Source organism: Streptomyces sp. NWU339 (genome assembly GCF_003143855.1).
GTDB lineage: Bacteria > Actinomycetota > Actinomycetes > Streptomycetales > Streptomycetaceae > Streptomyces.
The window spans coordinates 1-54,124 of record NZ_QFRK01000047.1 but is presented as its reverse complement, the minus strand read 5'-3'; the positions used below and the strand labels follow the sequence as shown (position 1 = coordinate 54,124).

Below are 54,124 nucleotides of genomic sequence, written 5' to 3'. Positions count from 1 at the left end.
GTCATGCACTGATGGTAGTCCCGCCGCGACACGGTCCGGGGTGTGATCACGACGGCCGGTTCTTACCGCGCGCACACCTGTTTCTCACCTCGGGGCCCGCGAGAGGGGCCTGGAACTGTGGGGTGCGATCCTGAAAAGAACCTTCGAATGAGTGATCACGGTTCCCTCGGGACCTGTGATCCCTGTCTCAAGTCCTTCCATATCCGGCACTGTCCTGCCGTATGGTGAACCAACGCCTGTTGCACCACGGGGACCTTTGGCGCAGTTGCCGCTGAAGGTCTCTTTTGCGTGCCGGTCGGCTTCCCGCCGGCCTCGTAAGCAATGACCTATGGCCGGGCCGCTACGCACATCGACGCGCGTAGCGGCGTGGATCCCGGTGGTCGCCGTCCCCCGCTCCGTGATCCGGAGCGGATTCCCCAGGGGCGTGGGGTGGACGGCACGGCCCGCCGGTGCCGGCCGCCCCCCACCGGGCGCGTACCCGCTTGCGCTACGCGTCCCGACCAGCAAGGAACGACCATGGCGTCCAGCCTGACGAAGGACTCGGTCTCACCCGGCACCCCCGGCTCCGAGAAGACCTTCTTCGGCCACCCCCGCGGACTGGCCACTCTCTTCATGACCGAGATGTGGGAGCGGTTCTCCTACTACGGCATGCGAGCTCTGCTCCCGCTGTACCTCGTCGCCCCGGGCGGCATGGGCCTGAACGCCGGCACGGCGACGGCCATCTACTCGGTGTACCTGTCGCTGGTGTACCTGCTCACGATGCCGGGCGGCTGGTTCGGCGACCGTGTTCTGGGTCCGCGCAAGACCGTCGCCGTCGCCGGCGCGATCGTCATGCTCGGCCACCTGACGCTGGCCCTGCCGTCCGCCGGCACCTTCTACGCGGGCCTCGGCCTGGTCGCCCTCGGCTCCGGTCTGCTGAAGGCCAACATCTCCACGATGGTCGGCCAGCTCTACGACGGTCCGGACGACCCGCGTCGTGACGGTGGCTTCACCATCTTCTACATGGGCATCAACCTCGGTGCCTTCTTCTCGCCGCTGATCATCGGCACCGTCGGTGAGGGCGTCAGCTGGCACCTGGGCTTCGGGCTCGCCGCGGTCGGCATGGGGCTCGGCCTGCTCCAGTTCCTGCTGGGCAGCCGTCACCTCGCCGCGCACTCCAGCGTCGTGCCCAAGCCGCTGTCCGCCGCGGAGAAGTCCTCCACGCTGCGCAAGGCAGCCCTCTGGGCCGGCGTCGCCGTCGTCGCCTACGCCATCGTCGGCTTCTCCGGCAACTACACCCTGAACTGGATCCTGGTCCCGCTGACGCTGCTCGGCGTGATCATCCCGGTGCTGGTGCTGGTCCGTATCAAGCGCGACCGGAGCCTGGACCAGGCCGAGCAGTCGAAGATGTCCGCGTACATCTGGTTCTTCGTGGCCGCGGCCGTCTTCTGGATGATCTACGACCAGGGCGGCTCGACCCTGGCGATCTTCGCTGACTCGTCGGCCGAGAACAGCGTCTTCGGCTGGGAGTTCCCGGTCTCCTGGTACCAGTCGGTCAACCCGGTCCTGATCATGGCGCTGGCCCCGGTCTTCGCCTGGTTCTGGCTGGCGCTGAACCGGCGCGGCAAGGAGCCCAGCACGATCGTGAAGTTCGGCTCCGGTCTGGTGCTGGTCGGCGCGTCCTTCTTCCTGTTCCTCGCCCCGCTGTCCATCGCCGAGGGCGGTCACAAGGCGGCGGCGATGTGGCTGGTGGCGATCTACTTCACGCAGACCGTCGGTGAGCTGCTGCTCTCCCCGGTCGGCCTGTCGGTCACCACGAAGATGGCGCCCGTGAAGTACGCCTCGCAGATGATGGGCGTGTGGTTCCTGGCCGTCACCGCCGGTGACGCCACGACCGGCCTGCTCTCCATCGCCGGCGTCGACCTGAACGGGTCGGGGGTCGTCGCGATGGAGGCCACCCTCGCCGTGGTCGCCGGTGTCGCGGTGTGGATGTACCGCAGCAAGGTCAAGTCGCTCATGGGCAACATCCGCTGACCCGCTGGACCGGCCGGCTCGCCGGTCACCGCCTCGCGACGGAGGGCCCGGCATCCACAGGTACGTGGATGCCGGGCCCTCCGGGCGTTCACGCGGCAGACAGGGCGGCGGGGCGCCGCCGTCCGGTCAGGCGGGTGCCCCGAGTTCCGCCCACACGGTCTTGCCCGCGATGCCCGGGGTGCGTACGACCCCCCAGTCGAGGCAGAGCCGCTGGACGATGAACATGCCGTGGCCACCGGGTCGGCCCGACCGGTGCGGGGTGCGCGGGGCCGGCTGACCGGTGCCCCGGTCGGTGACCTCGAGCCGGATCATCTTGTTGTCGTAGACGATGCCCAACTGGTCGGGCCCCTCGGCGTGCAGGCAGGCGTTGGTGACCAGTTCGGACACGACGAGCAGGACGTCCTCGGCGGCGGCCCGCCGGTCGGCGGTGGCGGCGGGCAGCCAGCCCCACGCGTGCAGCGCCTGGCGGGTGAAGTCACGGGCGAGGGGCACGACGCCGCTCTGGTCGTCGAAGCTCAGCCGACGGACCTGACGCCCTCCCGGCGAACCCGGTGACCCGGACGACGGCCCCGTCGGCCCGGACGACACGGCCACCTCTCCGGACGCGCTCGCCGTCGGCGCGCCGCCCCCGGGAGCGCCGCTGGGCTCCGGACCGCGGTCGCCCGGCGGGTAGGGCCGGGTGGTGCTCATCAGCGCTTCACCTCACCGATTCACCAGTTCATGATTTCAAAGAATCCGTATTCAGTCAGTCACACAGTGCGGGATCGCCCGGTTCCCGGTAGCCCCGCGGCCATGGCAGCGGACACATCCAGCTTGTCTCCTGCCCCGGGCGCCCCGGGGAACACTTCCGCGTTCGCACGAGGAAGGCACGACGGCAGGGAGGTGACACGGAGAGTGGTGCGGGGAGGGACACGTCGCGGGACGAGAGGAAAAACGCGCCGGAAGGAGAACGCCGGTCCCGGGACCCGCCCCGGGGTGGCGCCGGCCTGCCCGCGCGGTCATCCGGAATCGTCGGCGAGGGCCGCCTCGAGGCTGTCGTGAAGGGTGAACACCGCTTCCGCCCCGGTGATCTCGAACACGCGTGCGACCACGGACTGCATCCCCGCGAGGTGCACCCCGCCCCCTGCGGCGTCCGCCTTCAGCCGGGCACCGAGCAGTACGTTGAGCCCGGTGGAGTCGCAGAACTCCAGCCGGGAACAGTCGATGACAAGCCGGTTGAATCCCTTGGCGAGGCAGCCCTCCAGTGGCTCACGCAACAGATCGGCGGTGTGGTGATCCAACTCACCCGCCGGGGTCACGACGGCACTGGGGCCTTCTTCTCGCACCTCGACCAGAAGCCGGCCCGACTGTGCGCTGCCGACCGTCCCGCGGTCCATGCCGACTCTCTCTCCCATCGGTCGTGACTGCTGCTGACGCTGTCGAACATTACGCCTTGCCGCCGCGCTTCGACAGCCGAACAATCGGCCGCAAACGGACATATGGCGACAGAACTCACTTGCGATGAGCTCGTGGAAACGGGTAGGGCTAGTAAGGACACGTACCCGACACGGCCGGCTTTGGAGGCGCCGCACACCGCAGTGCACGTAACGGCATCGGCAGCCATACGCCGAGAACGATGGAGGACATCATGTCACCCCGGCTCGACGAATCGCGTACCCAGAAAGCGACGTCGACACTCCCTCCGGAACATCTGGCTCCCATCGAGCAGGACGACATGGGTGTCGTCCCGGACGACGGCCTCCTCGCCGGCCTCCCGGAGATCCCCCCTTATGACGAGGTGGACCCGGTCGACGCGCGGGCGTTGTCCAAGAGCCTCTTCGAGCGGCTGGAAGCGCTGGAGGAAGGTACCCACGAATATTCGTACGTACGCAACACGCTCGTCGAACTGAACCTGGCCCTGGTCAAGTTCGCCGCCTCCCGGTTCCGCTCGCGCAGCGAGCCGATGGAGGACATCGTCCAGGTCGGCACCATCGGTCTGATCAAGGCGATCGACCGCTTCGAGCTTTCGCGCGGTGTGGAGTTCCCCACCTTCGCGATGCCGACCATCATCGGCGAGATCAAGCGCTTCTTCCGTGACACCTCGTGGTCCGTGCGCGTACCGCGCCGGCTGCAGGAACTCCGGCTCGACCTGGCCAAGGCCGGCGACGAGTTGGCCCAGCAGCTCGACCGGTCCCCGACCGTGGCCGAACTGGCCGAGCGCCTGGGCATCTCCAAGGACGAGGTCGTCGAGGGCATGGCGGCGTCGAACGCCTACACCGCCTCCTCGCTGGACGCGCAGCCGGAGGAGAACGACGTCGAGGGCGCGTTGGCGGACCGGATCGGTTACGAGGACCACGGACTCGAAGGCATCGAGTACGTCGAGTCGTTGAAGCCGCTGATCGCCGAACTGCCGCCGCGCGACCGCACGATCCTCTCGCTGCGCTTCGTCGCCGGAATGACCCAGTCGGAGATCGGCGAGGAGCTGGGCATCTCCCAGATGCACGTCTCCCGGCTGCTGTCGCGCACGCTGGTGCGGCTGCGCAAGGGGCTGACCGTGGAGGAATGACGGTCGAGGGCCGACGGGGCCGCGCCCCGCGCCCTGTCGGCGCCCGGTGCCCGCGAGGGGCGTCCGGCGCCGACAGGGCGCGGGGCGCGACGCGTTACCTGCGGTCACCCCTTTCCCCGCGGGCCTTCTTCCTCCACTATGGGCACGCCCAGACCGGCTGGTATGTCAGGACGACGGGTCCGACGGCCAGGGCTAGGAGGCGGTGCATGGATCGGGGCGAGGAGGCCGTCAACGGTGACGGGCTCGGCGACGGACACCCGGGTGCGCACGCGGGCGCGTCCGACATCCGGCTGACCGAATCGCTGCGCGCCGACACCTCGGCCGCGTACTCGGCGCTTCAGGAACTCCGCGCCCGGCACGGCCCGTCCGTGCTCGCCTACGCCCGCCAGTGCACCACGGGCGACTCCGGCGCGCGTCAACTCGCCGCGCAGGCCTTCACGGACGCCGCCCGCGAGACCGCTCGCGGTACCGATCCCGGCGGCCCCCTGCGCCACCGGCTCCTGCTGCTGACCGCCCGGGTGGCAGCGACCTGGGCCGCCGACGGACGGGCCGGCGGGCTCGACGCCGGACTGCACCTCGTACTGAGTTCGTCCGGTCCCGACGGCCCGGTCCCGTCCATGCTCGCCGCCTTCCGGACGCTGCCGTACCGGGCGCAGGGCCTCATCTGGTACGGCATCGTGGAACAGGAACCCGCGCACCGTACGGCGACGCTCCTCGGCCTCACCCCTCAGGACGTGGCCTACGGCACCCGGCCCGCGCTGGAGTCGCTGGGCCGGGCCTGCCTGCGGTCCCGGCTGGCCGCCTCGGACGATCCCCGGTGCGTCGACTTCCGCCGGCTCATCGAGGAGTCGGTACGGTCCGACGGCCCCCGCGCCAGCACCGACCTGAACACCCACATGGCCCGCTGCGGGCACTGCGCCGCGGCCCACGAGGAACAGCGCGCCCTGCGGGAGGCACCGCGCAGCACCCTGGCCGAGGGGCTGCTGCCGTGGGCGGGCACGTCGTACGCCGCCCCCCTGCCGGGGCCCGCCGAGCCGTCCGCCGGCCCCGGTGCCCCGGTCGGGACGTGGCCGCTGTCCCGGCGTCTGGTGCTGGCCTCGACGGCACTCGGCGTGGCCGTGGTCCCGCTGCTGCTCCTGCTGTTGTCACCGGCCGGCACGCCGGTCGAGCACGCCTCACAACCGGGCCCCACCCTGGCGATCCCACCGCCGGTGACCGTGACCGCCACCCCCTCGCCTCCCCCCACCGCGTCCGCGACGCACTCCCCCGCACCGTCCCCCACGAAGACGACCGGGAAGCCCAGCCCGCCGGACACCCCACACCCCACGCCGTCCCCGACACCGCCCCCCACACCGTCCGCCACACCCACGTACCCGCCGCCGGGCAGCGCGTACGCGCAGGTGGTGAACCTGGCGTCGGGCCTGTGCCTGGACATCGACGGTGACCTGGAGAACCGCACGGACGTGGTCACGGCGCCCTGTGACTCCTCCCGCTCCCAGCGGTGGCGGGTCGACGCGGAGCGCGGTGTGCTGCAGTCCTACGCCGACTCCGACTACTGCCTGGACAGCCGTGGCGCGGTGGACCGGGGGGTCGGCATCTGGGAGTGCGACTCGGTGGACGGGCGCAACGGACAGAACCTGCGCTTCGCCGTCGACGCCCGTGGGGTGATCCGCCCGGCCATCGCGCCGGACCACGCGGTGACGCCGACCGGAGGCGACTCGGTGTCCCTGGCCGGGGAGGCGGGGCGGGCGGATCAGCGGTGGCGGGCCGGGGCCTGAGCAGTCCGCCGGTCAGAGCACGCGGACGCCGCGCCGCCACACTCCGCCGACCAGCGGGACGCCGGGGCGGTAGGCCAGGTGGACATGGCTCGGGGCGTCGAGGAGGACGAGGTCGGCGCGGGCGCCGGGGGTGAGGCGGCCGATGTCGGTGCGCCGCAGGGCCGCGGCGCCGCCCGCGGTGGCCGACCAGAGGGCCTCGTCGGGCGTCATCCCCATGTCCCGCACGGCGAGCGCGACGCAGAACGGCACCGAGGACGTGAAGGACGACCCCGGGTTGCAGTCCGTGGACAGCGCGACGGTGACGCCCGCGTCGAGCAGCCGGCGGGCGTCCGGCCACTCGGCCCGGGTGGAGAACTCGGCGCCCGGCAGCAGGGTCGCCACCGTGCGGCTGTTGGCCAGGGCGTCGACGTCCGGGTCGGTGAGGTGGGTGCAGTGGTCGGCGCTGGCCGCGTCGAGTTCGACGGCGAGTTGGACGCCGGGACCGTGGGAGAGCTGGTTGGCGTGGACGCGCGGGTGCAGGCCCTTCGCCCTGCCCGCGGTGAGGACGGCGCGCGCCTGGTCGCCGTCGAAGGCGCCCTTCTCGCAGAAGACGTCGATCCAGCGGGCGTGCGGCGCGCAGGCGTCCAGCATCGCGCCGGTGACCAGGGCTACGTAGCCGGCCGGGTCGTCGGCGTACTCGGGGGCGACGACGTGGGCGCCGAGGTAGGTGACCTCGTCGGTGTGGCGGGCGGCCAGCCGCAGGGCGCGGGCCTCGTCCTCGGCGGTGAGGCCGTAGCCCGACTTGGTCTCGAGGGTGGTGGTGCCCTGGCGGAGCGCCTCGGTGAGGAGGCGGGTCAGGTTCGCCTCCAGTTCCGCGTCGCTCGCGGCCCGGGTGGCGGCGACGGTGGTGCGGATACCGCCCGCGCTGTAGGGGCGGCCGGACATCCGGGCGTTGAACTCGTCGGTGCGGTCGCCCGCGAAGACCAGGTGGGAGTGCGAGTCGACGAAGCCCGGGATCACCGCCCGGCCCTCGGCGTCGACCCGATTGTCAGTGGCGGGTGCTTTGCTTGTTTCACCGGTCCACACGATGCGGTCGCCGTCCATGACGACGGCCGCGTCCCGGACCGGACCGAGGGGAGAGTCGCCGAGGGAGGGGTCGTTGGTGACCAGCGTGGCGATGTTGACGATGGCGGTGCTGCTCATGGCGTCCTCGTGGGTGGCGGCGGTTGCGGGGCCGGGGGGCATCCTCCGGCGCTCGATGTCCGGGCGCTCGATGTCCAGGCGCTCGTTGTTCAGTCGCTCAGCGCCTCGATCGCCTGCGCGAGGGCGTGCGGCACATCGGGGACGAGGGTGTGCGCCCCGTCGCGTACGACGTGCCGGCCGGCCACGATCGTGTGCCGTACGTCGGCCGCCGTCGCGGCGAATACGGCCGTCTCGGCGCCGAGTCGGGGCGGTGGCCCCGCGGTTCTGACCGATTCCAGCGTGAGGGTGGTCAGGTCGGCGAGTGCTCCGGGCTCGATGGTGCCCGCCCGCTCCCAGCCGAGTGCGGCGTGGCCGTCGGCGGTGGCCGCCCGCAGCAGGGCGTTCGCCGTCCAGTGGCCGCGGGTGCGGGTGCGCAGGCGCTCGTTGAGCTCCAGGGCGCGCGCCTCCTCCAGCAGGTCGATGACGGCGTGGCTGTCCGAGCCGAGGGAGAGCGGGGAGCCCCGGCGCTGGAGGGAGGCGGCGGGGCCGATGCCGTCACCGAGGTCGCGTTCGGTGGTGGGGCACATGCAGGTGCCGGTGCCGCTGCTGCCGATCAGCGTGATGTCCTGGTCGGTGAGGTGCGTGTTGTGGATGCCGGTGGTGCGCGGTCCGAGCACGCCGTGGTCGGCGAGGAGGCGGGCCGGGGTGCGGCCGTGCGCCTCCTGACAGGCCTCGTTCTCGGCGGTCTGCTCCGACAGGTGCACGTGCAGCGGGGCCCGCCGCTCCTCGGCCCAGCGTGCCACGGTCGCCAGCTGACGGGCGGGCACGGCCCGTACGGAGTGGATGGCGGCACCGATCCGCGCGTGATCCCGTTCCTTGAGAACCGAACAGCGTTCCGCCCAGGCCTCGGCGGTGCCGTCGGAGAAGCGGAGTTGGTGGGTGCCCGGCGGCTCGCCGAAGCCGGCGGACAGATAGGCGGCGTCGAGGAGGGTGATGCGGATACCGGCCTCGGCGGCGGCCGCGATGAGGGCCTCGCCCATGGCGTTGGGGTCGGCGTAGCGGGTGCCGCCGGGCGCGTGGTGGACGTAGTGGAACTCGCCGACGGCGGTGATGCCGGCGAGGGCCATCTCGGCGTACACGGCGCGGGCGAGCCGGTGGTAGTTCTCGGGGGTGAGCCGGTCGGCGACCGAGTACATGACCTCGCGCCAGGTCCAGAAAGTTCCGGAGCCCACCTGGACGGTGCCGCGCAGCGCGCGGTGGAAGGCATGGCTGTGGGCGTTGGCCAGACCGGGGAGCGTCAGGCCGCGCAGTGCCTCGGCGCCGTGCGGCGGGGCGGGTGTCCCCGGGCGGACGGCGGTGATGCGCCCGTCCGCGACCTCGACGGCGACGCCCGGCTCGACATGGGTGTTGAGCCAGGCATGCTCCAGCCAGTACGTCCGTGGGGTGGTCACGTGCGAGCCAGTCCTTCCAGTACGTCGGCGAGGGCGAGCACCCCGGCCACGCAGTCGTCCTCGTCGGCGTGCTCGGCCGGGGAGTGCGAGACGCCTGTGGGGTTGCGCACGAACATCATGGCGGTCGGGATGCTTCCGGAGAGGATTCCGGCGTCGTGTCCGGCCCCGGTGCCGAGGACGGGGACGGACGCCTCGCGGGCACGGCCCAGGATGCGGGCGAGTTCGTCACGCAGGGCGTGGTCGAACTCGACGACGGGCGTGCGGGACTCGCGGACCACGTCCAGCTCCACGCCGTGGGCGGCGGCGTGCTCGCGGGCCGCCTTCTCCACCGCGTCGACCACGGCGTCCAGGCTCGGCTGGTCGACCGCGCGGGAGTCGAGCCAGCCGCGCACCAGGGAGGGAATGGCGTTGACACCGTTCGGTTCCACGGCGATCTTGCCGAAGGTGGCGACGGCACCGGCGAGTTCGGCCTCGCGGCGGGCGGCCAGGACGGTCTCGGCGTACGGCAGCATGGGGTCGCGGCGGTCGGCGAGGCGGGTGGTGCCGGCGTGGTTGGCCTCCCCTCGGAAGTCGAACCGCCAGCGGCCGTGCGGCCAGATGGCGCCGGCGATGCCGACCCGGTCGCCGACCAGGTCGAGGGCCCGGCCCTGTTCGACATGCAGTTCGACGAAGGCGCCGATGCGGGCGAGCCGTTCGGGATCGGGGCCGATGGCGTCGGGGTCGTGTCCGGCGGCCTCCATCGCCCGGGGCAGGGTGGTCCCGTCGCCGTCGGTGAGGCGGTGCGCCTGCGCGCGGGTGAGCAGGCCGGCGGTGAGCCGCGAGCCGACGCAGGCGAGCCCGAAGCGGGCGCCCTCCTCGTCACCGAAGTTGACGATGCCGAGGGGGCGGCTGAACGACGTTCCTCTCCGGCGCAGTTCATCGAGGGCGGCGAAGGCGGAGACGACTCCGAGGGGCCCGTCGAAGGCGCCGCCGTCCGGCACGGAGTCCAGGTGGGACCCGGTGACGACGGCGTCCCCGTCGGCGGGGTCGCCCAGCCAGGCCCACTGGTTCCCGTTCCGGTCCACTTCGTGGCGCAGCCCCCGCAGTTCGGCCTGGGTGGCGAACCAGGCCCGGCACTCGGCGTCGGCGCCGGTCCAGGCGTATCGCCGGTAGCCACCGGTGCCGGGGTGGCGGCCGAGGGGGAGCAGTTCGCGCCACATCGCCTGGAAGGTGGGGGGTGGGGTCGGTGGGGTCAGTGGGCTCGTCGCCGTGGCCGGTGGGGTCGGTGCGGTGCCGTGGGTCCCGCTCTCGTCGTGGGTCACGCGCTCTCGTCCTCACCCTCGCGCCCCTCGTGACCTTCGCGCCCCTCCTGGCCTTCGCGCCCTTCGCGCATCGGCACGCGCACCCCTCGCTCCGACGCCACCGAGTCCGCGATGTCGTATCCGGCGTCCACGTGCCGGATGACGCCCATTCCGGGGTCGTTGGTCAGCACCCGCCGGATCTTCTCGCCGGCCAGGCGGGTGCCGTCGGCGACCGTCACCTGGCCGGCGTGCAGGGAGCGACCCATGCCGACGCCGCCGCCGTGGTGGACGGACACCCAGGAGGCCCCAGACGCCACGTTCACCATCGCGTTGAGCAGGGGCCAGTCGGCGATCGCGTCGGACCCGTCGAGCATGGCCTCGGTCTCGCGGTACGGGGAGGCGACGGAGCCGCAGTCGAGGTGGTCGCGGCCGATGACCACGGGGGCGGACAGCTCGCCGCTCGCGACCATCTCGTTGAACCGCTCGCCGGCCTTGTCCCGCTCGCCGTATCCGAGCCAGCAGATGCGCGCGGGCAGGCCCTGGAAGTGGACGCGTTCACCGGCCAGTCGGATCCAGCGGGCCAGGGACTCGTTCTCCGGGAACAGCTCGAGGACGGCCCGGTCGGTCTTCGCGATGTCGGCGGGGTCGCCGGACAGGGCGGCCCAGCGGAAGGGGCCCCTGCCCTCGCAGAACAGCGGACGGATGTAGGCGGGGACGAAGCCGGGGAAGGCGAAGGCCCGGTCGTATCCGGCGAGTTCGGCCTCGCCCCGGATGGAGTTGCCGTAGTCGAAGACCTCGGCTCCGGCGTCCATGAAGCCGACCATCGCCTCGACGTGCCGGGCCATGGACCGGCGGGCGCGGGTGGTGAAGCCGGCCGGGTCCTTGGCGGCGGCGTCGGCCATGTCCTCGAAGGCGACCCCGGCGGGCAGGTAGGCCAGCGGGTCGTGGGCGGAGGTCTGGTCGGTGACGATGTCGACGGGGGCGCCCAGGGCGAGGAGCTGCGGGAGCACCTCGGCGGCGTTGCCTAGGACGCCGATCGACAGCGGTCGGCGGGCGTCGCGGGCCTCGGTGGCCAGCCGCAGGGCGTGGTCGAGGGAGTCGGCCCGCACGTCCAGGTACCGGTGCTCGATGCGGCGGTCGATGGCGCGGGGGTCGCAGTCGACGCAGATCGCGACGCCGTCGTTCATGGTGACGGCGAGCGGCTGGGCGCCGCCCATGCCGCCGAGGCCGGCGGTCAGGGTGATGGTCCCGGCGAGGGTGCCGCCGAACTTCTTGGCGGCGACGGCGGCGAACGTCTCGTAGGTGCCCTGGAGGATGCCCTGGGTGCCGATGTAGATCCAGGAGCCGGCGGTCATCTGCCCGTACATGGTCAGGCCGAGGGCCTCCAGGCGGCGGAACTCCTCCCAGTTGGCCCAGTCGCCGACGAGGTTGGAGTTGGCGATGAGGACGCGCGGGGCCCATTCGTGGGTCTGCATGACGCCGACGGGACGGCCGGACTGGACGAGCATCGTCTCGTCCTGCTTCAGGGTCCTGAGGGTGCGGACCATGGCCTCGAAGGAGCGCCAGTCGCGGGCCGCCTTCCCGGTGCCGCCGTAGACGACGAGCTGGTCGGGGTGTTCGGCGACCTCCGGGTCGAGGTTGTTCTGCAGCATGCGCAGAGCGGCTTCCTGGGGCCAGCCCAGGGCGCTCGGTTCGGTGCCGCGCGGCGCTCGGACGACTCGGGGTCCTGACATGGTCCGCCTCCTGGTGACGTGCTCCCGCCCTTACCGCAGATATTCACACATTCGCAGCCTGAATAGAGCTAGTCAATACGGCCGGTGTGTCGGTGCGGGCCGCCGGGCGGTGTTTGGCTGGACGTGTGGGTACTGGCATGGGGAACGCCGAAACACCCAGAACACCCAGAACACCGAAAACACCGAAAACACCGAGAACGCCGAGGAGGCGAGGGAAGCGGTGGCTCATGAGGAGGGCAGGCCGGACGACGCGGGCGGCCCGGACGGCGGGACCGAGCCGGGGGCCGGGCGGGCGGCCCGGCGGGACGAGGCGGTGCGGGCCGCGGTGGAACAGGGGCTGCTCGGTCCCGGCCGCCCCCTGGCGGCCCTGCTCGACGTCACCGGCATCCGGGAGTCGGCGGCCGAGCTGCGGGCGGCCTTCGCGGCGGTGACACCGCCCGGCACACCCGTGCTGCACGCCTTCGCCGTGAAGGCGACCCCGCTGGTGCCGGTGCTGCGGCTGCTGCACACGGAGGGCATCGGGGCGGAGGTGGCGAGCCCCGGTGAGCTGGCGCTGGCGCGGGCGGCGGGCGTGCCCCCGGAGCGGACGGTGCTGGACTCACCCGCCAAGACACCGGCCGAGCTGCGGGAGGCACTGGCGCTGGGCATCGCCGTCAACGCGGACAACCCGCAGGAGCTGGCACGTGTCGACGCCCTGCTGGCCGACGCCCCGGCGCGGCCGGCCGGTCTCCGCTCCCCCCGCTCCCCTCGCGCCCCTCGCTCCTCCTTTGGCATTCGAGTGAACCCACAGGTCGGCGGTGGCGCCATCGAGGCGCTGTCCACCGCCACGGCAACCTCGAAGTTCGGGGTGGCGCTGCGCGACGAGGGAGCGCGGGAGTGGGTCGTGCGGGCCTACCTGGACCGGCCGTGGCTGACCCGGCTGCACGCGCACACCGGCTCCCAGGGCATCGCGCTGCCCCTGATGGCGAGGGGCGTGGCGGAGACGTACGCGCTGGCGGAGGAGATCAACCGGCGCGCGGGGCGGCAGCAGGTCGACACCGTCGACATCGGCGGCGGCCTGCCGGTGAACTTCGCCTCCGACGCGACCGACCCGACGTACGCGCGGTACGCGCGGCTGCTGAAGGAGACCGTGCCCGGACTGTTCGACGGGCGGTACGGGCTGGTCACCGAGTTCGGACGGTCACTGCTGGCCAAGCACGGCACGGTCGTCGCCCGGGTGGAGTACGCCAAGAGTGCCGGCGGGCGTCCGGTCGCGGTGACGCACGCGGGCGTGCAGGTGGCGACCCGGACGGTGTACGCGCCGGCCGCGTGGCCGCTCAGGATCGCCGCGTACGACGCCAAGGGGTTGCCGAAGGAGGGCCCCGCGGTGGTGCAGGACGTGGCGGGGCCGGCCTGCTTCGCGGGCGACCTGCTCGCCCGGGGACAGGCGCTGCCCCTGCTGGAGCAGGGGGACCACGCGGCGGCGCTGGACACGGGCGCGTACTACTTCGCCCACCACTATGCGTACAACTCGCTCCCCCGCCCGGCCGTCCACGGCTTCACCGCCGACGGCCCCGGCCGGGTCACGTTCGCGCTCGTGCGCCCGGCCCAGAGCGTCGAGGAGATCGTGGCCGAATCGGGCGGTGCCCACGTGGACGCCCTGATCTCCTGACCACCCGACGCCCGACCGCCCGGACCACCCGGCCCGGGTCAGGCCAGGGCCGAGACGCGGCGGCGGGCCCCGCCCGGGGTCGCGTCGCCCGCCGCGATACCGGTGGTGCGGTACGCCTTGACCGCCTTGCCGGCCGGGCTGCCCGCGCCCGCGCGCAGCCAGTCGACGCGGACCCACAGCAGGCTCTGGTCGGCCTCCTCCAGGCGGCCGATCCAGGACGCCTTCCACCACAGGCCGGCTCCGCACCCGGCGAGCAGCAGACCGCCCGCCGCGGGCAGCGCGAACGAGCCGCCCAGGGCGGCGAGGAAGGCGAGCAGCAGCCACCAGCGGTGGCCGCGACGCCAGTTGCGCACGCTGACCGCACGGCCCTGGAGCACATCGTGCTTGCCCGCCCGGACCGCCGGCCGGGCCAGCGCGCGGTACCGCCCCCGCCGCGTGCACGCCACCACGGCCATGGCCACGAGGAACAGCGCGGCCCCCGCCAGCACACCGATCCGGCGGCCGGTCAGCCCCGGCACCAGCACCCCGATGCCCGCCGCGAACACGCCCAGCCACCACAGCGGGGCGGCCCCGGCCCGTACGACGACGGCCACCCGAGCCAGCCCCTGTCCTCCGCGCATCACGTCCAGCCTCCCGTCCCACGTCAGTGGAGTGTCCGTATGGTCCCGGGGCGCAGGGTAGTGAACCGACGTGAGAGAAGTCTGAGACACCACCCCTGCCCGCCCCGCCCCCCGCCGTCACTCCACGAACAGACCGCGGGCCGCCGCCTTCGTGTCGAACTCCTCCAGCCGGGCCTGCGCGTCGGGCAGGTCGTCGCACATCGCCTCCAGCAGTACCCGGCCCAGCAGCATCGGCGCGCACGCCGTGTCGAAGGCGAGCCCGGTGCCGACGGCGGCGGGCAGCAGCAGGTCGGAGACCTTGGCGACCGGCGCGAAGGCGGAGTCGGCGACGGTGACGACGGTCAGCCCCGTCTCCCTGGCGTGCGTGAGGGCGTCGACGACCTCGCGGGGATGCCGGGGCAGCGCGAAGCACAGCAGGGCCCCGGCCCCGGCCCCGGCAGCGGCGTCGATGCGATCGTGCAGCATGGTGCCGCCCTCGTTGAGCAGCCGCACGTCGGGGTGGACCTTGGCGGCGAAGTAGGCGAAGCCGTGGGCCTGCGCCGCCGCCGCGCGCAGCCCGAGCACGGGCAGCGGCCTGCTGTCCGCGAGGATCCGTCCCGCCCGCCGTACGGGCTCCGGATCGGCCAGCACCTCCGCGAGGTGCCGCAGGTTCTCGATCTCGGCCTCGACGGCCTGCTGGTACTCGTTGTACGGGCCGGTCTCCGGCGTGGGCCCGGTGGGCGCGACCTCGCGCAGATGCCGCCGCAGCGCGGGGTAGCCGTCGAAGCCCAGGGCGACGGCGAACCGGGTCACGGAGGGCTGGCTGACCCCGGCCAGCTCGGCCAGTTCCACGCTGGACAGGAACGGGACGTCGGCGGCGCGCCGCACCATGCTGTGCGCGATGCGCCGCTGCGTGGGCGTCAGCCGGTGCCCCTCGAAGAGCGCCTGCAGGCGCGCGCCCGGGCCCTCGGTGACGCTCATGACGTGGCTCCCCCTCGACCTGTTCCTCGGTCTGCTCCTCGGCCTGATCCTCTGCCTATTCACACACCGCGATTCCTGCATGCCGTTATACAGGCGAACGGAGGGCGAGCACGACCGGGAGCGGCCCCGGAGCGGGCGCCGGGCTCCTGCGGGCCCCCGGCCGACAACGGGGGCTACCCCCAGTGTCATGGGCCCTCGGCCTGCCTACCGTGCTCGGTATGAGCGGAATGGACGCGCGGGACGCCGAGCTGAAGAAGGAACTCGACGCCACCCTGCAGGCCCGCAGGGAACTGGGCGACGAGTACGAGTCCGCGCTGGTCGACTCGTTCCTGGCGAAGGTCGATCAGCGCATCGACGGCTCGGTGGAGCGCCTGGTGCGCCGACAGCTCGCCGAGCAGCAGATGACGGTGGCCCGGGAGTCCCGGAAGCCGAAGGCCACGGACAGCTGGGGCGAGCGCTTCGGCTTCGGGATCGTCTCCCTGGTCCTGGCGGTGCCGCTGTCCGCGATCGGCGGGGGTGTGGGCCACCTGCCCGGCCTGGTGGTCGCCTGGCTGGGCATCGTCGGCGTGAACGTCGTCCAGGCCGCACGCGTCGACCCGGCCCTGTTCGGCTCCCGCCGCCGGCGGCGGGAGCCGGACGACGCCTGGGAGGACTGAGCAGACGGGACAGCCGCCGAGGGCGGCCGCGGAAGGGCGGTACGCGGGGACCACCGCACCCCCGTCACCGGGGGGCGGGACGACGGCGGTCCCCGCGCGGGGACACGGGCCGGCCGGGCCCGCGTCCTGGCGTCCGTGGAGGTCCGGGAGCCGCTCCGGAGGCCCTTGACGCCGTTCCCTGTCGGCCGGGAAGGGGATCCTCCCCCGGCGCTGAACGCCTGGGAGGTGCCCCCGCCTTCCCGCCGACACCCCTCACTCTGCCGGACCGGTGTTAAGCGCGTGCTGCGCGCACATGACGCCCGCGTACCACTTCCGCGAAGTCCACGAAGATCACGTGCGGAGATCGCGTGCGGCTCTGCTCCACGGCGTGCACGGCCGGTTCACCGGTGCGCCGCCGAAGGCCGCCACCGGCCGCCCGCCGGTTCCCGTCCGTCAGCTCCCGTCCTTGGCGAGGAAGGACAGCAGGTCCTGGCGGCCGACCACACCGGTCGGCTTGCCCTCGACCAGGACGATCGCCGCGTCCGCCTTGCCCAGCACGGCCATCAGGTCCGCGACGGGCTCACCGGAGCCGACCTGCGGCAGCGGGGCCGACATGTGCTTCTCCAGCGGGTCCTCGAGCGAGGCGTGCTTGCTGAACAGCGCGTCCAGCAGCTCCCGCTCCACCACCGAGCCGACGACCTCGGCGGCCATCACGTCCGGGTGGCCGGCGCCCGGCTTGACGACCGGCATCTGCGAGACGCCGTACTCGCGCAGCACCTCGATGGCCTGCCCGACCGTCTCGTCGGGGTGCATGTGCACGAGGGACGGGATGTGCCCGCCCTCCTTGTGGTCGAGGACAGCACCGACGCGGGCGCTCGGGCCGGCGTCCTCGAGGAAGCCGTAGTCGGCCATCCACTCGTCGTTGAAGATCTTGCTGAGGTAGCCGCGCCCGCTGTCCGGGAGCAGCACCACCACGACGTCGTCCTCGCCGAGCCGCTCGGCCACCCGCAGCGCCGCCACGACGGCCATGCCGCACGAACCGCCGACGAGCAGGCCCTCCTCCTTGGCGAGGCGCCGGGTCATCTGGAAGGAGTCCTTGTCGGACACGGGGACGATCTCGTCCGCGACGGTGCGGTCGTATGCGGTGGGCCAGAAGTCCTCGCCCACGCCCTCCACCAGGTACGGCCGCCCGGAGCCGCCCGAGTAGACGGAGCCCTCGGGGTCGGCGCCGACGACCTTGACGCGGCCGTCGCTGACCTCCTTCAGGTAGCGCCCGGTCCCGGAGATGGTGCCGCCGGTGCCGACTCCGGCCACGAAGTGGGTGATCTTCCCCTCGGTCTGCTCCCACAGCTCCGGGCCGGTGGACTCGTAGTGGCTGAGCGGGTTGTTGGGGTTGGAGTACTGGTCCGGCTTCCAGGCCCCCGGCGTCTCACGGACCAGCCGGTCGGAGACGTTGTAGTAGGAGTCGGGGTGCTCGGGGTCGACGGCGGTCGGGCAGACGACCACTTCCGCCCCGTACGCCCGCAGCACGTTGATCTTGTCCAGGGAGACCTTGTCGGGGCAGACGAAGATGCACTTGTAGCCCTTCTGCTGGGCCACGATGGCAAGACCGACCCCGGTGTTGCCACTGGTCGGCTCGACGATGGTGCCGCCCGGCTGCAGCTCTCCGCTCTTCTCCGCCGCCTCGATCATGCGCAGGGCGATGCGGTCCTTCACCGATCCGCCGGGGTTGAAGTACTCCACCTTGGCCAGGACAGTCGCCCCGATGCCCTTGGTGACGTTGTTGAGCCTCACGAGCGGGGTGTCGCCGACAAGGCTGATCATCGAGTCGTGGAATTGCACCGTTGTCTCCGGATGCTGCAAAAGGTGTGGTTGTCGTGGTGCTGCCAGCCTAGAGCCTGCTCCTGAGCCGCTGTCCGCCACGACCCGGCCGGGTCGTTCACCCTGCGTCGAGATTGGACCACGGTCCGTACGGGGCAAGCACTGGGTGTACGGCTTCGAGGAGGTGGCGGCGAGGCATGACACGCATGTCGAGGGCGAGAGTGGCCCGGCGGATCGCGGCGGGCGCGGCGTACGGCGGCGGGGGCGTCGGGCTGGCCGGTGCGGCCGCCGTCGGGCTGCTGCTGGCCGAGGCCCAGCTGGCGCGGCGGCGGGTGGGCAACGGCACGACTCCGCACGTACCGAACGCGGACGGCCTGTACGGCGCCGCCTACACGGTGCCCGGTGAACCGGCGCTGCGGCTGACGATGCTGGGCGACTCCACGGCCGCCGGCCAGGGAGTGCACCGGGCCGGGCAGACCCCGGGCGCGCTGCTGGCGTCGGGCGTCGCGGCGATCGCGGAACGGCCCGTGGGGCTGAGCACGGTGGCGGTGCCCGGAGCCCGCTCCGACGACCTGGACCGGCAGGTGAGCCGGGCCCTGGCCGATCCGGCCCGGGTGCCCGACATCTGCGTGATCATGATCGGGGCGAACGACGTCACGCACCGCCTGTCGCCCGCCCTCTCCGTCCGTCACCTGGCCTCGGCGGTACGCCGGCTGCGGACGGCCGGAGCGGAGGTCGTCGTCGGCACCTGCCCGGACCTGGGCACGATCGAGCCGGTGTGGCAGCCCCTGCGCTGGCTGGCCCGGCGGGCCTCCCGGCAGCTGGCGGCGGCCCAGACGATCGGCACGGTCGAACAGGGCGGGCGCACGGTGTCACTGGGCGATCTGCTGGGCCCCGAGTTCGCGGCGAACCCCCGCGAGCTCTTCGGCCCCGACAACTACCACCCCTCCGCCGAGGGGTACGCCACGGCCGCCATGGCCGTCCTGCCGACCGTCTGCGCCGTGCTCGGACTGTGGCCCGCGTTGGAGGAGCGTCCCGACGCGGCCCGCCGCGAGGGCTTCCTCCCCGTCGCCCGGGCGGCGGCCGAGGCCGCTTCGGAGGCGGGCACCGAGGTCACGGCGGCCGGGCCGACGGGCCTCCGGGGTCCCTGGGCCCTCCTCAAGCGCCGCAAGCGCCGCCGGGTACCGGAACCGGAGCTCGAGCCGGAATCCGCTCCGGCGACGGATTCCGGGGGACCCCAGGCAAAAGCAAGCGCTTAGTAAACTGCGGCCAGAGTCACACCGCGCCCCTCGTGACCCCGCCACTACGGCCGGGTAGCTTCCCAAGCAGCCCACCCGTCACCCGACCACCGCCCCTCAACGAGGCGCTACGCGCCGCCCCTTCCGTCCCGTCACCCGACCACCGCCCCTCAACGAGGCGCTACGCGCCGCCCCTTCCGTCCCGTCACCCGACCACCACCCCTCAGGAGCCGTGATGCCCGAAGCCGTGATCGTCTCAGCCGCCCGCTCCCCCATCGGCCGCGCCTTCAAGGGCTCCCTGAAGGACGTGCGCCCGGACGACCTGACCGCCTCGATCATCCAGGCCGCCCTCGCCAAGGTCCCCGAGCTGGACCCGAAGGACATCGACGACCTGATGCTCGGCTGCGGCCTGCCCGGCGGCGAGCAGGGCAACAACCTCGGCCGCATCGTCGCCGTGCAGATGGGGATGGACCACCTCCCCGGCTGCACCATCACCCGCTACTGCTCGTCGTCCCTGCAGACCTCCCGCATGGCGCTGCACGCCATCAAGGCCGGGGAGGGCGACGTCTTCATCTCGGCCGGCGTCGAGACGGTCTCCCGGTTCGCCAAGGGCAACTCCGACAGCCTTCCCGACACCCGCAACCCGTTCTTCGCCGAGGCCGAGGCCCGTACCGCCGCCGTCGCGGAACAGGAGGGCACCACCTGGCACGACCCGCGCGAGGACGGCCTCGTCCCGGACGCCTACATCGCGATGGGCCAGACCGCCGAGAACCTGGCGCGCGCCAAGGGCGTCACCCGCCAGGAGATGGACGAGTTCGGCGTCCGCTCGCAGAACCTCGCCGAGGAAGCCATCAAGAACGGCTTCTGGGAGCGCGAGATCACTCCGGTGACGCTGCCCGACGGCACGGTCGTCACCAAGGACGACGGCCCGCGCGCCGGAGTCACCATGGAGGGCGTCTCCGGTCTCAAGCCCGTCTTCCGCCCCGACGGCCTGGTCACCGCCGGCAACTGCTGCCCGCTCAACGACGGCGCCGCCGCGCTGGTCGTCATGAGCGACACCAAGGCCCGCGAGCTCGGCCTGACCCCGCTCGCCCGGATCGTCTCCACCGGCGTCTCCGGCCTCTCCCCGGAGATCATGGGCCTCGGCCCGGTCGAGGCGAGCAGGCAGGCCCTGTCCCGCGCCGGTCTCACCATCGACGACATCGACCTGGTCGAGATCAACGAGGCGTTCGCCGCCCAGGTGATCCCCTCCTACCGCGAGCTCGGCATCCCGCTGGAGAAGCTGAACGTCAACGGTGGCGCCATCGCCGTCGGCCACCCCTTCGGCATGACCGGCGCCCGCATCACCGCCACACTCATCAACTCCCTGCAGTTCCACGACAAGCAGTTCGGCCTGGAGACGATGTGCGTCGGCGGCGGTCAGGGCATGGCCATGGTCATCGAGCGCCTCAGCTGATCGGCTCGACTCGACCGGCCGCCTCGGACGGCCGCCTCGGACGGCCGCTGCGGCGAGCCGCAAAGTAGCCGGAGCGGCACGGTCGGTGAGGCAACGGCCCGGAACCCCCGAACCACCGGGGTTCCGGGCCGTTCCGTGATCCAATCGCCCCCAGGATGTGACCTATCTCCCTCGCCGAGGAGATTCACGCAGGTCAGAGCCCTACCCCCAGCCAGCCCGGAAACCACACTCTGTCCGTTTCGTGACGTTACGCACTGACAGATGGTTAGTCCGCCCTTCAAGCTGATGTAGGAAGTCGGGGTCGACCTTGAACCGGGAGTACGTCAGTGAGCGCCATGCCGATCGCCCTGCTGGTCACCACGGCCGCCACCGGTGCCGTGGGCGTCGCCGTCCTGCGCAGCATCTTGGTGCTGCGCCGACAGGTCGCGGCTCTGCACACCGAGCTGGCCAGGAACAACGCCGCCGCCCTGCGCGCGCTGCTGCCCACCGCCCGCGCGGCCCACGCCGACGAGATACGCGCGGCCGTGGCCGAGGCGCTCGCGGAGGAACGGGAACGGGAGCTCGCCGAGGCGCGGGCGTTCTGGGCCGCCCAGGAGGCCCGTGACATCTCCGACGCGCCCACCCTGCTGGGCCTGGCCGACAGCGAGCTGTTCCTGCCGCGGCAGGCCGATTTCGTCGGTCTGGAGCCGGTGACCGAGCCGGGTGCCGACGCCGACACGTACGCCCCCAAGGACTCCAAGGACCCCAAGGACTTCAGGGACCCCAAGGACTTCGTCCAGGGCGGCACCCCCGCGGACTCCCCCGAGCTGGCCGCGGCCCGCCGCCGGCACCCCTCGCACCCGGACTTCGTGCCCCACCCGGCCCCTGCCGTCGCCGACGACGAGCGCACCGTGTCCACGCTGGAGGAGCTGGCCGCCTCCGAGGTGGAGCTGACCGACGTCCGCCCCGGCCCGCTGGGCACGCTGGACGTCTACGTCTTCGCCGACGGCACGACGCTGTGCATGACACCGGGGCACCGCGAGACCGCGGAGCGCCTGGCCGCGGCCCTGCGCGAGGGCGAGACCCCGTTCCTGCTCGGCGGCTCCGGCGTCTCGGGCGCGTACACGCTGACCTTCGCCTGCGGCGAGGAGAACGTCTACATCCTGGCGGACCGCGTCATCGCGTCCCTCTGACCCGGGGCGTCTCTCCTGCGGGCACCTACACCCCGGCGCGTTTCTGTGACTCCTCCACGAGCCGCACCGCCTCCTCGACCTCCCCCTCGTTCTTCAGTACGAGGGCCAGGTCGTGACCGGCGACGGAGATCTGGTCCGCGGCGGCGAACATGCCCGCGTCGGGCATCTCCCGGGGCTCGGTACCCGGCTCCTCGACGCGCTGGGTCCGCCGCGCCAACTCCCTGGCCAGAGCCAGTGCCTCGGCAGCGGCTCCCCGCTGCAGCCGGCTCTGCGGCGCGGCCCGCAGACGGTCGGCGAAATGGTCCACGGCACGGATGAGGGGCGTCGTATCAAGCACGCGGTGAGCGTACGCGGCGTGGTGGGGCTGTTGCCAACGGACGAACACTCAGGCACGGTGACCTGAAGGACCGGCTCACACCCCTGCGCTGGAGGCGCCGATGTCCCAAGTCTTCTCCGAGGAGACCCATCGCAACCTGCTCGCCCGTATCCCGCACTGCACCGGTCGTGAGATCTCCGACTGGCTGCGCGCCGTCGAAGAAGGACCGTCTCTCTTCCGCTTCGAGGAGAAGGTCAGCTGGCTCCGCCACGAATACGACCTGGCGTACGGCCACGCCAAGGCGATCGTCCACGAGTACGACCTGAGAAGGGCCGCGCGCAAGCTGCTCTAGGTGTTCCCCCGTCCGCACCACGGCGAAGGGCCCCGGGGAGACCCCGGGGCCCTTCGCCTGCACGTGCCACTGCCGTGGCGCGGCGTCAGTCGCTGCTGTTGAGGATCGAGATGAGCCTCAGGAACTCCAGGTAGATCCACACCAGCGTCAGCGTGAGGCCGAAGGCCGCGAACCAGGCCTCCTCGCGCGGGGCACCGTAGGCGAGGCCGTCCTCGACCTGCTTGAAGTCCAGGGCGAGGAAGCAGGCACCGAGGATAATGCCGACGATGCCGAAGACGATGCCGAGCGGGCCGCTGCGGAAGCCGAGGCCGTCACCGCCGCCGAACACCGCGAACAGCAGGTTCACGCCCATCAGCAGGATGAAGCCGAGCGCGGCCGCCATCACGAAGCCGTAGAAACGGCGGTTGACGCGGATCCAGCCCGCCTTGTACGCCACCAGCACGGCGGCGAAGACCGCCATGGTGCCGAGCACGGCCTGCATGGCCGCACCGTTGGCGACGTGGGTGTCGACGATGTTGGAGATGACACCGAGGAAGACGCCCTCGACGGCGGCATACGTCAGGATCAGCGCGGGCGAGGCCTTGCGCTTGAACGACTGCACGAGCGCCAGGACCATGCCGAGCAGCGCGGCGCCGATGCCGATGCCGTAGGACCGGCTGATGTTGGCCTCGTCGACGGGCAGCAGGGCCCAGGAGAGGGCCGCGGCCACGATGAGCAGGCCGAGCGTGCTCGCCGTGCGCATGATGACGTCGTCGATGGTCATCCGGCCGGTCGCGGCCGGCGCCTGCGGCGGCGCACCGTGCTGCAGGTCCTGCTGTCCGTACGGGTTCTGCGCGTAGGGGTTCTGCGCGTACGGGTTGCCGGTGGGCTGCGCGTACGGGTTGCCCTGCGTGGCGACAGCGGGACCCCCGGCCTGCGGCGCGGTGTTGAAGCCCGCGTAGCCGTTGTCGCGGCTGAACCCCCGTCGCGAGAAGACCGGGTTTCTGCTCCTCATTGCACTCCTCCATGGCCACACAGCATGGCCTTGGGCTCAAGAGTAATGGGTAGGCAAAGGAATGACCCCCCTACCTTGGGAGGATCTTTCCCCTGTCGTGCTGCGCAACACGCTACGCGGCCGCGTGATTCCCCTCACCACAGGGGCCCGAACCATGACAGATCCGGAACCTGTCCGGAACCGGCCGGAGATCATCCCCAGCCGGCCGCTCCCACGGCGCCCTCGGTTTCCTCGGAGGCGTCCTCGATGCTCGCGTGCCGGCCGGAGACCTCGAGAAACGCTCAGCGGTGGATCGACGACAGCCGCGGCCGGATCGTCACCGAGAGCGGTCGAGCCCTCGCAGGCGCCGTGCTCGAGACCGGTTCACCCGACTGGCTCCGCACAGCCCTCGGCCAGAAGCAGGACCGAGGAGTCCGTAAGCCGCCCTGCGCGGCAGGGGAGCGGCCTGGAGCCCGGAGGGATCACCCCACCCGCACAAGAACGCCCCGGCCGTACGAAACGTACCGGAGCACGCCGGCGTCCGGGACTCCTCGGGGCGCACGTTGTCCTTGATCCGGTCCAGGCAGCGGGGCGCCCCCGAAACCGGTGCAGCGATCAGCTCCGGGCACCGTTCGCCGGTCGTCGTGAGGAGCAGTCGCCCCTCCTCGCCTTCGCCGAACTCTCCGAGGTGCCGGAACACCGACGTGACGGGGCCGATGACCTGTGAACCCGCAGCGAGCCGCGCCTTGACCGCCCCTTGGCCAGGCCGACAGCTTGCTCACGGGCGGGCGTGGCGGTCGAGACCTGCACGTAGTCAGTCTTGCCCGGGAGACCAACGGCCCCTCACCCCCGGCGAGCAGTACCCGCAGGACTGACCCGCCAGCCGCAGGCAGGGCGCCCACAGTGGCACGTGTTTCAGCGGAAGTGCCCGGAGCCGGACTTGAACCGGCACGCCCCTCACCGGGGCAGCGAGGTTTAAGCTCGCCGTGTCTGCATTCCACCATCCGGGCAGGCCATGGGCTCCGCGTCGGGCACACGCCGAGCCTATCGGGACCCCTCTCCCCCGCAGCGGGGTGGTGGCCCCATGTTGTCTTATTTTATTGGCGCCTGAGGGAGCATCAGGCCACGGAAAACGCCATCAGCACTTGCCACCAGCCTTGCGGGCGGGGGCCGGCCGCGCATGCGGAATGACGGAATTTCACTGTATGAACAAGGGCGCTCCACCTGTTCTGACGATGTCCGCCGCTCGGCCCGTCTCCCCCCTGGGGCCAGGGTGGGCCGTCATCCCCAGGTATGACGGCGGCCCCGGTGGTCAGCCCCGAGTCGCCCCCCACAACCGGAGCAGCGGGTGACTACACGGCGGTGAGCGCGCGAAACGATGGACCACGTCCCCGTTCCCGCGCAACGCGTCGTCGCGAAAGACGTCGTCGCGCATCACGTCGTCCCGACAGGAGTGCCCATCCCGTGACCACCGCACCCTCCCCCAAACTCCGTCCGGGGGGACCCCCAGCCGACCGGACCACCGCCGTGGCCGCGCGCGCCACGGACCTGTCGAAGATCTACGGCCAGGGCGAGACCCGGGTGGTCGCCCTCGACCAGGTCTCCGTCGGCTTCCGGCAGGCGGAGTTCACCGCGATCATGGGACCGTCGGGGTCCGGCAAGTCCACGCTCATGCACTGCGTCGCCGGTCTCGACACGTTCTCGTCCGGTTCCGTGCGCATCGGTGACACCGAGCTGGGTTCCCTGAAGGACAAGCAGCTGACCAAGCTGCGCCGGGACAAGATCGGCTTCATCTTCCAGGCCTTCAACCTGCTGCCGACCCTCACGGCCCTGGAGAACATCACCCTTCCGATGGACATCGCGGGGCGCAAGCCGGACAAGGAGTGGCTGGACAGGGTGATCCGGATGGTCGGCCTGTCCGACCGGCTGAGCCACCGGCCCGCGCAGCTGTCCGGCGGCCAGCAGCAACGGGTCGCCGTGGCACGGGCGTTGGCCTCTCGGCCCGACATCATCTTCGGCGACGAGCCCACCGGCAACCTCGACTCCCGTTCCGGCGCCGAGGTGCTCGGCTTCCTGCGCAACTCCGTGCGCGAGCTGGGGCAGACGGTGGTCATGGTGACCCACGACCCGGTCGCCGCGGCCTACGCGGACCGGGTGGTGTTCCTCGCGGACGGCAGGATCGTGGACGAGATGCACGGGCCGACGGCCGACTCGGTGCTCGACCGCATGAAGAAGTTCGACGCCAAGGGCCGCACCAGCTGAAGCGACGTCATCAGCCGTACGTCCGTCACTGATTGATGCCCCGTCACCGGCCGACGCCCCGACGTCCCGCACCCCCTCCTCCCGCCCTCGTACCTCTGGACCCGAGAAGACACCCAATGTTCCGTACCGCCTTGCGCAATGTGCTCGCGCACAAGGCCCGGCTCCTGATGACCGTGCTCGCCGTGATGCTCGGCGTGGCCTTCGTGTCGGGGACCCTGGTCTTCACCAACACCCTCTCCGACGCTCTCCAGAAGAGCTCCGCCAAGGGCTTCGACCACGTCGACGTCGCCGTCACCGCCGAGTGGAAGGAGCCCGAGGGCGACAGGGTCGGCGAGTACCACGAGCTGACCCCGGCCATGGTCGACGCCAGCGCCGGGGTGCCGGGTGCCGCGCGGGCCATCGGGATCGTCCAGGGGTTCACCGCCCTCGCCGACAAGGACGGCAAGCTGGTCGGCGACGGCTTCCAGTCGCAGGGCGGCAACTACTGGGGCGACGACGACCCCCGCTACCCGCTGACCGACGGACGCGCGCCCAAGGGCGCCGACGAGATCCTCATCGACTCCGAGACCGCGAAGCGCACCGGCTACCAGGTCGGTGACACCGTGCGGATGTCGGTCGACGGTCCCGTGCTGGAGCCGGTCGTCACCGGTGTCTTCACCACGGACGACGGCAATGTCGCGGCCGGGGGGAGCCTCACCCTGTTCGACACCGCGACCGCGCAGAAGCTGTTCGGCAAGGCGGGCACGTTCGACGAGATCGCCGTCAAGGCGAAGGACGGCGTCTCCGAGGCCGCGCTGCGCTCGCAGCTGGAGAAGGCACTGCCCGCCGGCGCCGTCAGCACCAGGACCGGCGGCGAACTCGCCGACGCGCAGGCGGAGATGATCGCCTCGTCGATGAGCGGTATGAAGCAGGGCCTGCTGGTGTTCGCCGGTATCGCGTTGTTCGTCGGTACGTTCATCATCGCCAACACCTTCACCATGCTGGTCGCCCAGCGCACCCGGGAACTGGCGCTGATGCGCGCGGTCGGCGCCTCCCGCCGGCAGGTCACGCGGTCGGTGCTGATCGAGGCGTTCCTGGTGGGGGCGGTCGCCGCCGTGGTCGGGCTGCTCACCGGTATCGGTATCGGCGCCGGGCTGCGTTCCCTGGTGGGGTCGCTGGGCGCGACCATGCCCGACGGCCCCTTGGTGGTCACGCCGGGCACCGTCGGCACCGCGTTCGCGGTCGGCATCCTGATCACCATGCTCGCCGCCTGGCTGCCCGGCCGCCGGGCCGCGAAGATCCCGCCGGTGGCGGCGATGAGCTCGGTGCACGCCAAGGCGACGACCAAGTCGCTGGTGCTGCGCAACACGCTGGGCGCGCTCTTCGCGGGGGCCGGTGTCGCGGTGGTCCTGGTGGCCACGACGATGGACGGCTCGGACGGCCAGGCTCCCATGGGGCTCGGCGCGGTGCTGCTGATCATCGGTGTGTTCGTCCTGACCCCCCTGCTGTCCCGCCCGCTGATCGCCGCCGCGGCTCCGGTGCTCCGCGTCTTCGGGGTGTCCGGGAAGCTGGCCCGGCAGAACTCGGTGCGCAATCCGCGCCGTACCGCCGCGACCGCGTCCGCGCTGATGATCGGACTCACCCTGATCACCGGTATGACGGTGGTGGCGGGCAGCCTGCAGAGGTCCATCGACAAGATGGCGGCCTCCTCGATCAAGGCCGACTACGTGGTGTCCATGGCGAACGGCCACGGGCTGAAGCCGGACGTGGGGCGCACGCTGCGGGAGGCCGACGGCGTCACCGCCACCAGCCCCATGCGCAACGCGGCGGCCCGCATCGACGGGGAGACCGCCTTCCTGACCGGCGTCGACGGCGCCGCGATCGGCGAGCTGACCGAGTTCCCGGTCCGGGAGGGCGCCTTCGAGGTGGGCGGCACGCGGATCGTCGTCGACCACGAAACGGCCGAGCGCCGCGGCTGGAAGGCCGGTTCCGACCTCACCGTCGCCTACGAGGACGGCGAGAAGCAGAAGCTGACGGTCGCCGGTGTCTACGAGGGCAACGAGATGTTCCGCGGCGTCATGCTCGACACCGCGACGCTCGCCCCGCACCAGTCGGACCCGGGCGACATGCTGGTCCTGGTGAAGACCTCCGGCGGCGCCTCCGACACCGCGAAGGACAACCTGGAGAAGGCTCTCGGCACCAACCCCGCGATCAAGGTCCAGGACAAGCAGGACCTCTCCGACGAGTTGGCGCAGATGTTCACGCTGATACTGAACATGGTCTACGGGCTGCTGGCCATGGCCGTGCTCGTCGCGGTGATCGGGGTCATCAACACCCTGGCCATGTCGGTGTTCGAGCGGTCCCAGGAGATCGGCATGCTCCGCGCGGTCGGCCTGGACCGCAGGGGCGTCAAGCGGATGGTCCGCCTGGAGTCCCTGGTGATCTCCCTGTTCGGCGGGGTGCTCGGCATCGGGCTGGGCGTGTTCTTCGGCTGGGCGGCCGGTGAGCTCCTGGGGACCAGGATGTCGACGTACGAACTGGTCCTGCCCTGGGACCGGTTGGCGGTCTTCCTGCTGCTGGCCGGTGTCGTGGGCGTCCTGGCGGCGCTGTGGCCGGCCCGGCGGGCGGCACGGCTGAACATGCTGCAGGCGATCAAGACCGAGTAAGCCGGACGGCACGCGCAGCCGAACAGCACGCGCGGGTGGGCCCCGTCGCGGCGACCGACGACCGGTCATCGCGACGGGGCCCGCCCCTTCGCGTCGGGACCCGGGTGAGCCGTTCAGTTCCAGGTGCGGGTGCGCAGGGGGAGGCCGGAGGTGCCGGAGTCGTGGGTCTTCACGGCCAGCACCTGGTTGACGCCGATGCGGCCGCGTTCGAAGGCGAGCGCGGAGGCGGCCATGTACAGCAGCCAGACGCGGGCCCGTCCCGGGCCGGCGAGCGTGACGGCCCGGCCCCACCCCGCCTCCAGGTTCGCCACCCAGCGGCGCAGGGTGAGGGCGTAGTGCTCGCGGATCGACTCGACGTCACGCGTCTCGAAGCCGGCCCGCTCCAGCAGGGACACCGTGGTGCCCACGGGGGCGAGTTCCCCGTCGGGGAAGACGTAGGCGTCCATGAACGGGTTCAGGCGGTACGCCGACTCGTCCCGCTGCGGGCGGCGCGCGATCTGGTGGTTCAGCAGCCGTCCGCCGGGCTTCAGGAGGCGGTGCAAGGCCGTGGCGTACTCCAGGTACCGCTGGGCGCCGACGTGTTCGGCCATGCCGATCGAGGAGATCGCGTCGTAGGGGCCGTCCGGGACGTCACGGTAGTCCTGGACCCTGATCTCTACGCGGTCGGTGAGCCCTTCGCCGGCGACGCGCTTACGGGCGTGGGCGGCCTGCTCCTGGGAGAGGGTGACGCCGACGACGCTCACGCCGTGCTCGCGGGCGGCGTGGATCGCCATGGAGCCCCAGCCGCAGCCGACGTCCAGCAGGCGCCGGCCCGGCGTCAGGGCGAGCTTGCGGCAGACGAGTTCCAGCTTGTCGTGCTGGGCCTCCTCGAGGGTGCCCTGCGGCGGCGGGGCCGGCCAGTAGGCGCAGGAGTACACCATGGACGGGCCGAGGACGATCTCGTAGAAGTCGTTGCCGACGTCGTAGTGGTGGCTGATGGCGCGTCGGTCGCTGCGCTTGGTGTGCAGGCCGCGGCGGGGCCTGCGGACCTCCTCCGGCGGCGGGCCGGGCGGCAGCGGCGGGCCCGCCAGCCCGAGGAGGCCTCGGACGGCGGAGCGGACCTCGGGGTCGCGCAGCGACCGGGCCAGGGTGGGGGCGTCCTCACCGCGCTCCCAGACGAGGCCGGAGAGCAGGTCGAGGGCGGCGTAGAGGTCGCCGTCGATGCCGAGGTCACCGGCCACCCAGGCGCGGGCGAGGCCGAGTTCGCCCGGCTTCCACAGCAGGTGGCGCACGGCCCGGCGGTTGCGTACGACGAGGGTCGGTGCGCCCGGGGGGCCGGCTTGTGATCCGTCCCAGGCGCGGATGCGCAGCGGGACGGGTGTGCCCAGCAACTGTTCGACGAGGCCCTTCAGCCGCGGAGCGGCGTCTCTCATGGTGTACACCTCCGCTAGGTGCTTCCCCTGCCCGAGCGAGGTCGAGAGCTCGGGGAAGGCGATCCCGGAATGTCCTCACCACGTAAGCACCTGTGGGCCGCCGGACAGTACCCGGCGCGCGTCAGGACCGGGCAAAAGCACCGAAGGGGCCGCCCGCACCACGGATGGCGGGCGACCCCTTCGGGTGACCGATGGCCCTGAGACCGGACGGGACCGGGCCCGAAGACCGGCGGGTCAGGAAGCCTTGGCCTCGGCCTTCTCGGCCTTCTCGGTCTTCACCGGCTCGGCGGCCGCGGGCACCGGGGCCGGCTTCGCGGCCTCGTAGAACTCCTCGCGCGGGGACTGGATCGCACCCAGCGAGACGACCTCGCGCCTGAGGAACATGGCGAGCGTCCAGTCGGCGAAGACCCGGATCTTGCGGTTCCACGTCGGCATCGCCATGCCGTGGTAGCTCCGGTGCATGTACCAGGCGAGACGGCCCTTGAGCTTGATCTTCACCTTGCCGACGACGATCATCGCGACACCCTTGTGCAGGCCGAGGCCCGCCACCGCGCCCTTGTTGGCGTGGCTGTACTCCTTCTGCGGGAAGCCCCGCATGGCGGAGACCACGTTGTCGCCGAGCACCTTGGCCTGGCGCAGCGCGTGCTGGGCGTTCGGCGGGCACCAGGCGTTCTCGTTGCCGGCCTTGCGGCCCACGAGGTCCGGCACCTGGGCGTTGTCGCCCGCGGCCCAGATGTAGTCGCTGCCGGTGACCTGGAGGGTCGGCTGGGTGTCGACGTGGCCGCGCGGGCCCAGCGGGAGGCCGAAGCGGGCCAGGGCCGGGTTCGGCTTGACGCCCGCCGTCCACACGATGGTGTTGGAGTCGACCTCGAGGCCGTTCTTCAGCACGACGTGGCCGTCGACGCAGGAGTCCATGGAGGTGGAGAGGTAGACCTCGACGCCGCGGCCCTCGAGGTGCTCCTTGCCGTACTTGCCGAGCTTCGGACCCACCTCGGGGAGGATCTTGTCGGCGGCGTCGACGAGGATGAAGCGCATGTCCTCACGGGACACGTTCTTGTAGTACTTGGCCGCGTCCCGGGCCAGGTCCTCGACCTCACCGATGGTCTCCGCGCCGGCGAAGCCACCGCCGACGAAGACGAAGGTGAGCGCCTTGCGGCGGATCTCCTCGTCCGTGGTGGAGTCGGCCTTGTCGAGCTGCTCGAGGACGTGGTTGCGCAGGCCGATGGCCTCCTCGATGCCCTTCATGCCGATGCCCTGCTCGGCGAGGCCGGGGATCGGGAAGGTGCGGGAGACCGCGCCGAGCGCGATCACCAGGTAGTCGAAGGGCAGTTCGTAGGCCTCGCCGACCAGCGGCGCGACCGTGGCGACCTTGCGGTCCTGGTCGATGGTGGTGACCCGGCCGGTGAGGACCTCCGCCTTGGGGAGCACGCGTCGCAGGGGGACGACGACGTGCCGCGGGGAGATGTTGCCGGCGGCGGCTTCGGGCAGGAAGGGCTGGTAGGTCATGTACGACCGCGGGTCGACGACGGTGACGGTCGCCTCGCCGTAACGCATCTTCTTCTGGATGCGCCGAGCTGCGTACAGGCCTACGTACCCACCGCCTACTACGAGGATCCTGGGACGCTCCGTGGTGCTCATGCCATCGAGTATCCACCCGCCCTCGGGGGTGGGCTCGTGCGCCCCTTCACAAGCTCGACCAGTGCCTGTGTTACACTTCCCGACTTTTGTGATCAAGCCCATGCCGGGAAACGGGAACGAGTACTCGATGTGACCCGTTGTCAATACCTCGTGAGCTGCCCCTCTTCGGTTTTTGGGGCACTGCGAGGCTGCGGACAGGGCTTCTGCGGCAACCGGCTCGGGTGCACCCGTCCGCACCTTCTGAACGTGTTCAAAGGGGGTTTGAGGGCCCGAAAGGGTCAACCGGGCCCCCTTCTCCGGCTCACCGGGGCCGATTCCTTGTGAAGAACTTCACGAACTTTCCCGCCGACACCCGCCGGGAGGGGCCCATCGGCCCCTTCCGATCACCGCTCAACCGGTATCCGCACTGCTCAGCAGAGTGCTGCTCGCCGGCCGCGACGGACCACGCGATGCCGTCGAGGATGTCCCGCGAACGCGACTCCCACGCCTGGCGACGTGTACACGAAAGTGCGTACACTTGATCCATGACCGACAACACCGTGACCGTCAGGGAAGCGCGCGCACACCTGGCGGAACACATCAACCGGGCCGAGGAAGGCACTCCGACCGTCATCACACGCAACGGCGCCCCAGTGGCCGCGGTCGTGCCGATCACCGACTTCGAGGCACTGGAGGAGGCCGCCGACGTGATGCTGGCTCGCGAGGCGGAAGCAGTCCTGGCCGAGGGCGGACCCACCGTTTCGATGGCCGAGCTGCTGGCGGATCTGTTCGACGAGCGCGGTGAAGGCGCGGCGTGAAGTACGCGTTCAGGTTCACCACGGCAGCACAGCGGCAGCTCCGGTCCCTCAGCCGACTTGACGCCATGCGCATCCTGACCGCGCTGACCGCGCTCGGTGACGATCCGTACCGCGAGGACGCCGACATCAAGAAGCTCACCGGCCCATCGGGGCTCTACCGGCTCCGGGTCGGCAGCTACCGGGTCGCCTACCGGATCAACGACGGTGAACTCGTCATCCTCGTCGTCAAGGTAGGCGACCGACGGGGCGTCTACCGCAACCTGTAGCGTCCCGCCTCTCACCTCGCGTCGACTGCCGAAGACCAGCCGCTCCCGTCGAGGATCACCTTCTATCGCGCCTCGGCTGCCGTGTGGAACGCGATGCCGCCGAGGATCGCGTGCAAAGGTCACTCGGCGAGTGCGCAACTCCAGGCGATCCCGTCCAGGATGTCGTGCTCGCTGACCACGACCTCCTTCGCGTCGATCCGTTCCATGATCGAGAGGAGGACGAGAGCGCCCGCGCCGATCACGTCGACACGGCCCGGGTGCATGGACGGGACCGCCGCGCGCTCGGCGTGGGTGGCACGCAGCAGCCACTCGGTGATCTCGCGGACGCGCTCCCGGGAGACCCGGGAGTGATGGATGGCCGCCGAGTCGTACGCGGGAAGCTCCTGGGCGATCGCCGACACCGTCGTGACCGATCCGGCCAGGCCGACCAGGGTGCGCGCCTCGCGCAGCGGGACCGTCTCCTCGGCCCGGTCGAGGGCGGCCTCGATGTCGGCGCGCATCGCCGCGATCTGCCGCTCGGTCGGCGGGTCCGCCACCGCCCCGTCCCGCACCAGGTGCCGCTCGGTCATCCGCACACAGCCCACGTCGACGGACCGGGCCCCGCGCACGCGGTCGTCGCCGACGACGAACTCGGTGGAGCCGCCGCCGATGTCCACGACCAGGAACGGGCGGCGCAGGTCCGCACGCCCCGTCAGTTCCCTGGTGGCGCCGGTGAAGGAGAACTCGGCCTCCTGGTCGCCGGAGATGACCTCGGGCTCCACCCCCAGGATGTCCAGCACCCCGCGCACGAACACGTCCCGGTTCTCGGCGTCGCGCGAGGCGGAGGTGGCCACGAAGCGCAGACGCTTCGCACCGTGCTTCTCGATGATCTCCGCGTACTCGCGGCAGGCGGCGAACGTCCGCTCCAGCGCCTCGGGGGCGAGCCGGCCCGTGCGGTCGACGTCCTGGCCGAGCCGGACGATCGTCATGCGCCGGTCCAGGTCGGTCAGTTCACCGGTCGCCGGGTCGGCGTCGGCCACCAGGAGCCGGATGGAGTTCGTACCGCAGTCGATGGCGGCCACCCGGGCCCCCGCGCTCACTGCGCGTCCTCCTTCGGGTCGGTCGGCGCGTCGCCGGGCAGGGTCACGCAGGGGCCCTTGCGCCACCACTCCGGCAGCATCGCGAGCGCCTCGTCGCCCAGCGGGTTGACGCCGGGGCCGGCGGCCAGCGAGTGGGCGACCAGGACGTGCAGGCACTTCACCCGGTCCGGCATTCCGCCGGCGCTCGGGAAGTCCTTCAGTTCCTCGATCTCGTCACGGCGCCGGATGTAGTCCTCGTGCGCCGCGCGGTAGGCGGCCGCCAGCTCCGGGTCCGCCGCCAGCCGCTCCGTCATCTCCTTCATCACGCCGTTCGCCTCCAGCGTGCCGATCGCGGAGTTCGCCTTCGGGCACGTCAGGTAGTACAGCGTCGGGAAGGGGGTGCCGTCGGGCAGCCTCGGCGCGGTCTCGACGACGTCGGGCTGTCCGCAGGGACAGCGGTGCGCGATGGCGCGCAGCCCGCGCGGGGGCCGCCCGAGCTGCTGCTTGAAGGCCTCGACGTCCGCGTCGGTCGGCTCGGTGCGCGGGGTCGGGGGCGGGAGGGTGTCCATACGTGTCTTCCTGCGGGTCTCTGTGCGGGGCGTGCGGCCTCTTCCGGGCTCCTGAAGGGCTTCGGGGCCCAGGGGGCTCCGGAAAAGGCTCCGGGAGGTGGTGCGGTCCGGAACGACGGCTGAGGGTAATAAGGCTAAACCCGGGGCTCACCGCGCGGCGGCGTCGGACTTGTCGACCCCGTCCCAGACGTTCGCGTACCAGGGGCGGTCGGCCGCTCCGAGGTCGGTGCGCGACTTCTCGGCCGTGCCCGGGTCGATCACGATGTAGCCGGTCTCGCCGGGCATGACGTAGTGCAGCCGCTCGCGGGCCTGCTGCTCGGCGTAGGCGTCGTCCTGCCAGCGCGCCTTGAGGTCGCGCAGCTGCTCGACCCGTCGGCGGGCCTCGTCCTGCTCCTGCTGGAGGTCGGCGACCTCGGCGCGCTGGGACACGTACTGCCGCATGGGGTAGGCGAGCGCCACGATCAGCGAGCAGACCACCAGGGCGAGCAGCGCGGCCCGGCCGGTCAGCCGGGAGCGGCGGGCCTGGCGTCTGGTCTGCGAGCGGTAGACCCGGGCCGCGGTCTGCTCACCGATCAGCCGGATCCTGGTCGCGGTGGAGAAGCGGTCCCGGTCCTTCACGGCCATGCCCCCGTCTCCCGTTCACATTTCATACGCGCGTACGTCCCCGGACACGGTACGGGACCGTGTCCGAGGACGTACGGACGACTGGCGGAGCCGCGTCGTCAGGCGTTGCGGAACCGCGGGAAGGCGCTGCGGCCCGCGTACACCGCGGCGTCGTCGAGGATCTCCTCGATGCGCAGCAGCTGGTTGTACTTGGCCACGCGCTCGGAGCGGGCCGGGGCACCGGTCTTGATCTGGCCGCAGTTGGTGGCGACGGCCAGGTCGGCGATGGTGACGTCCTCGGTCTCGCCGGAGCGGTGCGACATCATGCACTTGAAGCCGTTGCGCTGGGCCAACTCGACGGCGTCCAGGGTCTCGGTCAGCGAACCGATCTGGTTCACCTTCACCAGCAGCGCGTTGGCGGCGCCGTCCTCGATGCCGCGGGCCAGGCGCTCCGGGTTGGTGACGAACAGGTCGTCGCCGACGATCTGGACCTTGTCGCCGAGCTTGTCGGTGAGGGCCTTCCAGCCGGCCCAGTCGTCCTCGAACAGCGGGTCCTCGATGGAGACGAGCGGGTAGTCCGCGACGAGCCCCTCGTAGTACTCCGTCATCTCGGCGGCGGAGCGCTGCTTGCCCTCGAAGAGGTACGAGCCGTCCTTGTAGAACTCGGAGGCGGCGACGTCGAGCGCGAGGGCGATCTGCTCGCCCGGGGCGTAACCGGCTTCCTTGATGGCCTCGAGGATGAGGTCGAGGGCCTCGCGGTTGGAGCCGAGGTTCGGGGCGAAGCCGCCCTCGTCACCGAGGCCGGTGGACAGGCCGCGGCTCTTCAGCACCTTCTTCAGGGTGTGGTAGACCTCGGTGCCCCAGCGCAGGGCCTCGGAGAAGGACTCCGCGCCGATCGGGGCGATCATGAACTCCTGGATGTCCACATTGGAGTCCGCGTGCGAGCCGCCGTTGAGGATGTTCATCATCGGCACCGGCAGCAGGTGCGCGTTGGGTCCGCCCAGGTAGCGGAAGAGGGGCAGGTCGCTGGCCTCGGAGGCGGCGTGGGCGACGGCCAGGGAGACACCGAGGATGGCGTTGGCGCCGAGGGAGCCCTTGTTGTCAGTGGCGTCCAGGTCGAACATCGCCTGGTCGATCAGACGCTGCTCGGTGGCGTCGTAGCCGACGAGCTCCGGGCCGATCTGCTCGATGACGGCCAGGACGGCCTTCTCCACTCCCTTGCCCTGGTAACGGTCGGGGTCGCCGTCACGGAGTTCGATGGCCTCGAAGGCGCCGGTGGAGGCGCCGGACGGGACGGCGGCACGACCCGTGCTGCCGTCGTCGAGGCCGACCTCGACCTCGACGGTGGGGTTGCCTCGGGAGTCCAGGATTTCCCGGGCTACGACGACGTCGATGGACGGCACGAGCATCTCCTTCATGGATGTGACGTGGATCAGCCGGGCCGCGGGGGCCCTGCGGGACGAGCCTATCCGGCTCCGGGCGATCGGCCATCCGGTCGGCCGCCCCTCGGACGGAACCGAGAGTAAATTGTTTCCGAACGGAACAAAGACGGGCCCGGAAACCGGGCCACCCTCGCGCCCTCCGGTCGGCACCGAGCACCGGACACCGGAAGGTCCGCCATGTACGGAAAAGCCCCGCCCCGGTGCGTACGGGGAACACGCACCGGGGCGGGGAGCCCCCGCGGGGACGGGGGAGGCCCCGTGGGGACGGGGAGGGTACTCCGTGGGGGCGGAGCCCTGAGCCTGCGGCCGCCGCCTTACTTCAGGTGCAGCTGCTGGCCCGGGTAGATGAGGTCGGCGTCCTCGACGATGTCGTCGTTCAGCTCGAACAGCTTGTTCCAGCCGCCCTTGACGCCGCGCTCCTCGGCGATCGAGCTGAGGGTGTCGCCCTTGACGACCTTGTACTCGCCGTCGCCCTTCTCGACCTTCTCGCCGGTCGGGGTGGTGACGGTCTTCTTCTCGGCGACCGGACGCTCGTCGGAGCGGGAGGCCTTCTGCTCGGTGGAGCGCTCGGGGGCGGAGCCGGTGTTCCGCTCCTGGGTGTTCTGCTTCTGGGTGTTCTGCTGAGTGCCCTGCGAGGAACCGCTGTTCTGGTTGCCGGCGCTCTGGTTGCCGGTGCCCCCGGCCGAGCCGCCGCCGGTGTAGGCGGCGTTGGACAGGCCCTTGCCGCAGACCGGCCAGGCGCCCTTGCCCTGGCCCGCGAGGACCTTCTCGGCTATCTCGATCTGCTGGGCCTTGCTGGCCCGGTCGGCGGTGGCGGCGTACTGCGTGCCGCCGTAACCGGCCCAGGTGGAGGCGGAGAACTGCAGACCGCCGTAGTAGCCGTTGCCGGTGTTGATGGACCAGTTGCCGCCGGACTCGCACTGGGCGACGGTGTCCCACTCGGAGGCGGTGGCGGCGGAAGCGTTGCCGGCCGCCATCAGCGGGGCGGCGACGGCGGCACCGGTGACGCCTGCGACGGCGATGACCCGGGTGGCCTTGGACGGACGACGGTGCTTGCCCTTGCCGGAAAACAGCATGGAAGGATCCCCTCACCGACGCCTACGAGGTGAGCTGTCGGGTTCGGGCCGGTTGAGTTGCCCGGCCGCGTCCCTCACGGGACGCGGCTCCACCCCTAGCCGAATCCGGCGTCAATCACCGGCTCCGGCGCCTACCTTGGTTCCCCCGCTCCTGCCTACGGCGCATGACGCGACGAGTGTTCCCGTGCTGCCACTGGCAGGATTCGGCGTGGCGGCAGCCGGGGCCCGCGGTGGCGAGCGGTCCTGACCGTAGACACGCGCCCTGCGGATAATCAAAGACGATCAGGGCTTCTGAGACCTATCTCTCATCGCCTTTATAACGGACATTCAGCGCGAAATGTGACCTCAACTGCCGCCATCGACACGCCCGTTCGAAGGTCAGCCTTCAGCCGATCCGAACCCGAAGGCAAGCGCCTGACCGGGGAGGATGGGGCTGGAGCCCGCCGCGCCCGCACCCTCGCCGCCCCCGCCGTACTGGGCGAGCCATCCGCCGAGCGCAAGGGAGTCGGAGACGACCGAGGAGTCACTCCCGGCGCCCGCGGGGGCCCTGTCGGCCGGGGACGAGACGTCGAGGCCGCGCGAGAAGCCGAGACCGCCACGCGAGGCGTGCCGGCCGGAGGCTCCGGACTCACGGTCCTCGCGCACCTCCTCCTCGGCGCTGGCGCCGCGGTGGCGACCGGTGGGGGCCTCACTCGCGGACGTGTCCGAAGAACCCACCTTCTGCCCCGACTTGTCCGAGTCGTCCCCCTTGACGGGGGTCGAGGCGGAGGGAGAAGCGGAAGCGGAGGGGGAGGTGCCGGGCTCGGCGCCCGAATCGCCGGACTCGGATGCTTCACCCGCCTCCTGCCCCTTATCACCCTCGGCACCCTTGTTGCCCTTGTTGCCCGACGAGGCGTCAGAGGACTGCGAGGGCGACGGAGTGGTGGAGCTTCCGGTGCCGGACGAGTCGTACGACGAGCCGCCGTCCGCGCCGGTGTCGATGACGGACTTGCCCGAATCGGCGCTCAGGCCCGACAGCAGACCGCAGGCCCGCCACGCGCCGACCCCCTGGTCGGCGAGGATCTTCTCGGCCACGGCTATCTGCTGGCCGCGGCTGGCCTGGTCGGCGCTGGACGCGTAGTCGAGGCCGCCGTACTTCTCCCAGTCCTCCTGGGTCAACTGCAGGCCGCCGTAGTAGCCGTTGCCGGAGTTCTGGCTCCATGAGCCACCGGACTCGCACTCCGCGACCCGGTTCCAGGTCGAGCCCTCGGCCGCACTGGCGCCACTGGCCCCGAGGAGCGGAATCGCGATGGCTGAGCCGGTCACTCCGGCAGCGACGACAAGAGCCGGAGCCTGGCGGGGGCGACGGTGACGACCGTTCCCGGAGAGCATGCGGAGACCTTTCGCAGGACAACAGTTACCCGCACGGCGAGTCGAACTGCGGAGCTGTGCAACCGAGGCACCGTGCTTGATGGGTGAACGTAGCCGCAGACAATCACTTGTCACAAGTTCATGCCGCGCAGATCACACGAAGATCACAGAGCTGACCGAGCGTCATGTCCGTGCCGCTCCACCGACGATGCGACGGACCGTGCCCGAAGAGGTCCCGACCGTCACTTCGGAGGTGCACGGAGGTTGCACAAAGGCCACTTCGACGGCAATCCGGCGGCCGTCACGGGCCCGTCCGGCGGATCGCTTCGACAGACCTTCGGCGGCCGTGTGGTGGGTCACTTCGGCCGTGGGCTGAATTCCACCGGCAGGGTGCGCAGTCCGCGCATGATGAGCCCGCCGCGCCAGCGCAGTTCGGCCGGATCCGACGCGAGCCTGAGGTCCGGCAGCCGGGTCAGCAGCGTGGCGAGCGCGGTCTGGCCCTCCAGCCGGGCCAGCGGGGCACCCAGGCAGTAGTGGATGCCGTGGCCGTACCCCAGATGCTGGTTGTCCCGCCGTGCGAGGTCGAGCACGTCGGGATCGGCGAACCGCTCCGGGTCGCGGTCCGCGGCGGCCAGGACGACGAGGACCGGGTCGCCGGCCGCGATGTGCTGCCCGCCGAGGGTGAGCGCCTCGGTGGCGAACCGCCAGGTGGCCAGCTCCACGGGCCCGTCGTAGCGCAGGAGTTCCTCCACTCCGGTCTCCAGCAGCCCGCGCTCCCCGGCGGCGAGGGACCTCTGCAGCCGGTCGCGCTGCTCGGGGTGGGTGAGCAGGGCGTAGGTGCCGTTGCCGATGAGGTTGACGGTGGTCTCGAAACCGGCGAACAGGAGGATGAACGCCATGGCGGCGGCCTCGTTCTCGGTGAGGTGCTCGCCGTGGTCGGAGGCGCGGATCAGGCCGGAGATGAGGTCCTCGCCGGGGGTGGGTTCGGCGGGCAGCGCCTCACGCTTGCGGTGGATCAGGTCGGCGAGATAGCCGCGCATCTTCTTCACCGACCGGGCGACCCCGCCCCTGGGCCCGCCCTGATGCCGGATCATCATGCCCGCCCAGTCGCGGAAGTCGTCCTGGTCCTCCCGGGGGACGCCGAGCAGGTCGCAGATGGCGTAGATGGGGAGCGGGAACGCGAACTCGTGGATGAGGTCGGCGGAGCCGCGGTCCGCGAACCGGTCGATGAGCCCGTCGGTGAGCTCCTGCACCCTGGACTCGAACTCGGCGACGCGGCGCGGTGTGAACGCCTTGCTGACCAGTCTGCGCAGCCGGGTGTGGTCCGGCGGGTCGATGTTGAGCAGATGCGTCATCAGCTCGGCCTTGCGCTCACCGGGGATGCCGGTCTTCCCCTTGGCGTGGGCGGGCTCGTCGTGGTGCGCCGGGTTCTTGGAGAGGCGGTGGTCGGCGAGGGTCTGCCTGGCGTCGGCGTACCGGGTGACCAGCCAGGCCTCCACCCCGCTGGGCAGCCGCGTCCGGTGCACGGGCGCGTGCTCGCGCAGCCAGGCGTAGGCGGGGTAGGGGTCGCTCGCGAACTCCCAGGTGAAGAGTTCGGGGGCGGTGTTCTCGGGCTGAGGCTGGTGCTGGTCGGTCACGCCCCGACCGTATCTGCCCCCTGCCTGCTCCCTCCTCCCCCGACTGTCCTCCCGTTACTTCCCCACCGTTACTTTCCGCCCGTCTCCTCGCCGGCTCCTTCCACGGCCCGTATCGCGTCCCGGTACGCGCGGGCCGCCGCGCGCAGGGCCGCCTCCGGGTCGGCTCCCTCCGCCTCGGCCCGCACCGCCAGGGCGAGCAGTTCGTAGCCGATGCCCTCCACCCGGGGCAGGGGGACGTCCAGTCCCGCCGTGCGGACGCGGGACGCCAGCTTGGCGGCGAGGGCCAGACCGGGCTGGCCGAGCGGGACGCCCTCGGTGACCGAGGTGCGCCGCTTCTCGACGGCCTTGGTGCGCAGCCAGTGCGCCTTGACCTCCTCGGGGGTGGTCGCCGTCTCGTCGCCGAAGACATGGGGGTGGCGGTGGATGAGCTTGGCGACGATGCCGCCGGCCACGTCGTCGACGGAGAAGGGCTCCTCCGGGTGCTCCTCGGCTATCCGGGCGTGGAAGACGACCTGGAGGAGGACGTCGCCGAGCTCCTCGCGCAGTTCGTCACGGTCGCCCTCCTCGATCGCCTCGACGAGTTCGTACGCCTCCTCGATGCCGTACTTGGCCAGGCCCTTGTGGGTCTGCAGTGACGACCAGGGGCACTCGGCCCGGATGCGGTCCATGACCTGGACGAGGTCGAGCAGGCGGGCGCCCGGCAGGTCGTAGGAGGCGGGGAGCAGTTCCAGCTCCGGCATCCGGACGCGGCCGGTGCCCGCGAGACGCGCCAGGCCGTCGGTCAGGGCGGGTTCGCCCTCGCCCGTCGCCACGACGACCACGGTCCGTCCGCCGGCGCAGGCCTCGACCAGGTCCTGGGCGGCCGGTGCCGCCTCCTCGACGGCTATGCCCGCCTCCCGCAGGTACGGCAGCTGCGGATGGGCGCCGTCCGCGCACAGCACCTGGTCGGCCGCGTGCAGGGCCTGCCAGGCGGGCCAGGACAGCAGGCCGGGCGCGACGCGGTGGCTGGTGGTGAGCAGGACGACGCGGCCGGGGGGTGCGGCGGAGGGGGCTGCGGGGCTGGTTGCGTTCACGATCCGAAACTAACCCACCGCGCCGCCGGCCCCCGAAAGTCGTCCACAGGGGGACCGGCTCGGTGTGACGGTATGCCCGGCGCGTCAGGCGATCGGCTGGGTTCCGTCCACCGTGACGTCCCGGACCCACGGGGTTTTGGCGTCGACACGGCTGCTCTTCTCGTCGTCCCAGGTGCCGTACCGCGGGTTGAGGTCGACGTCGAGCTTCCTGCTCGCCTCGGACAGGGCCTGCCAGAACTCCGGGCGGCTGGTGTCGGTGCCGAGCCGCTGGGCGAGCTTCTGCGCCTGCACCTGGAGACGGAGATTGTCGTCGAGGCGCTGCGGCGGGATGCCGTACTGCTGCAGCCAGGCCGTCTCCAGCGCCTCGGCTCCGCCGGCCTGCTGCTCCAGGCCGGCCCGCATCCCCTGGACCTCCTTGGGGCTGACGGTCACCCCGGCGTCGCGCGCGGCGCGCTCCAGCACACGGTCCAGGACCATGCCGTGCAGGGTGTCGCGGGTGAGGCTGCCGGTGCGGGCGATGACCTGCTCGTACTGCGCGTCCGGCACCGCCTCCTGCTGGGCCGCGCGGATCTCGCCGACCCGGTTCTCCAGCTGCGACACCGTGATCCGCTGGCCGCCCACGACGGCCGCCGCGCCGGGATGCGCGTCGTTCCCGCAGGCGGTGAGCAGGGGGGCCGCTGCCGTGAGGGCGGCGGTGAGGAGGAGCGCGGTGCGACGACGGCGGTGCAAGGAAACCTCCTGAGGAGAGCTTGTGCGGCGGTGCACAAAGTCCTGCGGTGATCGATAGTAGGCAGCGGCCGGGCTCTGGCCAACCCATTCGACCAACGATTCACCGGGACTTCCGGCACCGTCGCGCCCTCACCGACCCGGCCGCACCCGGATCAGACCCCCTGGCCGGCTCTGGCCCGCCTCGATCCGCTTCAGCCCGCTTCGGGCTGCTTCGGACCGCTTCGATCAGGTCATCCGCGCATCTGCCCCAGCCAGCCCAGCGTCCGGCGGATGTCGGCGGCGAGCGGGTGGCCGGGTCCCTGGGAGCGCTCCACGTCATGCAGCAGCCGGAGCAGGGTCTCGTGTGCGGCGGGGCGGTCGCCGAGGGCGAGCAGGAGGTGGCCGATGCGGCGGCGGACGTCGTGGGCGAGCTGCGGGTCGCCCGCGGCCACGTACCGGTTCTCGTAGTACGGCAGCAGTGCCCGGTACTCGGCGAGCGCCGCCACCGGGTCGCCGAGCTGCTCCAGGCACTGGGCGGCCTCGTAGCGGTGGCGCAGGGACTCCGGGTCGGCCTGGCCCGCCTCGGCGGCGCGTTCGGAGGCGAGGCGGCGCAGTTCGGGCAGCGCGCGCCGGTACTGGCCGTCGTCCAGGAGGGTGGCCGCGTACTGCTTGCGCAGGGTGCGCACGACCGGGGAACGCTCGCCGTGCTGTTCCGCGGCGACCGGCAGGATCCCGCCGAGGATGTCCACGGCCTGGGTGATGCGGCCCTCGCCGAGCAGTCGCTTGACCTCGTCCACGGCGGCGGCGACATCGGCCTTCTCCGCGACGGGTCCGGGCGGTGTGGCGGGGGCGGGTTGGGGCGCGGGCGTGCGCGCGAGGTCCGGCCAGGGGGCGTGCGGGCGCAGGAAGGGGCGCGTGGGGTCGAGGGGTTCCCCGGTGGGCGTGCCCCGCGACGGCAGCAGCAGTGTCAGGTGCTCGTAGACCTCCTGGGCGGAGGCGGGGCGGTGCTGCGGGTCCTTGGCGAGCAGGCGCAGCACCAGCGCCTCCAGGGCCTCGGGGACCTCCTGGCGGATCTGCCGCACCGGCCGCGGTGCCTCGTAGAGGTGCCGGTGCAGCACACCGAGCGCCGTCGAGCCCGCGAAGGGCACGTCGCCGCTGAGCAGTTCGTGCAGCAGCACACCGAGTGCGTACAGGTCCGTGTACGGGCCGACCGCGCCGCCCATCGCCTGCTCGGGGGCCATGTAGGCGGGCGAGCCGATGGGCGAACCGGTGTGGGTCAGGCGGGTGGTGTCGCTGTCCATCACGGAGGCGACCCCCAGGTCGAGCACGGTGACCGTGCCGTCCTGCTTCACCATCACGTTGCGCGGCTTGAGGTCGCGGTGGACGATCGGCACGGCGTGCACCGCGCTCAGCGCGGCACACAGCTGCGCGGCCACCGCCACCGCCCACTGCCACGGGTACGGGTTGTGCTCGGCGAGGTGGTCGCCGAGGTCGGCGCCGTCGACGTACTGCATGACGAGGAACAGTTCCTCGCCCGCGCTGCCCGCGTCGTGCACGGTGACCAGGCCCGGGTGGTCGACCTGGGCGGTCACCCGGCACTCGCGCACGAAGCGGCGGCGCAGTTCGTCGGCCTCCTGCCCGGCCACCTTGTCCGGGCGCAGCAGTTTCACCGCCACCCGCCGGTCCAGCCGCTTGTCGTAGGCCGTCCAGACCTGTCCCATGCCGCCCTGCCCGATGAGCGTGGACAGTTCATAGCGGCCTGCGATGACACGCGCCGCCGTCACACTCACCGTCCACCGTGGCCGTGGCCGTGGCCGTGACCCTGGTCGCCGCCCTCGTGCCCGTCGCTCCTGCGCAGGTAGTCGCTGAGCTCGTCGAGTTCGGCGCGCACCCTGTCGATCCGGGCCGGCTGCCCGGGACGCTGCTGCGGCACCGGGGGCACGGGGGTGGACGGCGCGGGGTGGTGCGGTCCGGGCGCGGTATGCGGTGCGGACGGCCCGGGTGTCCCGGGCATCTGCGCCTGGGGCCGCGGTACGGGTGTGGGCGCGTACGGCGAAGCGGGCTGCGGGTAGCCGTACGGGGAGGGGGCACCGGTGCCCGACGCGTGCATCGTCGTGGCGTGGGGCGACGGCGGGCCGTGCACCCCGTACTGGCGCAACCTGTGGTGGAAGCGGATGTCCACGGTCAGGTAGTACGCGGCGGCGCCGGTGCCGAGGAGCAGGAGCCCGGCCAGGGCGACGTCGGTACGGGTGTCCGTCTCCGGCAACGAACCGATCACCATCAGCAGGACGATGGACACGGGCAGGCTCGCCCAGGCCGCCACCCAGTCGGCGACGCGTCCCCGCAGGAGCGCGACCCGGAACAGCGGCGCGCAGGCCAGCAGCCCGCAGGACAGGAAACCGGCGGCGACGAACAGCACGCGCAAGGTGATGACCGTTGCCGTGCTGCGGGTGGGCGGTGCCACGCCGTGGCCGTACATGACTGCTCCTGAACCGGTGTAGCCGATGGGACGGGATGAGTCCGCGCGGGGCGGAACCCGGGTGGGAGTCCGAGCGTATAGGCCACCGGGGACAACCGGTCCGGGTTGTACCGAACCGTTGTCGTACCGATCGCTTCGCCGCCCCTCACCGTGCGGCGGTCAGCCGCCGCACTGCTCCAGCATCATGCGCTTGTCGGCCGTGGTCACCGGCATCTCGTACTTGACGGCGACCTGGGCGAAGCGGACCGCGTACGCGCACCGCACGCGCTTGTTCGGCGGGAGCCAGGACGCGGGCCCGGAGTCGCTCTTGGCGGAGTTGGCGCGGCCCTCGACCGGGATGAGGTTGAGGGTGTCGTTCGCCAGCTGCTCCCGTTTCTCCTTCGACCAGCGGGAGGAGCCCATCTGCCAGCTGTAGGAGAGCGGGACCACGTGGTCTATCTGGACCTCGGACGCGTTCTCCTTGCGCCACTCGATGGTCTTGCCGGTGTACGGGTCGGCCAGGGTCATGGCCACCACCACGCAGGTGGAACCGGAGCGGAAGCGCACCTCCTGCCCGTCGCGCTGGAGGAGGTCGTTCCGTGTGTCGCAGCCGTTTCGCGCGAGGGGCACGCCGTCGGCGGTGTCCTTCCAGGCGTAGCCGAACTCGTCGCGGTCGTAACCCGTCTTCGGTCCGCGGCCCTTGGTGGTCACCTTCTCTATGAGGTCGACGGCCGCCGCCCGGTCCGCCTCCCCGGTCAGCGGTGCGAGGCCCGGCTCGGTGCCGTCCGGGTTGTCCAGGGGGCTGACGGCGCGTCCGTCCACTGCCGCCGGGCTGTCCCCGGCGGGGGAACCGGTGTCCACCCCACCCTCGCAGCCGGCGAGGAGCGTCACGGCGGCCAGCGCCGCCATCGCGGTCCCCGTACGGCGCGAAAGCCCCGGCCCGCCGCCCCGTCGCACCCGTCCGGCCCGCCCCGCACGTCGTGCCCCGTCCCACGTCGAGTACCGCGCCACGGTGCCCCTCCCTTGCTGTTCTGTACGTTCTTCCTACCCGCCCCCGAACGGCCGGTATCGCATCGGGTCCCACCGTAGCCAGCGAGAGGTCCAGACCTCATCCCCGCAAAAGGGGCATTACCCGCACGTCGCGCGTAGGGTCGGTGCTGAGTCACCCTCGGAAGGAGTTCCGGATGGGCATCTTCGACAAGTTCAAGAGCAACAGGTCGGCACAGGAGAAGGCCAGGAAAGCCTCCGACGCCGCCGAGAAGAAGCTCAACGAGCGGACCGGCGGAAAGTACGAGGACCAGATCGACGCCGGGCAGCAGCAGGCCGAGGAGCGGCTCGGCATGAAGCGCGACCGCCCCGATCAGCCGTAGGCCCGAGTCCGGACCGGAAGCCGCCCACGGCATCCCCTGCCGTGGGCGGCTTCGTTCATGCCCCGTGTACCTCGCGTGCCCCGCGCATCCGGGCCGGCCGGCGGGGCTTTGCGGTCACGACCCCAGGATCGACGTCAGGAACTCCCCGACCCACGCCAGCAACTCCCGGCCGACCAACGGCTTTCCGCCCACCTTCGCCGTCTTCGGCCGGGGCACCAGCACCTGGTGGGCGGCCGGCTTGAGGACCGTGCCGGGGTAGAGCCGCTTGAGGCGCAGTTCCTGGGACTCGCGCAACTCCACCGGGGCGAACCGGATGTTGTTGCCCTGCAGGACGATCTCCCCGACGCCGCACGCGCGTGCCAGCATGCGCAGGCCCGCCACCAGCAGCAGGTTCTCCACCGGCTCCGGCAACTTGCCGTAGCGGTCGACGAGTTCCTCGCGCACCCCCTTGACGTCCTCCTCCGAGTTGGCGGAGGCGATCGCCCGGTACGCCTGGAGGCGCAGCCGCTCGCCGGGCGCGTAGTCGTGCGGGACGTGCGCGTCGACGGGCAGCTCGATCTTGACCTCGAGCGGCGGCTCCTCCTGGATCTCGCCGGTCTCCAACTGGCGCCGGTAGTCCGCGACGGCCTCGCCGACCATCCGGACGTACAGGTCGAAGCCGACGCCCGCGATGTGGCCGGACTGCTCGCCGCCGAGCAGGTTTCCGGCGCCGCGGATCTCCAGGTCCTTCATCGCCACGTACATGCCCGCGCCCATCTCGGTGTGCTGGGCGATCGTCGCGAGCCGCTCGTGCGCGGTCTCCGTCAGCGGCTTCTCCGGCGGGTACAGGAAGTAGGCGTAACCGCGCTCGCGGCCTCGTCCCACCCGGCCGCGCAGCTGGTGCAGCTGGCTGAGGCCGAAGTTGTCACCGCGCTCCACGATCAGGGTGTTGGCGTTGGAGATGTCGATGCCGGACTCGACGATCGTCGTCGACACCAGCACGTCGTACTTCTTCTCCCAGAAGTCGACGACGACCTGCTCCAGCGCCGACTCCGACATCTGCCCGTGCGCGGTCGCGATCCGCGCCTCGGGCACGATGTCCCGCAGCCGGGCCGCCGCACGGTCGATCGACTCGACCCGGTTGTGGATGTAGAAGACCTGCCCCTCCCGCAGCAGTTCACGGCGGACGGCCGCGCCGATCTGCTTCTCCTCGTAGGGACCGACGAAGGTGAGCACCGGGTGGCGCTCCTCCGGCGGCGTGGTGATCGTCGACATCTCACGGATGCCGGTGACCGCCATCTCCAGGGTGCGCGGGATGGGGGTGGCGGACATGGTCAGCACGTCGACGTTGGCGCGCAGCTTCTTCAGCTGCTCCTTGTGCTCGACGCCGAAGCGCTGCTCCTCGTCGACGATGACCAGGCCCAGGTCCTTGAACTTGGTCTCGGAGGAGAACAGCCGGTGGGTGCCGATGACGACGTCCACCGACCCCTCCTGCAGGCCCTCCAGGACCGCCTTCGCCTCCGTGTCGGTCTGGAACCGGGACAGCGCCCGCACGTTCACCGGGAACTGTGCGTACCGGTCGCCGAACGTCCCGAAGTGCTGCTGCACCAGCAGCGTGGTGGGGACGAGGACGGCGACCTGCTTGCCGTCCTGGACGGCCTTGAACGCGGCGCGCACCGCGATCTCCGTCTTGCCGTAGCCGACGTCGCCGCAGATCAGCCGGTCCATCGGGACCGACTTCTCCATGTCCTCCTTGACCTCGGCGATCGTGGTCAGCTGGTCGGGCGTCTCCGCGTACGGGAAGGCGTCCTCCAGCTCGCGCTGCCAGGGCGTGTCGCCGCCGAAGGCGTGCCCGGGTGCCGCCATGCGCGCGCTGTACAGCTTGATCAGGTCGGCGGCGATCTCCTTGACGGCCTTCTTCGCCCGCGCCTTCGTCTTGGTCCAGTCGGCGCCGCCGAGCCGGTGCAGGGTGGGTGCCTCGCCGCCGACGTACTTGGTGATCTGCTCCAACTGGTCGGTGGGGATGTAGAGGCGGTCGCCGGGCTGGCCGCGCTTGGCGGGGGCGTACTCCACCACCAGGTACTCGCGGGTCGCGCCCTGCACGGTGCGCTGCACCATCTCGATGTAGCGGCCGACGCCGTGCTGCTCGTGGACGATGTGGTCGCCCGGCTCCAGGGTGAGCGGGTCGATGGTCTTGCGGCGCCGGGCCGGCATCCGGGCGCCCTCGCGGCCGGACGCCTTCTGGCCGGTCAGGTCGGTCTCGGTGAGCACGGCGAGCTTGAGCGCCGGGTCGACGAAGCCGTGGTCGATGCAGCCGCAGGCGACGTGCACGACGGACGGGGCGATCGCGCCCAGGTCCGCCTCCAGTCGGGCCGCGATGCCCTCGCCGCCCAGCACCTCCACCGTGCGGGAGGCCGAGCCGTGGCCCTCGGTGACGAACACCGTGCGCCAGCCGTCGGCGAGCCAGCCCTTGGTGTCGGCGAGCGCCCGCGCGGTGTCCCCGCGGTAGGTCTCGGGGGCGTGCATGCCGAGCTTGAGGGTGTCTCCGTCCAGCTGTTCGTCGGCGGCGAACGGCGACACCGACCACCACATCATGTCCAGCTCGCGCGCCCGCTCACGGACGTCCGCGAGGGACCACAGGGAGGCCGCGCCGACGTCGATGGGCGCCTCTCCTCCTCCGGCGGTGGCCGCCCAGGACGCCTGCAGGAACTCCTGCGAGGTCGCCACCAGGTCGGCCGCTCGCGTGCGCACCCGCTCCGGGTCACAGACGACGGCCATGGCACCCTCGGGCAGCACGTCCAGCAGCAGCTCCATGTCGTCGACGAGGACGGGGGCCAGGGACTCCATGCCCTCGACCGCGATCCCCTCGGCGATCCTGCCGAGCAGCTCGCCCAGCTCGGGGTGCTGTTCGGCGAGGACCCGTGCGCGTTCCCGCACGTCGTCGGTGAGCAGCAGCTCCCGGCAGGGCGGGGCCCACAGGCCGTGGTCGGCGATCTCCAGGGAGCGCTGGTCGGCGACCTTGAAGTAGCGGATCTCCTCGACGTCGTCGCCCCAGAACTCGACGCGCAGGGGGTGCTCCTCGGTGGGCGGGAACACGTCGAGGATGCCGCCGCGCACCGCGAACTCGCCGCGCTTCTCGACCAGCTCCACGCGCGCGTACGCGGCGGCGGCGAGCGCCTCGACGACCTCGTTCAGGTCGGCGGTCTGTCCCGTCCTCAGCGCGACGGGCTCCAGCTCGCCCAGGCCTTTGACCTGTGGCTGGAGCACGGAACGCACGGGCGCGACGACGACGGAGACGGGACCGGTCTCGGGGTCGTCCGACCGGGGGTGGGCCAGCCGGCGCAGGACCGCCAGGCGGCGTCCGACGGTGTCGCTGCGGGGGCTGAGCCGCTCGTGCGGCAGCGTCTCCCAGGACGGGTACTCCACGACCCCCTCCGGCGGGAGGACGGAGCGCAGGGCCGCCGCCAGGTCCTCCGCCTCACGACCGGTCGCCGTCACGGCCAGCACGGTACGGCCGGTGTCCCGGGCCAGGGCCGCGACCGCGAAGGGGCGGGCGGCCGGGGGGCCGACCAGGTCGACGTACATCCGGTTGCCGTCGGCGGCCGCCGAGATCGCTTCCGCGAGGGCGGTGTCCTTGACGACGGCGTCCAGCAGACCGTGCAAGCTCATTCGAGGCGCTTCCATCCGGGGTGTGCAACACGACAGGCCCGACACGCGCCGCGGGCCGGGGGTGTCCAGCGTACGACGCCGCGCCCGCGGACACCGGAAGCCTGTGGACAACGCCCGGTGCCGGCCCACCGCCCGAGCCGGTCGGCCGGAAGTCCGGGAACCGACGGGCCCGGCGCCGGGAAGTCCCTCAGGACTTCCCGGCGCCGGGCGCTCCCCCGCTGCCCCCGTGTGCGGTGGCCGGGCGGTTGCTATTCGGTGGCGATCGCGTTCAGGACGTTCATCCGGCCCGCCCGGAACGCCGGGATCAGGGCCGCGAACAGTCCCACGAACGCCGAGCCGATGAACACACCGATGATCGTCGGCCACGGGATCTCGAGGACCTTCAGGCCCTCCAGCGCGAGGAGCTGCTGGGCGGTGGCACCCCAGCCCATGCCCAGCCCCAGGCCCAGCAGGGCACCGAAGAGGGCGATGACGACCGACTCCAGGCGGATCATCCGGCGCAGCTGGCGGCGCGAGAGGCCGATGGCCCGCATCAGGCCGATCTCCCTCGTCCGCTCGACCACCGACAGGGCCAGGGTGTTGACCACACCCAGGATCGCGACGACGATCGCCAGGGCCAGCAGACCGTAGATCATGTTCAGCAGCTGGCCGATCTGGTCCTTGAGCGCTTCCTTGTAGTCGGTCTGGTCGCGCACGGTGTACTGCGGGTAGTCGTGCAGTGATTCCTTCAGCGCCGTGTACGCGGCGTCCTGCTGGCCGTCCTTCGCCGAGACGAAGAGCAGCATGTCCAGCGGCATCCTGTCGGCCGGGACGTACTTGGCCATGGTGTCGATCGACGTGTACATCGCACCCGCGTCGACCACGGCGTCGCTGCTGGTGATCGCCCGGACGGTCAGGCCGGCGGTCGACCCGTCCTTGAACGCGATGTCGATCTTCGATCCGAGGCCGATGCCGTGGTCCTCGGCGAACTTCTCGTGGACGGACATCGAGTCGGGCCGGTAGGCGTCCGCGAGCTGCCCCTCGACCGTCTCGACCCGCAGGTCGGTGGCGTACGTCGGGTCGGCCGCCGAGATCGACGTGTTCTTGAGCGTCTTGCCGTCGGGCGTGGTGAAGTCGGCCTCGGTCCACTTGTACTCGGTGACCCGCTCCACCTGCGGGGCGTTCTTCACGGCCTCCACGGCCTGCGGAGTGATCAGCTGGCCGCTGTCGGACTGGATGATGAAGTCCGTGCCGACGCTCTTGTCCAGCTCGTCGGTCGCCGAGGCCACCATGGAGGAGCCGACCACCGACAGGCACGCCACCAGGGCGAGCCCGATCATCAGCGCGGCGCCCGTGGCACCGGTGCGGCGCGGGTTGCGCAGGGCGTTGCGCTCGGCCATCCGCCCCACGGGGCCGAAGACCCGCAGCACGACGACGCCGAGGACACGGACCACCCCGCCGGCGAGCAGCGGACCGATGAGGACGAAGCCGATCAGCGACAGCACCACACCGAGGCCCAGCCACATCGAGCCCTCCGCGGCCTTCTCCGCGGACCCCGCGAGATACAGGGCGAACGCGCCGACCGCGGTCAGCAGCGTGCCGACGCCGCCCCGGATCCAGCCGGCCCTGGCGTCCGCGGGGGCACCCGCGTCACGCAGTGCGGCCATCGGGGAGATCTTGCCGGCCCGCCGGGCCGGCAGATAGGCGGCCAGGACGGTGACGAGGACACCGAGGAGCAGTCCGATCGCCGGAGTCGTCCAGGCGACGGTGAGGTCGTCCGTGGACAGTTCCATGCCCGCCATGCCCATGAGCTTCATCAGCCCGACGGCGAGGCCGACGCCCGCGCCCACACCGAGCACCGAACCGACGACGCCGAGGAGCAGCGCCTCGATCAGCACCGAGCGGTTGACCTGCTTGCGGGAGGAGCCGATGGCCCGCATCAGGCCGATCTCCCGGGTGCGCTGGGCGACCAGCATGGAGAAGGTGTTGATGATCAGGAAGATGCCGACGAGGAACGCGATCCCGGCGAAGCCGAGCATCGCGTACTTCAGGACGCTCATGAAGCCCTCGACGTCCTTCTGGCCCGCCTCCGCGCTCTCCTTCGCGGTCAGCACCTTGTAGTCGCCGCCCAGCGCGGCGAGGACGTTCTTCTTCAGCTGCGCGTGGCTGACGCCGTCGGCGGCCGTGGCGTTGACGTTGGTGAAGACGTCGCTCTCGCCGAGCAGGGCCTGCTGGGCGGTCTTCGTGTCCAGGAAGAAGATCGCGGCACCGGGGTTGGTGACGGTGAAGTCGGCGATGCCGGAGATCTTCGCGGTGTGCGTGCCGACCACGCTGATCACGCCGATCTCGTCACCGAGCTCCAGGCCGTGCTTGTCGGCGGTGTCGGTGTCGACCAGGATCTGGTCGGGGCCTTCGGGCGCCGCACCGGAGGTGATCTTCATGGTGCGGGCGTCGTTGGCGGTCCAGTTGCCGACGATGGTCGGGCCGCCGCTGGTGGGCGAGAGGCTCTCCTTGGCGCCGTCGACGACGGTCAGCGAGGTGGAGTGCAGCGCCCCCTCGGCCGACTCCACCCCGTCCACCTTCCGCACCTCGGCGAGCACCGAGGCCGGGATGACCGGCGGCTTGCCGTTGTCGGAGGTCGTCTCGCCGTCGTCGGAGGCGTCCTTGGCGCTGACCGTGACGTCCGACGCCGTGGCCGCGAACAGTTTGTCGAACGTCGTGGACATCGTGTCGGTGAACACGAGGGTCCCGCACACGAACGCCACGGACAGCAGCACCGCCACCGCCGACAGCGCCATCCGCCCCTTGTGCGCGAGGAAGTTGCGCATCGAGGTCTTCAGCACGGTCATGACGTGCGCCCCCGGGCGTCGAAGTCCTTCATCCGGTCCAGGACCTGTTCGGCCGTCGGCTGGTGCATCTCGTCGACGATGCGGCCGTCGGCGAGGTACAGCACACGGTCCGCGTAGGAGGCGGCGACCGGGTCGTGGGTGACCATCACGATGGTCTGGCCCAGGTCGTCGACCGAGCGGCGCAGGAAGCCGAGGACCTCGGCGCCGGCGCGTGAGTCGAGGTTTCCGGTCGGCTCGTCACCGAAGATGATCTCGGGCCGGGCCGCCAGTGCCCGCGCCACGGCGACGCGCTGCTGCTGACCGCCGGACAGCTGGGTGGGCCGGTGCTTCAGCCGCCCGGCGAGCCCCACGGTCTCCACGACCCGGTCCAGCCACTCCTGGTCGGGCTTGCGGCCGGCGATGTCCATGGGCAGCGTGATGTTCTCGAGCGCGTTCAGCGTCGGCAGCAGGTTGAACGCCTGGAAGATGAAACCGATCCGGTCCCGGCGCAGCTGCGTGAGCTTCTTGTCCTTCAGGCCGGTGATCTCGGTCTCGTCCAGATGGATCTGCCCGCTGGTCACGGTGTCGAGCCCGGCCAGGCAGTGCATCAGCGTGGACTTGCCGGACCCCGAGGGGCCCATGATCGCGGTGAACTGGCCGCGGGCGATGTCCACGTCGACGTGGTCGAGCGCGACGACGCGGGTCTCACCGGCCCCGTACGCCTTCACGACCTGCCGCGCCCGCGCGGCAACGGCCGTACGCCCTCCAGTACCCCCGTGCCTGGGAATGGTCACAGCCGATGTCACGGTAATTCTCCTATGTCGGTAAGCAATGAGGACAGCGGTGCCCGGCGCGACCGCCGTCGTGCCCGACGGCCGCTTCGTGCGTGTTCGTTCGACGTGGTTCAGTCTGGCGGCGGGGAGGATCGTGCGCCCTGGTGCCCGGCGCAGTCTTCTCCTGAGGAAAACCCCACCCCCGGTGGTGTGCCTTGCCGCCCCCCAGCGGCGTAAAGCCAGATTAAGGACCGCCCCGCCCCGTCTCGTCATCCGTCGGTACGAACCCTCCCCGAGCCGTAGTACGGAGGTACCCCTAAGGGCTCTCCCCCGACAGGCGGAGCACTTCTCAGGGTTGCCTCCTCCCGACGGCCCACTCAGCCTCCACCCTCCCGCCGCGTCAGGGTCAAGCCGTGAAACCCCGATGCTCCGGGAGCGGTTCCCGCATACCGTTCCGGCATGCCGATCCTGGAACGCCTCCGCGCGGAGCACGCGCCCGCACTGCTGGCCTTCGAGCACGACAACCGCGCCTACTTCGCCCGCTCGGTACCGGACCGGGGGGACGCGTACTTCACGCCGTCCGGCTTCGCCGCCCGCCACGCCTCACTCCTGGCCGAACAGGAGGCGGGCATCTGCCACTTCCATGTCGTCCTGGACGAGGACGGGAGTGTCGTCGGCCGGGTGAACCTGATCGACGTCGCGGACGGCTCGGCCGAACTCGGCTACCGCGTGGGGGAACACGCGGCGGGCCGCGGTGTGGCGACGGCAGCGGTGGCCCAGGTCTGCCGTCTGGCGGCGCGGCCGTACGGCCTCACGACGTTGACCGCGGTCACCACGTCGGACAACCTCGCGTCGATGGCCGTCCTCACCCGCAACGGCTTCACGCCCGTGCGGGACATCACGATCGGCGGCCGCCCCGGGACGAGCTACGTCCGCCGGCACCTCCCACCCTGCGACGGGCACAGCCACTGACACAGACACAGACACACAACAGAAGCCCGGGTTAACGCGGGTAACACCCCTCGTTCGACCCACGGACGGTCCGGACATCACATACCGACCGATCAGTTTGGCCAAAACGCGGCGCAGGACCGTACGCGCGAGTAGCGTGCGTGGCTCGTTCTCCCCACCCCCCAACTCCCTGCCGTCCCCACACGGACCGAGCCTGCAAGGAGCACGGGATGTCCTACGACCCGTATCCATCACCACGGGACCCCTCCCCGTGGGACCCCGCCCCATGGGACCCGCCGACGCCCCCGCACCGGAACCCGTGTCCCCCCACCCCGAACCGCGACGCGTACGTCCCCTCCCACCCCACCTACCCGTGGCAGCCCGCTCCCCCGCCCCCSCCCCGACCGCGGCGGGCGGCGACCCGGG

Annotated in this window: 43 protein-coding genes, 1 tRNA gene, 1 pseudogene and 1 riboswitch; of the genes and pseudogenes, 16 read left to right on the top strand and 29 right to left on the bottom strand. The window is 71.5% G+C overall.

What is annotated here, in order from left to right; translation table 11 throughout:
• The first annotated feature begins 516 nt into the window (after positions 1 to 516).
• The gene (locus DIZ27_RS35215; RefSeq protein ID WP_109382473.1) at positions 517 to 2,013 is read left to right on the top strand and encodes an oligopeptide:H+ symporter; all 1,497 of its coding nucleotides are present in this window, start codon (positions 517 to 519) and stop codon (positions 2,011 to 2,013) included.
• 126 nt (positions 2,014 to 2,139) lie between these two features.
• On the opposite strand, the gene DIZ27_RS35210 is transcribed toward DIZ27_RS35215, so the two are convergent.
• Together DIZ27_RS35210 and DIZ27_RS35205 are read right to left on the bottom strand one after the other, a co-directional pair.
• Positions 2,140 to 2,703 (bottom strand): ATP-binding protein, encoded by a 564-nt coding sequence (locus DIZ27_RS35210; RefSeq protein WP_109382472.1) that lies wholly within the window; start codon positions 2,701 to 2,703, stop codon positions 2,140 to 2,142.
• 308 nt (positions 2,704 to 3,011) lie between these two features.
• On the bottom strand, positions 3,012 to 3,389 hold the full coding sequence (locus DIZ27_RS35205; protein WP_109382471.1) for an STAS domain-containing protein: 378 nt from the start codon (positions 3,387 to 3,389) through the stop codon (positions 3,012 to 3,014).
• A gap of 239 nt (positions 3,390 to 3,628) precedes the next feature.
• On the opposite strand from DIZ27_RS35205, the gene DIZ27_RS35200 reads away from it, so the two are divergent.
• Positions 3,629 to 4,558 (top strand): RNA polymerase sigma factor SigF, encoded by a 930-nt coding sequence (locus tag DIZ27_RS35200; protein ID WP_181383839.1) that lies wholly within the window; start codon positions 3,629 to 3,631, stop codon positions 4,556 to 4,558.
• Between the two features lie 206 nt (positions 4,559 to 4,764).
• Positions 4,765 to 6,336 carry a ricin-type beta-trefoil lectin domain protein gene (locus tag DIZ27_RS35195; protein WP_109382470.1) on the top strand — a complete coding sequence of 524 codons (1,572 nt, stop codon included), beginning with the start codon at positions 4,765 to 4,767 and terminating at the stop codon, positions 6,334 to 6,336.
• 12 nt (positions 6,337 to 6,348) lie between these two features.
• Here DIZ27_RS35195 and hutI read toward each other — a convergent pair whose 3' ends face one another.
• From hutI to hutU, 4 genes are all read right to left on the bottom strand, one after another.
• Positions 6,349 to 7,518, bottom strand: coding sequence for an imidazolonepropionase (hutI, locus tag DIZ27_RS35190; protein ID WP_109382479.1), 1,170 nt, complete (start codon positions 7,516 to 7,518; stop codon positions 6,349 to 6,351).
• 89 nt (positions 7,519 to 7,607) lie between these two features.
• Complete coding sequence (locus DIZ27_RS35185; RefSeq protein WP_109382469.1) at positions 7,608 to 8,948, bottom strand: formimidoylglutamate deiminase; 1,341 nt, start codon at positions 8,946 to 8,948, stop codon at positions 7,608 to 7,610.
• Positions 8,945 to 10,147 (bottom strand): allantoate amidohydrolase, encoded by a 1,203-nt coding sequence (locus tag DIZ27_RS35180; protein WP_109382478.1) that lies wholly within the window; start codon positions 10,145 to 10,147, stop codon positions 8,945 to 8,947. The genes DIZ27_RS35185 and DIZ27_RS35180 overlap by 4 nt, the downstream gene beginning before the upstream one ends.
• Positions 10,148 to 10,245: 98 nt before the next feature.
• Complete coding sequence (gene hutU, locus DIZ27_RS35175) at positions 10,246 to 11,961, bottom strand: urocanate hydratase (RefSeq protein ID WP_109382468.1); 1,716 nt, start codon at positions 11,959 to 11,961, stop codon at positions 10,246 to 10,248.
• A gap of 220 nt (positions 11,962 to 12,181) precedes the next feature.
• Between hutU and DIZ27_RS35170 the strand changes: the two genes are divergently transcribed.
• Entirely contained in the window at positions 12,182 to 13,612 is a 1,431-nt protein-coding gene (locus DIZ27_RS35170; protein WP_109382467.1) for a diaminopimelate decarboxylase, read from the top strand.
• 38 nt (positions 13,613 to 13,650) lie between these two features.
• Here the strand turns inward: DIZ27_RS35170 and DIZ27_RS35165 are convergent, their stop codons facing one another.
• Positions 13,651 to 14,232, bottom strand: coding sequence for a hypothetical protein (locus DIZ27_RS35165; protein ID WP_181383838.1), 582 nt, complete (start codon positions 14,230 to 14,232; stop codon positions 13,651 to 13,653).
• Between the two features lie 117 nt (positions 14,233 to 14,349).
• Entirely contained in the window at positions 14,350 to 15,192 is an 843-nt protein-coding gene (locus tag DIZ27_RS35160; RefSeq protein ID WP_109382465.1) for a MurR/RpiR family transcriptional regulator, read from the bottom strand.
• Between the two features lie 227 nt (positions 15,193 to 15,419).
• On the opposite strand from DIZ27_RS35160, the gene DIZ27_RS35155 reads away from it, so the two are divergent.
• Positions 15,420 to 15,848, top strand: coding sequence for a hypothetical protein (locus DIZ27_RS35155; RefSeq protein WP_181383840.1), 429 nt, complete (start codon positions 15,420 to 15,422; stop codon positions 15,846 to 15,848).
• A gap of 432 nt (positions 15,849 to 16,280) precedes the next feature.
• Here the strand turns inward: DIZ27_RS35155 and DIZ27_RS35150 are convergent, their stop codons facing one another.
• Positions 16,281 to 17,669, bottom strand: a complete 1,389-nt coding sequence (locus DIZ27_RS35150) for a cystathionine beta-synthase (protein ID WP_109382463.1) — start codon at positions 17,667 to 17,669, stop codon at positions 16,281 to 16,283.
• A 176-nt stretch (positions 17,670 to 17,845) separates the two neighbouring features.
• Between DIZ27_RS35150 and DIZ27_RS35145 the strand changes: the two genes are divergently transcribed.
• From DIZ27_RS35145 to DIZ27_RS35135, 3 genes are all read left to right on the top strand, one after another.
• Positions 17,846 to 18,907 carry an SGNH/GDSL hydrolase family protein gene (locus tag DIZ27_RS35145; protein ID WP_109382462.1) on the top strand — a complete coding sequence of 354 codons (1,062 nt, stop codon included), beginning with the start codon at positions 17,846 to 17,848 and terminating at the stop codon, positions 18,905 to 18,907.
• A 214-nt stretch (positions 18,908 to 19,121) separates the two neighbouring features.
• Entirely contained in the window at positions 19,122 to 20,342 is a 1,221-nt protein-coding gene (locus tag DIZ27_RS35140; RefSeq protein WP_109382461.1) for an acetyl-CoA C-acetyltransferase, read from the top strand.
• 326 nt (positions 20,343 to 20,668) lie between these two features.
• Positions 20,669 to 21,514, top strand: a complete 846-nt coding sequence (locus DIZ27_RS35135; protein WP_109382460.1) for a hypothetical protein — start codon at positions 20,669 to 20,671, stop codon at positions 21,512 to 21,514.
• Positions 21,515 to 21,539: 25 nt separating this feature from the next.
• Here the strand turns inward: DIZ27_RS35135 and DIZ27_RS35130 are convergent, their stop codons facing one another.
• Positions 21,540 to 21,851, bottom strand: coding sequence for a hypothetical protein (locus tag DIZ27_RS35130; protein ID WP_109382477.1), 312 nt, complete (start codon positions 21,849 to 21,851; stop codon positions 21,540 to 21,542).
• 100 nt (positions 21,852 to 21,951) lie between these two features.
• Between DIZ27_RS35130 and DIZ27_RS35125 the strand changes: the two genes are divergently transcribed.
• Positions 21,952 to 22,182 carry a DUF4287 domain-containing protein gene (locus tag DIZ27_RS35125; RefSeq protein ID WP_109382459.1) on the top strand — a complete coding sequence of 77 codons (231 nt, stop codon included), beginning with the start codon at positions 21,952 to 21,954 and terminating at the stop codon, positions 22,180 to 22,182.
• Between the two features lie 85 nt (positions 22,183 to 22,267).
• On the opposite strand, the gene DIZ27_RS35120 is transcribed toward DIZ27_RS35125, so the two are convergent.
• Complete coding sequence (locus DIZ27_RS35120) at positions 22,268 to 23,176, bottom strand: Bax inhibitor-1/YccA family protein (protein ID WP_109382458.1); 909 nt, start codon at positions 23,174 to 23,176, stop codon at positions 22,268 to 22,270.
• Positions 23,177 to 23,452: 276 nt separating this feature from the next.
• Between DIZ27_RS35120 and DIZ27_RS47765 the strand changes: the two are divergent.
• Positions 23,453 to 23,575, top strand: a pseudogene (locus DIZ27_RS47765) (HAD family hydrolase); the annotation flags it as partial.
• 505 nt (positions 23,576 to 24,080) lie between these two features.
• Here the strand turns inward: DIZ27_RS47765 and DIZ27_RS35105 are convergent.
• A tRNA-Leu gene (locus DIZ27_RS35105) sits at positions 24,081 to 24,165 on the bottom strand.
• Between the two features lie 454 nt (positions 24,166 to 24,619).
• On the opposite strand from DIZ27_RS35105, the gene DIZ27_RS35095 reads away from it, so the two are divergent.
• Positions 24,620 to 25,417, top strand: coding sequence for an ABC transporter ATP-binding protein (locus tag DIZ27_RS35095; RefSeq protein WP_109382457.1), 798 nt, complete (start codon positions 24,620 to 24,622; stop codon positions 25,415 to 25,417).
• A gap of 116 nt (positions 25,418 to 25,533) precedes the next feature.
• Positions 25,534 to 28,062, top strand: coding sequence for an ABC transporter permease (locus DIZ27_RS35090; RefSeq protein ID WP_109382456.1), 2,529 nt, complete (start codon positions 25,534 to 25,536; stop codon positions 28,060 to 28,062).
• Positions 28,063 to 28,175: 113 nt separating this feature from the next.
• On the opposite strand, the gene DIZ27_RS35085 is transcribed toward DIZ27_RS35090, so the two are convergent.
• Complete coding sequence (locus DIZ27_RS35085; RefSeq protein ID WP_109382476.1) at positions 28,176 to 29,474, bottom strand: class I SAM-dependent methyltransferase; 1,299 nt, start codon at positions 29,472 to 29,474, stop codon at positions 28,176 to 28,178.
• Positions 29,475 to 29,708: 234 nt separating this feature from the next.
• Positions 29,709 to 31,112: an NAD(P)/FAD-dependent oxidoreductase gene (locus DIZ27_RS35080; protein ID WP_109382455.1), complete on the bottom strand. Its 1,404-nt coding sequence runs from the start codon at positions 31,110 to 31,112 to the stop codon at positions 29,709 to 29,711.
• A 524-nt stretch (positions 31,113 to 31,636) separates the two neighbouring features.
• Here DIZ27_RS35080 and DIZ27_RS35075 point away from each other — a divergent pair.
• Both DIZ27_RS35075 and DIZ27_RS35070 read left to right on the top strand, forming a co-directional pair.
• The gene (locus DIZ27_RS35075) at positions 31,637 to 31,909 is read left to right on the top strand and encodes a type II toxin-antitoxin system Phd/YefM family antitoxin (RefSeq protein ID WP_109382454.1); all 273 of its coding nucleotides are present in this window, start codon (positions 31,637 to 31,639) and stop codon (positions 31,907 to 31,909) included.
• Complete coding sequence (locus DIZ27_RS35070; protein WP_109382453.1) at positions 31,906 to 32,175, top strand: type II toxin-antitoxin system RelE/ParE family toxin; 270 nt, start codon at positions 31,906 to 31,908, stop codon at positions 32,173 to 32,175. The genes DIZ27_RS35075 and DIZ27_RS35070 overlap by 4 nt, the downstream gene beginning before the upstream one ends.
• A 119-nt stretch (positions 32,176 to 32,294) precedes the next feature.
• Here the strand turns inward: DIZ27_RS35070 and DIZ27_RS35065 are convergent, their stop codons facing one another.
• From DIZ27_RS35065 to DIZ27_RS35010, 12 genes are all read right to left on the bottom strand, one after another.
• Positions 32,295 to 33,254, bottom strand: coding sequence for a Ppx/GppA phosphatase family protein (locus DIZ27_RS35065; protein WP_181383837.1), 960 nt, complete (start codon positions 33,252 to 33,254; stop codon positions 32,295 to 32,297).
• Positions 33,251 to 33,802 (bottom strand): DUF501 domain-containing protein, encoded by a 552-nt coding sequence (locus DIZ27_RS35060; protein ID WP_109382452.1) that lies wholly within the window; start codon positions 33,800 to 33,802, stop codon positions 33,251 to 33,253. The genes DIZ27_RS35065 and DIZ27_RS35060 overlap by 4 nt, the downstream gene beginning before the upstream one ends.
• A 147-nt stretch (positions 33,803 to 33,949) precedes the next feature.
• The gene (locus DIZ27_RS35055; RefSeq protein ID WP_109382451.1) at positions 33,950 to 34,426 is read right to left on the bottom strand and encodes a septum formation initiator family protein; all 477 of its coding nucleotides are present in this window, start codon (positions 34,424 to 34,426) and stop codon (positions 33,950 to 33,952) included.
• A gap of 98 nt (positions 34,427 to 34,524) precedes the next feature.
• Positions 34,525 to 35,808, bottom strand: coding sequence for a phosphopyruvate hydratase (eno, locus tag DIZ27_RS35050; protein ID WP_109382474.1), 1,284 nt, complete (start codon positions 35,806 to 35,808; stop codon positions 34,525 to 34,527).
• A gap of 353 nt (positions 35,809 to 36,161) precedes the next feature.
• Positions 36,162 to 36,923 carry a transglycosylase family protein gene (locus tag DIZ27_RS35045; protein ID WP_109382450.1) on the bottom strand — a complete coding sequence of 254 codons (762 nt, stop codon included), beginning with the start codon at positions 36,921 to 36,923 and terminating at the stop codon, positions 36,162 to 36,164.
• Between the two features lie 4 nt (positions 36,924 to 36,927).
• Positions 36,928 to 37,096, bottom strand: a riboswitch (cyclic di-AMP (ydaO/yuaA leader).
• Positions 37,097 to 37,301: 205 nt separating this feature from the next.
• The gene (locus DIZ27_RS35040; protein ID WP_309074941.1) at positions 37,302 to 38,228 is read right to left on the bottom strand and encodes a transglycosylase family protein; all 927 of its coding nucleotides are present in this window, start codon (positions 38,226 to 38,228) and stop codon (positions 37,302 to 37,304) included.
• Positions 38,229 to 38,629: 401 nt separating this feature from the next.
• Complete coding sequence (locus DIZ27_RS35035; protein WP_109382448.1) at positions 38,630 to 39,910, bottom strand: cytochrome P450; 1,281 nt, start codon at positions 39,908 to 39,910, stop codon at positions 38,630 to 38,632.
• A 68-nt stretch (positions 39,911 to 39,978) separates the two neighbouring features.
• Positions 39,979 to 40,983 (bottom strand): nucleoside triphosphate pyrophosphohydrolase, encoded by a 1,005-nt coding sequence (locus DIZ27_RS35030; RefSeq protein WP_109382447.1) that lies wholly within the window; start codon positions 40,981 to 40,983, stop codon positions 39,979 to 39,981.
• A gap of 84 nt (positions 40,984 to 41,067) precedes the next feature.
• On the bottom strand, positions 41,068 to 41,712 hold the full coding sequence (locus tag DIZ27_RS35025) for a SurA N-terminal domain-containing protein (RefSeq protein WP_109382446.1): 645 nt from the start codon (positions 41,710 to 41,712) through the stop codon (positions 41,068 to 41,070).
• A gap of 230 nt (positions 41,713 to 41,942) precedes the next feature.
• A complete protein-coding gene (locus DIZ27_RS35020; protein ID WP_258308683.1) occupies positions 41,943 to 43,439 on the bottom strand; it encodes a serine/threonine-protein kinase in 1,497 nt (498 codons plus the stop codon).
• Positions 43,440 to 43,477: 38 nt separating this feature from the next.
• The gene (locus DIZ27_RS35015; protein WP_109382444.1) at positions 43,478 to 44,170 is read right to left on the bottom strand and encodes a hypothetical protein; all 693 of its coding nucleotides are present in this window, start codon (positions 44,168 to 44,170) and stop codon (positions 43,478 to 43,480) included.
• Positions 44,171 to 44,329: 159 nt separating this feature from the next.
• Positions 44,330 to 45,058 (bottom strand): HNH endonuclease family protein, encoded by a 729-nt coding sequence (locus DIZ27_RS35010; RefSeq protein ID WP_109382443.1) that lies wholly within the window; start codon positions 45,056 to 45,058, stop codon positions 44,330 to 44,332.
• Positions 45,059 to 45,333: 275 nt separating this feature from the next.
• Between DIZ27_RS35010 and DIZ27_RS35005 the strand changes: the two genes are divergently transcribed.
• The gene (locus tag DIZ27_RS35005) at positions 45,334 to 45,519 is read left to right on the top strand and encodes an antitoxin (protein ID WP_109382442.1); all 186 of its coding nucleotides are present in this window, start codon (positions 45,334 to 45,336) and stop codon (positions 45,517 to 45,519) included.
• 114 nt (positions 45,520 to 45,633) lie between these two features.
• Here the strand turns inward: DIZ27_RS35005 and mfd are convergent, their stop codons facing one another.
• From mfd to DIZ27_RS34990, 3 genes are all read right to left on the bottom strand, one after another.
• On the bottom strand, positions 45,634 to 49,167 hold the full coding sequence (mfd, locus tag DIZ27_RS35000) for a transcription-repair coupling factor (RefSeq protein ID WP_109382441.1): 3,534 nt from the start codon (positions 49,165 to 49,167) through the stop codon (positions 45,634 to 45,636).
• Between the two features lie 248 nt (positions 49,168 to 49,415).
• Complete coding sequence (locus tag DIZ27_RS34995) at positions 49,416 to 51,995, bottom strand: ABC transporter permease (RefSeq protein ID WP_109382440.1); 2,580 nt, start codon at positions 51,993 to 51,995, stop codon at positions 49,416 to 49,418.
• Complete coding sequence (locus DIZ27_RS34990) at positions 51,992 to 52,780, bottom strand: ABC transporter ATP-binding protein (RefSeq protein ID WP_109382439.1); 789 nt, start codon at positions 52,778 to 52,780, stop codon at positions 51,992 to 51,994. Before DIZ27_RS34990 ends, DIZ27_RS34995 begins: the two co-directional genes overlap by 4 nt.
• Before the next feature lie 426 nt (positions 52,781 to 53,206).
• Here DIZ27_RS34990 and DIZ27_RS34985 point away from each other — a divergent pair, with 426 nt between their 5' ends.
• Entirely contained in the window at positions 53,207 to 53,719 is a 513-nt protein-coding gene (locus tag DIZ27_RS34985) for a GNAT family N-acetyltransferase (RefSeq protein ID WP_109382438.1), read from the top strand.
• The last annotated feature ends 405 nt before the right edge of the window (positions 53,720 to 54,124 follow it).

Bases quoted from the DNA above. Each gene is read 5' to 3' on its own strand.
- DIZ27_RS35080 (WP_109382455.1), bottom strand. From the start codon at position 31,112: ATGAGCACCACGGAGCGTCCCAGGATCCTCGTAGTAGGCGGTGGGTAC.
- DIZ27_RS35155 (WP_181383840.1), top strand. From the start codon at position 15,420: ATGGACGCGCGGGACGCCGAGCTGAAGAAGGAACTCGACGCCACCCTG.
- hutI (WP_109382479.1), bottom strand. From the start codon at position 7,518: ATGAGCAGCACCGCCATCGTCAACATCGCCACGCTGGTCACCAACGAC.
- DIZ27_RS35205 (WP_109382471.1), bottom strand. From the start codon at position 3,389: ATGGACCGCGGGACGGTCGGCAGCGCACAGTCGGGCCGGCTTCTGGTC.
- DIZ27_RS35075 (WP_109382454.1), top strand. From the start codon at position 31,637: ATGACCGACAACACCGTGACCGTCAGGGAAGCGCGCGCACACCTGGCG.
- DIZ27_RS35010 (WP_109382443.1), bottom strand. From the start codon at position 45,058: ATGGCGGCGCTGGCCGCCGTGACGCTCCTCGCCGGCTGCGAGGGTGGG.
- DIZ27_RS35090 (WP_109382456.1), top strand. From the start codon at position 25,534: ATGTTCCGTACCGCCTTGCGCAATGTGCTCGCGCACAAGGCCCGGCTC.
- DIZ27_RS35015 (WP_109382444.1), bottom strand. From the start codon at position 44,170: ATGTACGGCCACGGCGTGGCACCGCCCACCCGCAGCACGGCAACGGTC.
- DIZ27_RS35210 (WP_109382472.1), bottom strand. From the start codon at position 2,703: ATGAGCACCACCCGGCCCTACCCGCCGGGCGACCGCGGTCCGGAGCCC.
- DIZ27_RS35085 (WP_109382476.1), bottom strand. From the start codon at position 29,474: ATGAGAGACGCCGCTCCGCGGCTGAAGGGCCTCGTCGAACAGTTGCTG.
- DIZ27_RS35200 (WP_181383839.1), top strand. From the start codon at position 3,629: ATGGAGGACATCATGTCACCCCGGCTCGACGAATCGCGTACCCAGAAA.
- DIZ27_RS34985 (WP_109382438.1), top strand. From the start codon at position 53,207: ATGCCGATCCTGGAACGCCTCCGCGCGGAGCACGCGCCCGCACTGCTG.
- mfd (WP_109382441.1), bottom strand. From the start codon at position 49,167: ATGAGCTTGCACGGTCTGCTGGACGCCGTCGTCAAGGACACCGCCCTC.
- DIZ27_RS35120 (WP_109382458.1), bottom strand. From the start codon at position 23,176: ATGAGGAGCAGAAACCCGGTCTTCTCGCGACGGGGGTTCAGCCGCGAC.
- DIZ27_RS35165 (WP_181383838.1), bottom strand. From the start codon at position 14,232: ATGCGCGGAGGACAGGGGCTGGCTCGGGTGGCCGTCGTCGTACGGGCC.
- DIZ27_RS35060 (WP_109382452.1), bottom strand. From the start codon at position 33,802: ATGGACACCCTCCCGCCCCCGACCCCGCGCACCGAGCCGACCGACGCG.
- DIZ27_RS35160 (WP_109382465.1), bottom strand. From the start codon at position 15,192: ATGAGCGTCACCGAGGGCCCGGGCGCGCGCCTGCAGGCGCTCTTCGAG.
- DIZ27_RS35055 (WP_109382451.1), bottom strand. From the start codon at position 34,426: ATGGCCGTGAAGGACCGGGACCGCTTCTCCACCGCGACCAGGATCCGG.
- DIZ27_RS35140 (WP_109382461.1), top strand. From the start codon at position 19,122: ATGCCCGAAGCCGTGATCGTCTCAGCCGCCCGCTCCCCCATCGGCCGC.
- DIZ27_RS35045 (WP_109382450.1), bottom strand. From the start codon at position 36,923: ATGCTGTTTTCCGGCAAGGGCAAGCACCGTCGTCCGTCCAAGGCCACC.
- DIZ27_RS35215 (WP_109382473.1), top strand. From the start codon at position 517: ATGGCGTCCAGCCTGACGAAGGACTCGGTCTCACCCGGCACCCCCGGC.
- DIZ27_RS35180 (WP_109382478.1), bottom strand. From the start codon at position 10,147: ATGTGGCGCGAACTGCTCCCCCTCGGCCGCCACCCCGGCACCGGTGGC.
- hutU (WP_109382468.1), bottom strand. From the start codon at position 11,961: ATGTCAGGACCCCGAGTCGTCCGAGCGCCGCGCGGCACCGAACCGAGC.
- DIZ27_RS35195 (WP_109382470.1), top strand. From the start codon at position 4,765: ATGGATCGGGGCGAGGAGGCCGTCAACGGTGACGGGCTCGGCGACGGA.
- DIZ27_RS35005 (WP_109382442.1), top strand. From the start codon at position 45,334: ATGGGCATCTTCGACAAGTTCAAGAGCAACAGGTCGGCACAGGAGAAG.
- DIZ27_RS35145 (WP_109382462.1), top strand. From the start codon at position 17,846: ATGACACGCATGTCGAGGGCGAGAGTGGCCCGGCGGATCGCGGCGGGC.
- DIZ27_RS34995 (WP_109382440.1), bottom strand. From the start codon at position 51,995: ATGACCGTGCTGAAGACCTCGATGCGCAACTTCCTCGCGCACAAGGGG.
- DIZ27_RS35125 (WP_109382459.1), top strand. From the start codon at position 21,952: ATGTCCCAAGTCTTCTCCGAGGAGACCCATCGCAACCTGCTCGCCCGT.